Here is a 41,250-nt window from a genome sequence, read left to right on the forward strand (position 1 = left end):
ATTTACACCGAAGGCCGGTCCCCGAAAGGGACCGGCCTTCTTCTTTTTGGAGCCGTGATGGGTCATTCGTGATGGGTGATGGGTCATCGGTCGCCAGCTCCTGGAGCCCACCGGCGGCCAATCCCCCATGCCGTCATTCCAGCGAACGCTGGAATCCAGCCCTGGGGCCCTGGACGTTGGGCGCTGAAGGAGGATTCGTGACTCGCCATCCGCGACGGGACGACGATCAAATCACCCATCACCCATCACCCGTCCCCGGTCTCGGGGCTTCGTCGCCCGCACGGGGAGCCCAACGGCGGCCGATACCCCATGCCGTCATTCCACCGAACGCTGGAATCCAGCCTGGGGCCCTGGACGTTGGGTGCTGAAGGAGGATTCGTGACTCGCCATCCGCGACGGGACCAGGATCAAATCACCCATCCCAAATCCCCAATCCCCATCACCAGCCCCAAACGAAACGGGCCCCGGTTCGCACCGGGGCCCGTCATGTACACACTGGTGGGGCCTGCGCGCCTACAGGAGCGTCGGTGGTTCACCGCCGACGATGACGACGTCCGCGCCGCGACGGGCGAAGAGGCCGACGCTGACCACGCCCGGCACCTGGTTCAGGTCCGCCTCCAGGCCGACCGGGTCGGTGATGGAGAGGTTGTGGACGTCCAGCACCAGATTGCCGTTGTCGGTTACCACGCCCTCGCGCCAGACCGGCTGGCCGCCGGTGCGGGCGACGATCTCGCGGGCGACCAGGCTGCGTGCCATCGGGATGACCTCGATCGGCAGCGGGAAACGGCCGAGCACATCGACACGCTTGCTGGGATCGATGATGCAGACGAAGGTCCGGCTCGCCTCGGCGATGATCTTCTCGCGCGTCAGCGCGGCGCCGCCGCCCTTGATGAGGCGCTTGTGCGGGTCGCACTCGTCGGCGCCGTCGACATAGAGGGAGAGGGGCCCGGTGGCGTTGAGGTCCATGACCTCGATGCCGTGGCTGCGCAGGCGCTCGGTACTCTGATCGGAGCTCGAGACGGCGCCCTTGATCCGGTCCTTGATGCCCGCAAGGGCATCGATGAAGTAGGCCACGGTGGAGCCCGTGCCCACCCCGACGATCATGCCGTCCTCGACGTATTCGATGGCTTTTTCGCCGGCCAGGCGCTTGGCTTCAGACATTGCGGTTTCCAGGTATTGGAGCGATGGAGTGCGGGCGGAGCGGCTTCATTCCAGTGCGAGCAGGTACTTCCACTGCGCGGCGCTGACGGGGAAGACCGACAGCCGGTTGCCGCGGCGGACAAGGGCGAATTCCTCGCCCAAGGCATCGGCGTGCTGCTTGATCTCCTCCAGGGAAATCGTGCGCCCGAGCTTTCGCTCGAAGGCGACGTCGACCAGCTGCCAGCGGGGCTCTTCACGCGAGCTCTTGGGATCGTAGTAGTCCGACTTTCGGTCGAACTGGGTTTCGTCCGGATAGGCTTCGCTGGCGACGGTGGCGATGCCGACGATTCCCGGTGTAGGGCAGTTGGAGTGATAGAAGAGGATGCCGTCGCCCACGCTCATGCAGTCGCGCATGAAGTTGCGCGCCTGGTAGTTGCGAACGCCGTTCCACGGCTCGGTACCGACCCGCTGGAGGTCGTCGATGGAAAAGGCGTCTGGCTCGGACTTCATCAGCCAGTAGCGGCGGCGCTTGCTCATGCAGGGTCCTCGGAACGGGAGCGGTGGTCGTGGACGGCGGTCTCGGTGCACACGGCATCGAGCGGCACGTCCCAGTCGGCGGCATCGAGGTGGTCGAGTCGCTGGAGATCGAAGGCGGCACCGACCAGCCAGGGCGGCGCGGGACCGTTCCGGCGGAAGGCGAAGTTGCGGTCGTACCAGCCACCGCCCATGCCCAGGCGATGCCCGCGCCGGTCGAAGCCGACGAGGGGCAGCACGACCATGCGCATGGCCTCGGGTTCGAGCAGCTCGGTGGGGGGCACGTCGGGTTCGGGAATTCCAAAGCGGTTCTGCACCAGCGGTCTGCCCGCCCGCCAGGGCGCGAAATGCAACCGGTGGCCCTTGCCCAGCACGGGCAGGCAATAGATGCAGTCACGCGGCAGCCGGAGCTGCCAGGCATGCAGGGCAATCTCGCCGTCGGTCGCCCAGTAGCCGGCGACAGGCCCGGAGCGAGGTGCGAAGGGCAGCGCCAGCAGCGCGTCGGCCAGGCGCTCGGCCGCGGCCACGCGGGCAGTGGACGGCAGCTTGCGGCGGGCCTCGCGCAGGGTCTCCCGGAGCTGGCGGCGCGCGCCTTCGCGGTCTTCGGTCATCCAACGGCATCCGGTTCGGGGGCGACCGCGGGCCGCCGGACGGGAGACAGACGTGCGAACAGCGCCACGAGGGCGCTGCACGCGATGATCAAAAGTCCTCCGCCAATGGCGATGCGCGCGAAACGACCTTGAACCCGGGGTTCAAGTGGGGACGCTGGGAGACCGTCGGGCTTTCCGCTACGTGGCGGACCTGCACTCCGGGAATCCGTTGCGCCCCCGCGGTCGCAATTAAGGGACAAGGCGAATGTTTGCGCACGCCGTCGTCCACAGCAGAGGACGTGGCGGAAGTATAGCGCGAGCCGAGGCCGTCGCGTGGCCGCTTGTCGGTACGGAGGCCACCGCGTTCACGTTCCCCGGGGGGCGCGGCTAGTCGGGCGGGGTGTCGAGCAGGCTGTCGAGCTTGCGGTGGAGTTCGCCCAGGGTGCGTCCGAGCTCGCGGTCGCGCAGGCCTTCCTCGGCCCGTAGTTGCTGGAGTTCGTGCGCCAGGTTGAGCGCTGCGAGCACGGCGACGCGATCCAGCGCGGCCATGCGGTTGTCGCCGCGGACCTCGCGCATCTTCCCGTCCAGCAGCCTGGCGGCCTCCAGCAGGCTGTCGCGTTCGTCGGGCTCGCAGCCCACGGTGTATTCGCGATCAAGCAGGCGGATGCTGACCGGGGTGTTGGGGCGTGTCATCGGTGTCCCAGCAGGGGGCGGCGGGCGCTGGGGCCCGTGGCGCGGAAGAGAAGGGGTGCGGCACGACTCACGTGTGTTGTTCCAGCGATTTCAGGCGGGCGATCATGGCCTCGACGCGGACCCGCGCCTGCTCGTTCTTGGCCAGCAGCGCGGAGCGCTCGCCGACGAGCTGTTCCTGCTGCTGGCGCAGGCTGCGGTTCTCCTCGCCCAGGCGGCGGGTACGCTCGGCGAGCGTGTCCACGCGGGCGACAAGGGCCTGGAGTTGGGCGAGCAGATCGGCGTGGTCCATTCCGGCACGATAGGCAGGGGGCGGGGGGCGGTCAAGATGCCGTGCTCAGCGCCCCGCGCCTGCGCCCTGTTGGCGCCCCGTCCCACGGGTGTCGCGCCACTCGTGAAGGAAGCGCGCGCATGCTTCGGCGTCCAGGGGACGGGCCAGCCAGTAGCCCTGGATCTCGTCGCAGCCCTGGTCGCGCAGGAATTCCATCTGGGCGGCTTCCTCGACGCCCTCGGCGACGACGTTGAGGCCCAGGGAGTGCGCCATGGTGATGATCGTGCTGGTGATGGCGGCGTCGTCGGAATCATCGCTGAGGTCGTCGATGAACTCCTTGTCGATCTTCAGCGAGGTCAGGGGCAGGCGCTTGAGGTAGGCAAGCGATGAGTAGCCGGTCCCGAAATCGTCCACCGCCAGGCCCACGCCGAGGTCGCGCAGGGCGCGCAGGGTGTTCGCGGTCTGTTCGGCGTTGGCCATGATCACGCTCTCGGTCAGCTCCAGCTCCAGCCGCCGGGGCGGGATGCCGGTCTCGCGCAGGACCCGTTCCACCACGTGCGGCAGGTCGCCGCGCAGCAGTTGCAGCGCCGATACGTTCACCGCCATCGTCAGGCCGGTGATGCCCTCCGCGCGCCATTGCATCAGGCGGCTGCTCGCCTCGCGGAGCACCCACTCGCCGATCTCGAGGATCAGCCCGGTTTCCTCGGCCAGCGGAATGAACTGCGCCGGCGATATCGGGCCATGCTCCTCGCTGGTCCAGCGCAGCAGGGCCTCCACGCCAGTGATGGATTGCTCGGAAAGCGACAGCTGGGGCTGGAACACCAGTTGCAGCTCGCCGCGGTCGAGGACCTTGCGCAGCGCGGCGGTGATCGTCGCGCGGCGCCGGATCTCCACGTCCATCGCCTCGTGGTAGCGCATGAAGGTGCGACGCCCCGCGGCCTTCGCCTGGTACATGGCGGTATCGGCGTGCTTGAGCAGGTCCGTCGGGACCTGGGCATGGTCGGGGTACAGGGCGATGCCGATCGACGGCGATATCGAGACGTCGTGCCGCTCGTCGAAGTCCAGCGCAGACTCGAACGCGTCAAGCAGCTCGCGAGCGATGCGCTCGGCGTCCTCGACGCTGTCGATGTCCTCGAGCACCACGGTGAACTCGTCGCCACCCAGGCGGGCGACCGTATGGCCGGGTCCGACGGTCTGCTGCAGCCGGTTGGCGGCGGCGCGCAGGATGCGGTCGCCGGCGGCGTGCCCGAGCGAGTCGTTGATGTCCTTGAAGCGGTCCAGGTCGAGGAACAGCACCGCGATCTTGCGGCCGTTGCGGCGGGCGCGGACGATGGCGCGCGACAGGCGCTCGGAGAGCAGGGCGCGGTTGGGCAGGCTGGTCAGGGTGTCGTAGTTGGCGAGGTAGCGCAGTTCCTGTTCGGCGCGCTTCTGGTCGGTGATGTCGCTCAGGACCGCCACGTAGTTGCCGGCCTGGCCGCCGGCTTCGTGGACGACGGTGCTCTGCAGCGCGCAGAGGAACTCGTTGCCATCCTTGCGTTGCTGCCAGATCTCGCCCGACCAGCGGCCATTGCGCTCGAGCTCGTTGCGCATGTGCTGGTAGAAGGCGGGATCGTGCTGCTGGCTGTCGAGCAGGCTCGTCGAGCGACCGATGACCTCCGCGCTGGGATAGCCGGTCATGCGTTCGAAGGCCGGGTTGACCGAGATGAAGTGGAAATCGCGATCGAACACCGCCACGGCCTCGGCCATGCTGCGCAGCACCTCGCTGGCGATCCTCCGCTCCCGCTCGGCGCTCCGGTTGTTGGTGATGTCGCGGGCGGTACCGGCCACGCGTACGGCCCGGCCCTGCGCGTCGCGCTCGACCACGCGGCCGCGCGTGCGCATCCACGCCCAGCTGCCATCGGGCCGGCGCGAGCGGTGCTCGGACAGGAACAGCGCCGTGTCGCCGCGCAGGTGCCGCCTGAGTTGGGTGGCGACGCGTTCGAGGTCCTCGTCGTGGATCTCGTGCGTGGCGTTGACCTGGGTCTGCGTGCTGATCTGCGGCGCGTTGCCGTCCTGGTCGTAGACGCGCATCCAGTGCAACTGGCGATTGCCCAGGTCGTAGTCCCAGAACTGTTCGCCGGAGGCCCAGAGCGCCAGCTTGAGGCGCTCCTCGCGTTCGCGTATCTGTTCGAACCAGCCCTGCTCGCGCGCGTGCGATTGCCGCCAGCGCCAGCCTGCGACGAGGGCCGTCAGCAAGGCCGCCAGGACAAGCAGGGTGAGCGTCGCCGGGTGCCGCCACAGCGGTGGCGAGACGATCACCGGCAGGCGCAGTTCCGAGGCGCTCCAGGCACCGTCGCGGTTGGTGGCCTGGGCACGGAAGGCATAGCGGCCGGGAGGTAGGCGCGTGTAGGTGATGTTGGCCTGGGTGCCGTTGTCGATCCAGTCGCGGTCGAAGCCTTCCATCATGTAGCGGTAGCGCGCATTGAAGGCCGGCGAGTAGTCCAGCGCGCCGATGCGCAGTCGCAGCAGGTCGGTGTCGCCCGACACGTCGATCGCCTGTGGCTGCCACATCGTGGCGCCGTCGCTCGGTGATTCGGTGCCGATGCGCGCGGACAACAAGCGCAGCGGTGCGTTGAACTTCGTGGGCCTGATCGCCTCGGGCATGAAGATGTTGAGGCCGCGGACGCCGCCGAAGGCCAGGCGCCCATCGCGCAGCCGGGTGTAGGCGCCGCCGTTGAATTCCAGGTCCTGGACGCCGTCGGCGAGTCCGTAGGCATGGGTCATGCCGGTGCGGGGGTTGAAGCGCAGCAGGCCGCCGTCGGTGCCCAGCCACAGCTCGCCGCTACGGCTCTCGCCGATCGTGAAGACCATCGGCACCGGCCGGTCAGCCAGGCTGGCCGCCAGCGGGTGATCGAAATGGATGGTCCCGTCCTCGTCTTCCTGCACCCGGCTCAGGCCCGTGCGCGTGCCGACCCACAGCGTGCCCTGCGCGTCCAGGTGCAGGGCGCGCACCAGGTTGCCCGGGAGGCTGGTGGGCTCGTTGAGGCCATGGCGGAAATGCCGCAGTTGCCCGGTGGCCGGGTCCAGGAGGCTCAGCCCGTCGCCCGTTCCCATCCAGATACGCCCCTTGCGATCCTCGACCAGGGCATGGACGCTGCCGTGGCTGAGCTGGCGGGCGTCGCCATCGCGGTGGCTGTAGTTGACGATACGGCCGCCATCGCGGCGCATGTGCAGTACGCCGATGTTCTGCGTGCCCAGCCAGAGGTCGCCCTCGTGGTCGACCAGGATGCTGCGCAACTGGGTACCGGCGTAGGCGCCGAGCATGCCGGTCTCGAAACGGCGTTCGGCGGGATCGAAGCGGACCAGCCCCCTGCTGGTCGCCAGCCACATCCGGCCGTGCCCGGCGTCGCTGATCGACAGCACGCGTGGTGCGTTCGTCTCGTCGGGGAAGGCTTCTTGCAGTGCATCCTTCCAGTGCTCGAAACGGTCGGTGGCCACTTCGTAGCGATAAAAGCCGTTGTCGTCGGTGGCGACCCACAGTTCGCCATCGTCGCGCTCGTGGATGGCGCGCACGCTGTTGTGGGCGACCAGGCGTCGATCATCGTCGCCGGATCGATCGAAGATGTAGCGCAGGCGCGTGCCCTGCGGATCGGTGACCGAGACGCCCCGGAACGAGCCGCCGGCCCAGAGCATGCCGCCGCGGTCGACCAGCAGCGTGTTGATGTTGCTCTCGGGCAGGCTGGCCGGGACCAGGGGGTCCTCGTGGATGCGCTCCCAGCGACCGCTCGCGCGGTCCAGCCGGACCAGGCCGTCGTTGGCGATGGACAGCCAAAGGTGCCGGTCGGGGGCTTCGACGATGGCCAGGACGTGGGTCGATGCGTCAGGCGCGGCCACGCGCGGCCACACGGGCCGAAGGCCGCGGCCGTCTTCGTCCAGGATGAACAGCCCATCGCTGCGGCCGACCAGCAGGCGCCCCAGGTGGTCGACGGCAAGACTGGAGACCGCCTCTCCCGTCCCGACGCGTGCAATGCCTCCATCGGCCGCGATCGCGAACAATCCTGCAGCGCTGCCATACCAGACGTTTCCCCGGCGATCGGCCACCAGCGATTGCGGTGTCGAGGAGACGAGGTCGTCGGGATCGAGGGCGAGGAGACGGGTGCGCTCCCCGGTGGCCGGTTCGAGGCGCTCGAGACCGGCACCGGTCGCGACCCACAACTGCCCCTGCCGCGGCAACAGGGCGCGCACCTGCCGCCGCGCCCGGGCCAGCGGTTCCTCCGCGACGTCAAAGCGCTGGATCTCGCCGCTGGTCAGGTCCAGCCGGGCGACATACTCGGAGTAGGTGCCGATCCAGAGGTTGCGCTTGTCCGATATCGCCAGCGCGGTGACGTAACTGTCGGGCAGGCTGGCCGGGTCGCGCGGGTCGTGCTGGAACAGCTGGAAGCGCCGGCCGTCATACCGGTGCAGGCCGCCGTAGGTGCCCACCCACACGAATCCCTGGGGGTCCTCGACCAGGCTGCGCACCGTGTTCTGGGCCAGTCCGCGGTCGCTGCCCAGGGCGGTGAAGTAATAGTCGCGGACGCTGGCCTGCACGGACGGGACAATGCCCAAGGCCAGCAAGCCGGCCAGTGCGAAGCGCCACAACGCAGGTGCCGCGCGCGCCGTTGCCTGCCGCCGCGTCGCGTCGCTCCGGTACGGGTGGGCCTGGGCGCGCGGCAGCCACTGTGGCATCGGTAGGGGCCTTGTCGGTGAGGGTTCCGTGAAGCGAGTTTAGGCAGGGTCACTCCTTGACGCCAATCGAACCGGTACGGCACCTTGGATTGATACACTGCCCCCATCTGGTCGAACGCAAAGAGCCACCCGTGACGGACCCTTCTTCCGAGCTTCCCGAACTGGGCGAAGTCGAACGCGACGCCCGTGCCCTCTCCCTGGGCGTGTCAGCCTCCGAACTCCACGGCGGCCTGTGCGGCTGGCTGGCGGGTGGCGGCGGCCTGAAACCGGACTGGCTGGGTGCGGTTCTCGCCGACCCCGCCGCACCCGTGCCGGCCGACGGTTCGGCCCTGCAGCAACTCGCGGCGGCGACGGCTTCGCAGCTCGCCGATCGCAGCTTCGGCTTCGACCTGCTCCTGCCCGGCGGCGAGACCTCGCTGGCCACGCGCAGTGGCGCCCTGTTCGAATGGTGCAATGGCTTCGTCGGTGCCTTCGGCCTGGCGTTGGGTGCCCAGGCCAGCCTGTCGGAGGAGGGGCAGGAGGCCCTGGCCGACCTGGCGCGGCTGGCCCGCGCCCAGGCGCAGGAAGAGGGTGACGATTCGGATGAGGAAGCCCTGGTCGAGATCGAGGAGTTCGTCCGCGTGGCCGCGCTGCTGTTGCACGGCGATTGCGTCCTCGCCAGCCAGCATCGCCAGCGCCTGAACTGAAGCCGCCCCGGGTGGCATCGCGCAGGGCCCGCCGTTCGCCCCGCGGTCCCGCTCCGGTGCGGAGATCGCCCGCCGAGTCCGAAGATGAGCCTGAAAGCCCTCTCCACGCCCAACCGCAACCATGTCCGCCGTCGTCGGCAACTGATGCGCATGACCGGCGACGACGCCATCCTGGTCCTGCCCGCCGCCGCCGAGCGGGTCCGTAGCCGCGACACCTTTCATCCGTACCGGCAGGACTCCGACTTCTGGTACCTCACCGGCTTCCCCGAACCCGAGGCCGTGCTGGTCCTGGTGCCCGGTCGGCCGCATGGCGAGAGCCTGCTGTTCTGTCGCGAGCGCGATCCCGAGCGTGAGGGCTGGGACGGGCCGCGCCACGGCACGGAAGGCGCGGTGGCGGCGTTCGGCTTCGACGACGCCTTCCCCATCACCGACCTCGACGACATCCTCCCGGGCCTGCTGGAGGGGCGCACGCGCGTCTACTACCACTTCGGGCGCGACCAGGAATTCGACCTCAAGCTGATCGGCTGGGTGAACCGCGTCCGTGCCCAGGTGCGGCATGGCGCGCAACCGCCGCATGAGTTCCTCGAACTGGGCCACCTGCTCGACGAGATGCGCCTGTTCAAGGACCGCGACGAGCTGCGCCTGATGCAGCGTGCCTGTGACATCACGGTCAAGGCGCATGCCGCGGCCATGCGTGCGGTGCGTCCTGGCATGCACGAGTACGAGCTGCAGGCGGAGATCGAGCGGGTGTTCCGCGCGCACGACGCCATGCCTGCCTACGGCAGCATCGTCGGCGCCGGCGGCAATGCCTGCGTGCTGCACTACGTCGCCAACAACGGGCCGGTGCGCGACGGCGACCTGGTCCTGATCGATGCCGGTGCCGAGTATCGCGGATACGCCGCCGACATCACCCGCACGTTCCCGGCGAACGGACGCTTCACCCGCGAGCAGCGCCTGCTGCACGACCTCGTCGGCGAGGCGCAGCGCGCCGCGCTGGCGCAGGCACGCCCGGGCGTGTCCTACATCGCCGGCCACGAGGCCGCGGTCGAGACCCTGACCGAAGGCCTGCTGCGCCTGGGCCTGCTCAAGGGCAAGCTGGAGAAGAACATCGCCGACGGCAGCTACCAGCGTTACTACCGGCACAAGACCGGACACTGGATCGGCCTGGACGTGCACGACGTCGGCGAGTACCGCATCGACGGCGAGTCGCGCCTGCTAGAGCCGGGCATGGTCTTCACCATCGAGCCTGGCCTCTACGTGCCCGCGGACGACACCCGGGTCGCGGCGAAGTGGCGGGGCATCGGCATCCGCACCGAGGACGATGTCCTGGTGACGCGCGACGGCTGCAAGGTCCTGACCGAGGGCTTGGCCCGCAGCGCGGACGAGATCGAGGCTTTCATGGCCGCGGCCTGAGTCCCGGCCCGCGCCGTTCGTGGAAAAGGCGCGGAACCCCGCGCCTTTTCCTTGCTCCCCCGGCGTGCGCCTGGGCGCCTCAGGCCGGGAGGGCGAAGCCTTCCCGGGTGAGGTTGAGGGCGTCGCCCTCGGTGCAGACCACTTCGTCCTCGATGCGGATGCCGCCGTAGGGACGGAATGCATCGACGCGTTCCCAGTTGACGCCATCGGCGTGTTCGCCCTGGCGGACCTTGTCGAGCAGCATGTCGATGAAATAAAGGCCGGGCTCGATGGTGACCACCATGCCCGGCTCCAGCACGCGGGTCAGGCGGAGGTGGGGATGCCCCTCCGGCGGGTCGATGCGCCCACCCTCGTCGCTGGCCAGGAAGCCGCCGACGTCATGGACCTGAAGCCCGATCCCATGGCCCATGCCATGCGGGAAGAACGCCGCGCTCACGCCGGTCTCGACGGCGGCCTCGGGCGACATCTCCAGGACCCCGAACTCGCGCAGGATGCCCGCCAGCGCCAGGTGGCCGTCAAGGTGGATGCGCTTGTAGTCGATCCCGCGGCGGACCTGGCCGCACATCTTCTGCTGGGCGGCGTCGACGGCGTCGATGAGGGCCTGGAACTCGCCGTTGCGGTCGGTCGCGTAGGTGCGCGTGATGTCGCAGACATAGCCGTCGTGGCTGGCGCCCGCGTCGATCAGAAAGCTCCGGATGTCTTCCGGCGGCAGCCGGTCGAACTGCATGTAATGCAGGATGGCGTTGTGCTCGTTGAGCGCGATGATGTTGTGGTACGGCAGTTCGTTCGCGTCCTGGCGCGCGGCCTGGCAATAGGCCAGGTGGATGCCGAACTCGCTGGCACCGGCGCGGAACGCGCGCTCGGCGGCACGGTGCGCGCGCACGCCGCGGGCCGTCGCGCGGCGGATCATCTCCACTTCGTAGGGCGTCTTGAATGCGCGGTGGTAGTGGAGGTAGTCGAGCGCCTTGTCCGGGTTGTTCGGCACGTAGTCGCCCAGCGCGCTCTGCGGCTCGCCGAGGATCGCGCAGCGCGCGGCATCGGCCGGCAGGTGCGCCAGCGCCTGCCCGGCTTCGCGTATGACCTGGATGTCGAAATGATCGACCCAGTAACCACTGGGGGCCTCGGGAACCACGTGCCAGTAGTCGTCCGGCTGGAGATAGACCAGGCGGGGCTTCTGGCCCGGCGTGAAGACGATCCAGCTCCCGGGGTTGCGCACCAGCGGCAGCCAGGCCTTGAAGTGCGGGTTGACGGCATACGGGTAGTCGCGGTCGTCGAACACCTGGTAGTGCAGGTTGCCGCTGGGCACCACCAGGTGGTCGTGCCCGCTGCGCTGGATCGCAGCTTCGGCCCGCCGCTGGAGTACGGCGAGGTGTTGTGGGTATAAGATCGCGGCATCGGATGCGGTCATGGAGGTACCTCTTGAGAACGTCAAGGGATTTTGACGCATTCTCATCCAGTACGCAGGTGCCGGATGGCGGGAAACCCTCGTGGCGTTCAGGCGCCTGGCTGCCCTTCCTGACCGTGCTGCTCATCTGCATGCTGCCCACGCTCTGGCTGGCCCGGATCCAGCAGGTGCGCGCCGTGGAGGAGCGCGAACAGGAGTTCGCGAAGGTCGTCGAGCGCACCCGTTCCTCGATGCTGTCGCAGTTGCGGACCTGCGGCCTGATGGTGCGCTCCATCCAGACCCTGTTCATGGCCTCCAGCGAGGTGTCGCCGGCCGAGTTCGAGTTCGTCTATTCCAACCTCAAGCCGCGCGCCCACCTGCCCAGCCTGAAGGCCCTGGCCTACGCCAGCCTGCAGCCGGTGGAGGGGGAACTGCACTTCGTCACCACCATGGTCGCGCCGGCGAAGGGCAACGAGGCGCTCATGGGCCTGGACGTGAGCCGGCAGCCCCCCAACCTGCGCGCGGCCGAGCTCTCGCGCGACACCGACGAGGCGATCATGTCGGCGCCGTTCCGGCTGGTGCAGTTCGACCAGCCCGGCCAGTCGCCGGAGGGCGTCACGCTTCGCCTGCCGATATTCTCCGCCGGTCCGCCGCCGGCCAATGTCGCCGAACGCCGTGCCCGCATCGTCGGCTCGCTGGCGGTGTCGTTCCAGGTCAAGGCGCTGATCGAGTGGGCGCTGCCCTCGGACATTCGCGATGGCCTGCACATCGGCATCAGCGACGTCACCGGCGGCGAGCCGCTGATGCTGTACGACTCGCATCCGGAGCTGGACTGGTCGCCCGGCACCTCGCCCCTGCGCCACGCCCACGTGCAATACGGCAGCCGCGACTGGCGCATCACCGTCGCAGAACTCGCGCCGCGCCCGGCGCTCTCGGCCTGGCAGGACACCGTGCTGCTGCCGGGCATGCTGGTCAGCCTGCTGCTGTCCTTGCTGGCCGGCTCGCTGGCGAGCACGCGGCGGCGCGCGCTCGAACTGGGCTGGAAGATGAGCCACCAGTACCGCGAGAGCGAGGAGCGCTTTCGCCGGCTCAACGAACTGCTGCCGGCGCTCGTGTTGCTCGCCGACGCCCGCACGGGGCGGATCCGCTATGCCAACCAGGCCGCGCGCAATCGCCTGGGACCCCACATCGAGGGCGTGCTGCCGGCCCTGTTCGAGGATCCCGACCTTCGCTCCCAACTCGAGGACCCGGACACCGCCGGTTGCGAGAACATCGAGGCGGTGCTGCGGGCGCGCCACAACAAGCCGTTCTGGGCGAGCGTGTCGATCACCCGCGCCGAGATGGAAGGCTCGCAGATGTTGCTGATGGTGGCCACCGACACCAGCGAGCAGCGCGAGCTCACCGAGATGCTGAGCTACCAGGCCAGCCACGACATGCTGACCGAGCTCTACAACCGGCGCGAGTTCGAGCGCCGGCTCGAGCGCGCGCGGGTCAGCATGAGCCAGGGAGGCCCCACCTGCGCGCTGCTGTACATCGACCTGGACCAGTTCAAGCTGATCAACGACACCTCCGGCCACATCGCCGGCGACCAGCTCCTGGCGCAGCTCGCGCTGGTGATGCGCGAGCAGTTGCGCGGCGACGACGTGCTCGCGCGCCTGGGCGGCGACGAGTTCGGTGTGCTGATGATGAACATCGCCGACCGGCGCGAGGCCGAGGAGGTCGCCGAGCGCATGCGCCGCCAGATCGACGGCTATGTCTTCGCCTGGGAGAAGACCAGCTACACCGTATCGGCGAGCATCGGCGTGGTCATGATCGACCAGCCCGAAGCCTCCCTCGACGACCTCCTGGCCCATGCCGACACCGCCTGCTACCTGGCCAAGGAAAGCGGCCGCAACCGCGTCCACTTCTATTCGGCCCTTGACGATGACGCGACTCGCCGGCAGAGCGAGATGGAGTGGGCCAACCGCCTGCGCTGGGCCGTCGACGAACATCGCCTGATGCTGAAGTACCAGGAAGTGTGGCCGCTCGCCTCGGAGTCCGAACGCGGCGTCCGCATCGAACTGCTCCTGCGCTTCCGCGACGAGAACGGACGCCCGGTGGTGCCCGGTGCCTTCATTCCCGCCGCCGAGCGCTACGGCCTGATGCCGATGATCGATCGCTGGGTGATCGAGACCACCATCGCCAACTTCGATTCGCTCCATCCCAGCGGCGCGGACCTGCGCATGGCCACGATCAACCTCTCGGGCGCCAGCATCGAGGAGGAGCAGCTCGCCGACAGGATCCTCCACCTGCTCGAACACCATCGGGTGGATCCGCGCCGCGTGTGCTTCGAGATCACCGAGACCGTCGCCGTGCGCAACCTGTCGCGGGTGGCGCGCTTGATAGAACGCCTGCGCAGCGTGGGCTGCCAGTTCGCGCTCGACGATTTCGGCGCCGGCATGTCCTCGTTCGGTTACCTGAAGAACCTGCCGGTGGACTACATCAAGATCGACGGCAGCTTCATCCGCGACATGCTCGAGGATCCGATGAGCGAAGCGATCGTGCGCGCGGTGACCGACATCGGCCATCGCCGCGGCCTGCGCATCGTCGCCGAATGGGTCGACAGCGACGCGGTTGTCGCCGCGCTCATCAAGCTGGGTGTCGACTACGGCCAGGGTTTCGTCCTGCACGAGCCCGAGCAGGTCATCTTCCAGCGCGGGAACGCGGAGGGCTGAGAGGGCTCAGGCGTGGCGACGCTGGCCCTGTTGCGAGGACAGCCAGTCGCGCAACTGGTGCAGCTGGCTGTCGAGCATCGTGATGAAGCGGAAGCCCGCCCAGGTCTGGCCCGGCGCGCTGGCGCGGTCCTGCCAGAGCAGGTGGGCACCGGCCTCGATGGTGCCGCTGCCACCATGTCCGACGCTGAAGCGCAGCTGGTAGAGCGCGTCGTCGACCATCGGCGCGTGCGCGATCAGCAGCATCCCCGATTCGGAGAGGTTGCCAATCCGGCCCACTTCGCGGTCGGTCATGGCGTCGGTCACCAGGATCGTGCCCCGCACCCGCTGGCGTTGGGCGCGGCGGAATTCCTTGACGTTGCCGGTTGAACTCATGGGTGTGCTCCCTGCGGTTGGCCCGGCATGCCGGCGAAGTTGCGAAGTGCGGAGACGGTGGCCTGCCAGGCCCGGTCGACGAGGCGCCCACGGTCGGCGGTCACCACCTTGACCTGGTCCTGGGCCATCAGCCGGGCGACCTGGTCGAGCGACTGTTCGTCGACACGTTGGCCGCGCTGGTTCACGAACAGCATGCGGTCGGTGACCGTGCTGAACCAGGCGATGCGGCGACGGACGACGTCGCCCTGCTGGTTGAGGCTGAATTCCATCCAGGTGCCGAAGGGCAGTGTGCGCAGGTGCTCATAGCAGGACTGCTCGCGCGGATTGCGCGGCGCCACCGGCTTGCTGCGTGCCTCGGTGGCATCGTCGCCCAGGCGCGCGCGCGCCTTGATCTTCATGGCCAGTTCGGTGCGCGAGGCGGGATCCTGGCTGGTGTCGTCGCGGCCACCGGTCAGGTGGCGCGAGATCACCACGGCTTCGTCCTCGTGGTAACCGACCTGCGCCAGCGCCGCCTGGACATGTTCGGCCAGGCCCTCGGGCGCCGCCTGGCCGCCCGCGCTCGCCACGGCCAGCGCCTGGGTGGCGCGGGCGTGCTGCTGCCACTCCTCGGATTCCTCGCCATGCCGCAGCAGGGTGAGGGTGAGCACGTCCGACCAGGCCTGGTCGAGCAGGTTGCGCAGGAAGCGCGGCAGTTCCTGCCCGGCCATGGCCTCGCCGATGACCTCGGCGGCGCGGCGCTTGGCGACGACCAGTTTCTCCTTGCCCCGCGCGGCCTCGACGTGGCGGCGTTCGCTCATCTCGGCCTTGCGCGCCAGGGTCTGGAGGTGGCCCTGGAGCGATTCGTTGGCGGCTTCGAAGACGTCGGCGTCGCCCTGGTAGTTCTGGACCACGTGGTCGACCGCGTCGCGCAGCTGGCGCTCCAGCCGGGGGTCGGTCTCGCTTTCGTCCAGCCACTTGGCACCGGCCTCGGCGACGGAGTTGAGCAACTGGCGCGCGGGATGCTGGCTGCGCACGAAGAAGGCGCGATCCATCAGTGCCAGCCGCAGCAGCGGGACCTGCAGGCGCTCGAGCAGGTTGGAGCTGATCGTGCCTTCCCGGAGTTCGCGGCCGATCTCGGTGTAGAGGATGCCGAGCAGTTCGAAGGTGTCCTCGTCCTGTCCGCTCAGGCGGGTCGCCTTGCCATGCTTCTGGCGTCCCTGCGCCAGCAGTGCCTTCTTGAGGTCGGCGATGGTGCGCGGTCGCTGCGAGGGCGTGGGTGGCGCGGCCTGCTGCTCGCCCAGGGCCTCGAACACGTCGGGCGTCTGCAGCGGCACGTGGTCGCGCGCGTCGGCGTCGTTGCGCAGCTTGCCCACCACCTCGCGGCGACTTGCCAGCAGGTCCTGGAGCATTGACAGCGCGATGTTCTCGTCCTCGCGCTCGCCAGCGTCGTTGCCGGCCTCGCCCTGCCAGCGGGTGTGCGGGCGTTCGGACGGGGGCAGCACTCGCGCACGCGGGGCCGGTTCGCGCCGCCGCTCCGGGGCCTCTTCGGGGGCCACGTCCGCGTCGCGCTCCACGACCTGTTCGGTGGGCCGGCTGCGCAACGGGACGTAGGACAAACCGGGCAGCACGTTCTCGCGCGCGAGCAGCGCGTTCATGGCCTCCACCAGCTGCGCGTAGCCGTTCATCACACGGCTGTTGAAGCTCTCGAACAGCATCAGGCGGTACGAATCTTCCAGTTGCAGGCCCTTGCTGGCCTCGGCGAGCACCTGGGCCAGGCGATGCGGGCCGACCGGGAGGGCCTCCGCGTCGAAGGCCGGCTTGCCGGCGAGCACGCCGAAGCGCTGGCCCAGCAGCAGCAGGGGCAGGCCGGCGCGCGACTCGTGGCGCGCGGCGATGCGCTTGAGCACGCTTTCCTCGCTGACCTCGGCGTCCTCCACCAGGCGCAGTTCGTCGAAGTCGAGTTCCGAAGCCGGGACGTCGCCCGTGGCGTCGGCGTCGCGGATCGCGGCGAGCCCGGACTCGAGGCCGGCCATGAAATGCGGGGCGAGGTCGCTGCGGTGCAGGCGCACCCGCCGGAGGGTCTCGAAGTAGTCGGCCTGCAACGCGGGGTTGCGCGCCTGCTCGGCCAGCTTGAACAGTTGCTGTTCGAAGTCCGACAGCATCGCTTCGAGCTGGCGCCCGAGGGCGTCGGAGGCGAGGCCATTGAGGCGCTCGAGCGCCGCCCGGACCCGACGGGGCAGGTCGGCCGAGGCCAGTGTCTTGCTGTGCGCGGGGGCGGGGTGGGCTTCCAATCTGGCAGACATGTCCTGGGCGGCCGGGCTCGTTGGGGTCAAGTTACGCACGGCGTGGAAGCTGTCAATCGGCTAGCCCCCCGGCCTGATGGTCCATCCCATCTGAACAGACCAACGCGGAACCCGTGTCGGGCAGGCCACCGGCGCGAGCCATCGCCCGCCCGTCCGTCAATCGGGGAGGAACAGGGCGACGGCGTCGTTGGTGAAGCGGCGGCCAAGCTCCGTGGGCCGCACGCGCCCGTCAGCCGCCTCCAGCCAGCCGCGGGCGAACGCCTGCTCGAGCTGGGATGCGATCGCCCCGGTCTCCAGGCCCGTGCGCGCGCTGAACGACGCCAGGCTGAAGCCCTCCACCAGCCGCAGCGCGTTGAGCATGTACTCGAATGGTCGGCGTTCGGGCGCGACCAAGTCGTCCCCGCCGATCGCGGCGTCGGTGCCGGCATCGGCCAGGTAGCGGGCGGGGTGCTTGTGCTTCCAGCGCCTGTGGATGGTCTCGTCATGACCCAGCGTGATCTTGCCGTGGGCGCCGGCACCGATGCCCAGGTAGTCGCCGTAGCGCCAGTAGTTGAGGTTGTGCGCGCACTGGCGGCCGGGCCGGGCGTACGCGCTGACTTCGTACTGCGCGTAGCCGGCGTCGGCGAGCAGGTCCTGGCAGTGCTCCTGCATGTCCCAGCCGCCGTCCTCGTCGGGCAGGTCGTCGGGCGGGCGGGCGGCGAACACGGTGTTGGGTTCCAGTGTCAGCTGGTAGTGGCTGACATGCGCCGGCGACAGCGCGAAGGCGCGCTCCAGGTCGTGCGCGGCCATCGCCAGGTCCTGCCCGGGCAAGGCGTACATGAGGTCGATGTTGAGGTTGTCGAAGCCGGCGTCCTGGGCCAGCTTGACCGCCGACTCGGCCTCGCGGCTGTCGTGGATGCGGCCCAGCCGGGCAAGGCAGCCGTCGTCGAAGCTCTGGATCCCGAAGCTCAGGCGGTTGACCCCGGCCTGGCGGTAGAGCTCGAAACGCCCGTGCTCGGCGGTGCCGGGATTGGTCTCCAGGGTGATCTCGGCCCCGGGTGCGATCCGCAGGCGCGCACTGGCGCCCTGCAGGAAGCGGTCGATCGCCGCGGCCGGGAACAGGCTGGGCGTACCGCCGCCGAAGAACACGGTCTGCACCGTGCGACCCCATACGAGCGGCAGGTCGTGGTCCAGGTCGGCCAGCAGCGCGTCGACGTAGGCCTCGAACGGCAGCGGTCCGCGTCCCTCGTGCGAGTTGAAGTCGCAGTAGGGGCATTTGCGCACGCACCAGGGCAGGTGGACATAGAGCGAGAGCGGCGGCGGCGTTAGCGTGGGCATGCGGGGGCCGGGCTCAGGCGAGGTCGAGCAGCTGGCGGCGCAGCGCCAGCAGCGCCTGGCCGCGATGGCCGAGGCGGTTCTTGAGCGCGGGCGGGAGTTCCGCCGCGCTGCAGTCATGGCCGTCGGGCTGGAACACGGGGTCGTAGCCGAATCCCCCCGCCCCGCGCGGGCGCTCGAGGATGCAGCCGTGCCAGACGCCCTGTGCGACCACCGGCTGCGGATCGAGCGGGTGGCGCAGCCAGGCGATCACCGCGACGAAGCGTGCGCGCCGACCGGCGTCGGGGCGGGCCTTGAGCGCGGCGAGCAGTTTGGCGATGTTGGCCGCGGCATCGCCGTGTCCGCCCGCGTAGCGCGCCGAATAGAGTCCCGGCGCGCCGTCGAGCGCGTCCACGCACAAGCCGGAGTCGTCCGCGAGCGCCGGCAGGCCGGTGGCCCGGGCGGCGTGTCGCGCCTTGATCAGGGCGTTCTCGATGAAGGTCAGCCCGGTCTCCTCGGCGTCGACCACCCCCAGCTCCGCCTGCGGCACGCAGGCCGGTCCGCCGTCGCCAAGCAGGTCGCGGAACTCGGCCAGCTTGCCCGCGTTGCTGCTGGCGATGACCCAGCGTTCGCCCTCAGCCCGCGTCATCGGCGTCTTCCTTCAGCCCCAGCAGGTCCCAGCGGTTGCCGTAGAGGTCCTCGAACACGACCACGCTGCCGTAGGACTCGTGGCGCGGCGCCTCGGTGAAGCGAACGCCGCGCGCCTCCAGCGCCGCGAAGTCGCGGGCGAAGTCGCGGGTATGCAGGAAGAAGCCCACCCGGCCGCCCGCCTGCGCACCCACGCAACGCCGTTGCGCCTCGTCGGAGGCGAGGGCGAGCAGGAGCGCGCAGCCGTCGTCGGTGCCCACGGGCGCGACCCGCACCCAGCGCTTGCCATGGCCCAGATCGGTGTCTTCCAGCAGCAGGAACCCCAGCACCCGGGTGTACCAGTCGATCGCTTCGTCGTAGTCGCGGACCAGGACGGTGACGCTGCCGATGGACTGGCGGATGGGGCGCGGCGCCGCCATGTCAGGCGTCCAGGGCTTCGCGCTGGCGGGCGATCAGCGTCCGGATGCCCGATTCGGCCAGGGCCGTCATCGCCTCCAGTTCCTCGCGGCGGAAGGCGTGGCCCTCGGCGGTGCCCTGCAGTTCGATGAAGCCGCCGCCGTCGTTCATGACCACGTTCATGTCGGTGTCGCAGTCGCTGTCCTCGGCGTAGTCGAGGTCGAGCACGGGGACGCCGCGGTAGACACCGACCGAGACCGCGGCCACCGCACCGAAGATGGGCGATCGTCCGCACTGCGGCAACTTGATGGCGCGCGAGGCGACCAGGCCCTGGACCGCGTCCACCAGGGCGACATAGGCGCCGGTGATCGCCGCGGTGCGGGTGCCGCCATCGGCCTGGAGGACGTCGCAGTCGAGCGTGATGGTCCGTTCGCCGAGCAGGCTGCGGTCGACGCACGCGCGCAGCGAGCGGCCGATCAGGCGCTGGATCTCCAGCGTGCGGCCGCCCTGCTTGCCGCGGGTGGCCTCGCGGTCGCTGCGGGTGTGGGTCGCGCGCGGCAGCATGCCGTATTCGGCGGTGACCCAGCCCTCGCCCTTGCCGCGCAGGAAGGCCGGCACCCGGTTCTCGACGCTGGCGGTGCACAACACGCGGGTGTCGCCGAAGCTGATCAGCACCGAGCCTTCGGCATGGCGGGTGAAGCCGCGTTCGATGCGCACTTCGCGCAGTTGGTCGGGCAGGCGGCCGCTGGGGCGGGCGATGGGGGCGGGGGTGTCGGTCATGTAAGAGCCGTGTGGCGGTCAAGGCCACGATTCTAGCGGTTTGGCATCGCCCGGACCGCTGCCGGGGCGGCGATGCGGGCGCGGCGATGGCATACTTCACGGCCGCAAGGCTTCCCGACGACGGCAGGACGACCCGCATGATCCGCAGCATGACCGCCTTCGCCAGCGGCGAACGCGCCACGCCATGGGGCACCCTGGGCTGCGAGCTGCGATCGGTGAACCATCGCTTCCTCGAAGTCGGCACCCGCCTGCATGACGACCTGCGTCCGCTCGAGCCCGCCCTGCGCGAGCGCGTCGCCGCGCGCCTGTCGCGCGGCAAGGTCGACCTGGGCCTGCGCCTGCGCAGTCCCGAGGGCGAGGGCGCGCTGCGGGTGGATCCGACGCGGCTGCGCGAGCTCGGGGAGCTGGCGATCGACCTGTCGTCGCGCTTCCCCGGCCTGCATACCGAGTTCAGCCAGCTGCTCCAGCTCCCCGGCGTGTTGCAGGCACCCGTCGCCGATCCCGCCGCCCTCCAGGCCGAGGCCCTGTCCCTGCTGGACGCCGTGCTCGACGAGTTCGTCGCGGCCCGCGAGCGCGAGGGCGCCAAGCTGGCCGAGGCCATCGTCGAGCGCCTGGACCTGATCGACGGCCACGTCGCGACCCTGCGCACCCTGGTGCCGCAGATCCGCGATGCCCAGCGCGTCAAGCTGCAGGCGCGCCTGGCCGACCTGCCGCAGCCGGTCGATCCCGGCCGGCTGGAGCAGGAACTGGTGATGTGGCTGCAGAAGCTCGACGTCGACGAGGAGCTCGACCGCCTCGCCACCCACGTCGGCGAAGCGCGCCGCGTGCTGGGCCTGCGCGAGGCCGTGGGGCGCCGGCTGGACTTCCTGCTGCAGGAGTTCAACCGCGAAGCCAATACCCTGGGCTCGAAGTCGGTCGACGCGCGCAGCACCGCCGCCGCGGTCGACCTGAAGGTCCTGATCGACCAGATCCGCGAACAGGTGCAGAACATCGAATGACCATGCGAGGCACCCTCTTCATCGTCGCCGCGCCCTCCGGGGCGGGCAAGTCCAGCATCGTCAACGCGGTGCTCGCGCGCGATCCCAACATCTGCCTGTCGATCTCGTTCACCTCGCGCCGGCCGCGCCCGGGCGAGCGCCATGCCGAGCATTACCACTTCGTCGACGAATCCGAGTTCGAGCGCATGGTCGCCGCCGGTGACTTCTTCGAGCACGCCCGCGTCCATGGCGACTGGAAGGGCACCGCCCGGCAGTCGGTCGAGCCGCAGCTGGCGGCCGGCCGCGACGTGCTGCTCGAGATCGACTGGCAGGGCGCGCGCCAGGTCCGCCGGCAGGTGCCGGGTGCGATCAGCGTGTTCATCCTGCCGCCCTCGCGCGAGGCACTGGAACAGCGCATGCGCAACCGCGGCCAGGACAGCGACGACGTCATCGCCCAGCGGCTGGCGGCCGCCCGCGAGGAAATGTCGCATTACGGCGAATTCGACTACGTGATCGTCAACGAACACTTCGCCGTGGCGGTCGACGAGATGTGCGCGATCTTCACCGCCAGCCGGCTCCGGCGCGAGATGCAGGTCGCCCGCCATGGCCGGCTGATCGGCGGCCTGCTGCAAGGCTGAACGGCCCCCGCGGCCCCTGGGGCCGTAACTGCCTGATTCCCAAGGCCGGACTTGCCGAGGGGGCCGCCGGGTCCCTATAATGGCCGGCCGATTTGTCCGCATTACGGCGTCAGCCGTTGGGAGCCCCATGGCCCGCATCACCGTTGAAGATTGCCTGGAAGTGGTCGACAACCGCTTCGAACTGGTTATGTTGGCCGCCAAGCGCGCGCGCCAGCTGGCCAACAACGTCGAGCCGATGCTCGACAACTCCGAGTCCAACGACAAGCCGACCGTGCTGGCGTTGCGCGAGATCGCCGCGCGCGAGGTCGACGCCACCTACATCGAGGCCGTCGAGAAGTCCGAGCGCGAGCGCAAGGAGCGCGAGGCCCTGGAGTGGGCGGCCGCCGAAGTGGTGGCGGACGAGGACATGTCCAAGAACGACGAGTAAGCCTGTCCAGGCTCGGTCGCCCCGCTCCGGGACGACCTTCGACGGCCCCGCCCCGGCGGGGCCGTTCGCGTTTTCGACGACCTGTCGGCGGGCCTCGCGGGGGGAATCCGTCCCGCCGGTCGAAAACAGGGGCTGAACGGGCGCCGACGGCGCCTTCCACCGCACCGTGCCGCATTGCAAGGGGGCAGTCCGCCCCTTAGATTGAGTTGATGTCAGCCCGACCCGATCCCGCCAACCTGAACGTGCTTGCGCCGCCGGCCAGCGACTTCGAGTCGCTGCCCGACTACATGCAGGCCATGGAGCGTGCGGCCGGGTACCTGGACGAGTCGCAGCGGGCACGCCTGAGGCGCGCCTGGGCGGTTGGCGCGTCCGCCCACGCGGGCCAGACGCGCAAGTCCGGCGAGCCTTACATCACCCATCCGGTGGCGGTGGCCCAGGTCCTGGCCGAGCAGGGCCTGGACGCGGAGACGCTGATCGCGGCGATCCTGCACGACACCATCGAGGATACCCCGGTCACGCGCGAGTGCCTGGCCGACGAGTTCGGCGAGACCGTGGCCGAACTGGTCGATGGCGTCACCAAGCTGGACAAGCTCCAGTTCCGCGACCGCGCCGAGGCGACCGCCGAGAGTTTCCGCAAGATGCTGCTGGCGATGTCGCGCGACCTGCGCGTGATCCTCATCAAGCTCGCCGACCGCCTGCACAACATGCGCACGCTGGGCGCACAGGGCGCCGAGGCGCGGCATCGCATCGCGCGGGAGACCCTGGACATCTACGCGCCGATCGCCCAGCGCCTGGGCATGAACCTGATCAAGGCCGAGCTGCAGGACCTGGGCTTCCGCGCGCTGCATCCCTGGCGCCACGCGGTCATCGAGAAGCGCATCCGCACGCAGCCCGTGGTCCGGCGCGAGGCCCTGGTGCAGATCGAGGCCAACCTGGCCCAGCGCCTGGCCAAGGAGAAGTTGCAGCACCGCCTGGTGAGCCGGGTCAAGTCGCCGTGGAGCATCTATACGAAGATGCGCGCGGAGAACAAGAACTTCACCCAGGTGATGGACGTGTTCGGCTTCCGCGTGGTCGTGCGCGCGGTGCCCGACTGCTATCACGCGCTGGGCGTGGTCCACGCGACCTACAAGCCGCTGGATGCGCGCTTCCGCGACTTCATCGCGATTCCCAAGGCCAATGGCTACCAGTCGCTGCACACGGTGCTGTTCGGGCCCTACGGTTCGCCGGTCGAAGTGCAGATCAGGACCGAGGAGATGGACCTGGTCGCCGAAAAGGGCGTCGCCGCGCACTGGTCGTACAAGGACGGCGCGGAAGGCCCCAACAGCGCCCAGAGCCGCGCCCACCACTGGATCACCGGCCTGGTGGAGTCGCAGCACGACACCGGCTCGTCGCTGGAATTCCTGGAGAACGTCAAGGTCGACCTGTTCCCCGACGAGGTCTACCTGTTCACGCCCAAGGGCGACATCCTGTCGCTGCCGCGCAACTCGACGGCGCTGGACTTCGCGTACGCGGTGCATACCGACGTGGGCAACATGGCGGTGGCCGCGCGCGTGGACGGCAAGCTCTCGCCGCTGCGCACCCGCCTGGCCAGCGGCCAGCGCGTGGAAGTGATCACCGCGCGCTCGTCCACGCCCAAGCCGCAATGGCTGGAGTTCGTGGTGTCGGGCAAGGCCCGCACCGCGATCCGCCAGCAGCTCAAGCAGATCGGGCACGAGGACGCCGTGCAGCTGGGCCACCGCATGCTCGATCGCGCGCTGGAAGGCCTGGACACCTCGCTCGACCGCGTGCCGCAGGTGCGCATCGATGGCTATCTCGCCGAGCATCGCTACCCGCGCCTGGAGGCCCTGCTGGCCGAGATCGCGCTGGGCAACCGCATGCCCAGCCAGGTCGCGCAGGCGCTGGCGCGCGAAACACCGGGCGGTCCCGAGCGCCGCCAGGCGGTCCGGGCGCGCCTGCCCGACGAGAAGATCCTGATCACCGGCGCCGAACGCGGCGTCATCAGCTTCGCGCAATGCTGCCTGCCGGTGCCCGGCGACGAGATCATGGGCTACCACACGGCGGGCCGGGGCGTGGTGGTGCACCGCCTGGACTGCCCGAACGTGGCCGAGTACCGCAAGTCGCCCGACCGCTGGGTACCGATCGGCTGGGACCGCGAGGTATCGGGCGACTTCGCCGCGGCGCTGAAGATCGACGTCGACAATCGCCCCGGCGCGCTGGCGCAGGTGGCTGCAGCGGTGGCCGACGCCGAGTCCAACATCGACCGCGTGGAATACCTGGAGCGCGACACCCACGTCGCGGCGATGCGTTTCTCGATCGAAGTGTCGGACCGTCGCCACCTCGCCAACGTGATCCGCCGGGTCCGCCGCCTGAACGTCGTGCTGGCCGTCCAGCGCATCTAGGACGTTCCCCAGGCGTGCGCCTGCCGGCCTGCCCGCCGGTACACTGCGGCCCAGTCCCTCCAGGAGAGCCCCGCATGCCCCGCACCATCGTCCAGACCGACCAGGCCCCGGCCGCGATCGGACCGTATTCGCAGGCCGTTCGTGCCGGCGACACCGTGTTCCTCTCGGGCCAGATCCCGCTCGACCCCGCCAGCGGCGAGATCGTCGCCGGCGACATCAGCGCGCAGGCGCGACGCGCGTTCGACAACCTCAAGGCCGTCTGCGAGGCCGCCGGTGGCTCGCTCGACCAGGTCGTGCGACTGGGCCTGTACGTCACCGACCTGGGCGACTTCGCCGCCGTCAACGCGGTAATGGCCGACTATTTCCAGGCGCCGTACCCGGCGCGCTCGACGATCGAAGTCGCCGGCCTGCCGAAGGGCGCGGCCTTCGAGGTCGACGCGATCCTCGTGCTGGGCTGAGCCCGGCGCGTTTCGCATCCCGAGACCCCGCGCACGTGCGCGGGGTTTTTGTTTGCGCGTCTTCCCGGCATGCTTGGCGGATGCCCAAGCGCAAGGACGGGCCCGCCGTCGATCCCCTGCAGCAAGCCCTCACCGTGCTACCCGGCGTGGGGCCGAAGCTTGCCGAAAAGCTGGCCGTGCGCGGACTGGTCCACGTACAGGACCTGTGGTTCCACCTGCCCCGGCAATACGAGGACCGCACCGCGCTGACCCCGATCCGCTCACTGTTGCCCGGCGTGCCGGCACAGGTCGAAGGGCGCGTAGAGGCGGTGGAGCGCGGGTTTCGGTACCGGCCGATGCTGCGGGTGGCGATCGGCGACGAGGGCCATGGCACGCTGGTGCTGCGCTTCTTCCATTTCCGCGCCGCGCAGGTGGCCCAGTTCCAGCCGGGCGCCCGCGTGCGCTGCTTCGGCACGCCACGACCGGGCCAGCATGGGCTCGAGATCGTCCATCCCAGCTACCGCGTGCTCGATCCGCGCGCGGACGATGCCCTTGCCGATCGCCTCGACCCGGTCTATCCGGCGATCGAAGGGGTGGGGCCCGCGTCGCTGCGGCGCCTGATCGGACTGGCTTTGGACCGCCTGCCCGACGAAGGCGTGCTCGAGCTGTTGCCGGCGGGCCTGCTCGAACACCTGCACCTGCCGTCGCTTCGCAATGCGTTGCTGACCGTGCACCGCTCCCCGGCCGACGCCGACCTGCAGGCCCTGTCCGCGGGGACCCACCCGGCGCAGCGGCGGCTGGCGATCGAGGAGCTGCTCGCCCACCACCTGAGCCTGCGCCGGCAGCGCCTGGCCCAGCAGGCCCATGCCGCGCCGCCGCTGCGCGAGCGCGCACTGTCGCGGCGCCTGCAGGCGGCCCTGCCGTTCGAGCTGACCGCCGCGCAGCGTCGGGTCTTCGAACAGATCCGACTCGACCTCGCGCTGCCGCGCCCGATGCTCAGGCTGGTGCAGGGCGACGTCGGCTCGGGCAAGACCGTGGTCGCGGCGTTGGCGGCGATGCTGGCGGTGGAGGGCGGCAAGCAGGCGGCGCTGATGGCGCCGACCGAGTTGCTGGCCGAGCAGCACCTGGCCAACCTGCGCGGCTGGCTCGAGCCCCTCGGGATCCGCGTCGCCTGGCTGGCGGGCAAGGTCACCGGCCGTGCCCGTGGCCGGGTGCTCGAGGAAGTCGCCTCGGGCGAGGCGCAGGTGGTGGTCGGCACGCATGCGCTCATGCAGGAGGGTGTCGTGTTCCACGACCTCGCGCTGGCGATCGTGGACGAGCAGCACCGCTTCGGCGTGCACCAGCGCCTGGCCCTGCGCGACAAGGGCGCCGGGGGCGGCGTTGGCCCCGGGGCCATCGTCCCGCACCAGTTGGTGATGACCGCCACGCCGATCCCGCGCACGCTGGCGATGGCCGCGTACGCCGACCTGGATGTTTCGGCGATCGACGAGCTCCCGCCCGGGCGTACCCCGGTGCAGACCATCGTGCTCAGCGCCGAGCGCCGCCCCGAGCTGATCGAGCGCATCCGCGCCGCGTGCGCCGAAGGTCGCCAGGCCTACTGGGTCTGCACCCTGATCGACGACAGCGACGAGGTGGTCGCGCAGGCCGCGCAGACCACCTTCGAAGGCCTGTCGAGCCAGTTGCCGGAGCTGCGCGTCGACCTCGTGCACGGTCGCATGAAGGCTGCCGGCAAGCAGGCGGCCATGCGTGCCTTCAAGGCCGGCGAGACCGACCTGCTGGTGGCGACCACCGTCATCGAGGTCGGCGTCGACGTACCCAACGCCTCGCTGATGATCATCGAGAACGCCGAGCGCCTCGGCCTCGCCCAGCTCCACCAGTTGCGCGGGCGCGTCGGGCGCGGCAGCGCCGCGTCCAACTGCGTGCTGCTCTACCAGTCGCCGCTGTCCGCGCTCGCGCGCCAGCGCCTGGAAACGATGCGACAGACGCAGGACGGCTTCGTGATCGCCGAGAAGGACCTCGAACTGCGTGGCCCGGGCGAGCTGCTGGGCACGCGCCAGACCGGCATCGCCGGATTCCGCGTCGCCGACCTCGCGCGCGATGCCGACCTGCTCCCGAGCGTGCACGAGATCGGCGAGCGGCTGCTGGCCGAATCGCCCGACCTCGCGGGCCGGCTGGTGGAACGCTGGGTGGGCAGCGCCGCGCGCTACGCGGCGGCCTGAGGACGACGGCATCGCCAGGGCCGGTCCCAGGCCTGCGCGACGTGGCGTGCGCCGCGTCGCGGTGCAATGCCCTTCGGTTGATGCCCCTGGGGCTTCTACTCGTCATCCCGGCGAAGTCCGGGCTCCAGGCTTTCGTCGAGGCAATGGAGTTGATCCATGGCGCGGTAGTCCGGTCAAGCCGTGAGCAGGAGCACCCCCTCCCAACTTCCCCTGCCGCATTGCCGCAAGCGGAGGGGAAAAGTGCGGGCGCCCAGTGCCCTGGCTCCCAGTTCTCGCTTCTCACCTCTCACTTCTCGTTACTCGCATCGCAGGATGGTTAGCGCGAAGCAGAACCCATCGTTCGTCGCGCGGACGGCGCGGGGTGATCTAGAGCAGTGGTTCGGTGTCGATGTCGCGTTCGCCGCGCAGGAATTCCAGTTGTGTCCGGGCGCTGGTGGCCATGGCCGGCTCTCCGAGCCGCTGGTAAAGGGTGAAGGCCATCCAGGCGACGCCGTAGTCCGAGCGCGCGAAGGTGTCGAGATCGCCAAGTATGGCGGCGGCTCCGTCGCCTTGGCCATGCTCGGCGAGCAGGCGCGAGCGCAGCAGGCCGGCTTCGACGCGCATCTTGGGGCTGCCGTCGCGCTCGGCGAGTGCCGCCGCCTCCGCGGCGGCCTCCAGCGCGCGTTCCATCTCCCCGTTGGTCTGGTGGATCAAGGCCCGGACGATCGAAAGCTGGACCGCCGACGACACCGGGCCATCCTCGCCGCGTGCCTCGGCGGCGCGTTCCAGGCGGGATTGCCATGCCGTCGCGGTGCCGGAATCCCCGGTCCGCAGCGCCGCCTGGATGGCGGCCAGGGCGAGTCCGTCGCTGATGTCCTGGTCGTCGGTAGACAGGCTTTCGCGGGCCAGGGTGGCCGCTTCCCCGGTCCGGCCCTGCGCGACCCGCAGGCGAATCCCGAGCTCCTGGAGGATGGCCTGGAGGTCGTCGCGATCCAGCGCGTCCAGCCCGGCGATGATCGCAGCGGCCGCGTCCAAGTGTCCGTTGGCGAGCTCCACGCGGGCCTCGACGACGCGGATCCGGGAGGCAAGGTAGGCGTCTTCGATCCGCTCGATGCCCGCCGCGGCCTGTTCGATCGAGCGCACGGCCTCCGCCGGCTGCACCGTGGTGAGCTGCGCTTCGGCCTTGGCCATCAGCGTCGCGGCGAGGTAGTCGCGGACGTCGAAGCGTTCGAACACCGCGATCGACTGGTCGAACTCCTGCAGGGCTTGCGGATAGTGCCCGCGCAGCAGTTCGATGCGGCCCAGGTTGGCGCCGACAGTCGCCGCTTCGACGTAGTCGCCCGAGCGTTGCATGGCGACCCGCGCCAGGCCCATGTCGCGGATGGCCGCCTCCATGTGGCGCTGCTGGACGCGGGCCACGCCGCGGCCGTTGTAGGCGTTGCCGAGCAGGGCGGGATCCTCGATCCCGTTGCCTTCGGTTGACTCCAGCACGTCGAGCGCCTGCGTGTAGTGCGCTTCCGCCGCCGCGAAGGACTGGCGGCGGATGGCGATCGCGCCCTGGCCCATCAACGCCTTGGCACGGATTTCCGGGGCAGGCGGGGACGGCAGGGCGAGGATGCGCGAGAAGAGGCGTTCGGCCTGGTCCATCCGGCCGGCGCGGTATTCCAGTTGCCCTTCGCGGACCAGCAGCCTGGGATCGGCGCGCTGCTCCGGTGGCGCGGCTTCGATCAGATCCCGCGCCGCGGCCAGCTGTCCCGCCAGCAGTTCCGCGTCGATGCGTTGGACCCGTTCGGTCAGCGGGCTGGGCGCGTCGCCGTCGCCGGCGTCGTGATGACCGCTTCGCTTGAGCCAGGAATCGCTGGCCGACGCTGCGGCGGCCAAGGGCGAGTCTGCCTGCGCCACGATCGATTGCCCGGCGTCGCCATCGAGGATGTCCAGGCGTACGCGCCAGCCCTGCGCGTCCTGGGTCGCCTGCGGCAGCACGATCCGCCGCGCGCCGCTGGCGGCCTGCAGGCGGGCCAGGTCGCCGTCCCCCACCGCGTCGTCGAACTGGACGCTCAGGTGAAGGGTCTGGTCGCTGGGCAGGACCTTCAGGCCGGCGCGCCGGAGGCGGTTGGCGATGTACTCCATTGCGCCCAGCCGCACCCAGCCGGTCTCGCCGCCGGCCGGGGTCACCCGCACCGGCAGGACCAGGGTCGTATCGTCCGGCGGCACCGGGACCTGCCGGCCCTGCCAGTGCCGCAAGCCCATGGCGGCTGCGGCGATTACGACCAGGAGGACCACGGCGACTACGAGCCGCCAACGCGGGCGCCTGGCGCTTGCCTGTGCCGGTGGCGATGGCGATGGCGATGGCGATGGCGGAGCGTCCGGGACGGCTGGCACCGGGGAAGCCTCGCCGGCCTTCATGCGCGCGTCGTCGGCGCGTCCGGTGTCGTCGTGCAGCGCCTCCGTCGCCGCCACCCACTGGTAGCCAAAGCGCGGCACCGTGCGGATCATCGCCTGCCGGTTCCCGGTGTCGCCCAGTCGCTTGCGCGCGCGCAGGAGGGTCTGTGCGACGACGGTATCGCTGACCTCCACCCGGCCCCAGACCGCCGCGATCAGTTCGTCACGGCCCACAGCGCGCTCGCGATGGGCGATCAGGTAGATGAGGCAGTCGAGTGACTTGGGTGGCAGGGACAGGGGTTCGCCGCCCCGGGAGAGCTCCCGTGACGCCGGATCCAGTTCGAATTCGCCAAACCGGTAGCGCGGTAGGCGCATGCGGAGGACCTGCCTTCTACTTCGTCCCGACTACCCCACGCATTCGGGTGGACCGATACTAAGCGATCCCGCCGGCTCATGCCCCGTCGGAGGCGGGCGCGGGCGCGATGATGTCGATGACGAAGCGCGCGCGTCGAGTGGGCGCCATCGTGGCGGCCCAGTCGCGACGGGACACGAAGTCCAGCACGATGCGGCCCGGACCCACGGCCCGCAGGCGCCAGGTCTGGGTGTCGCCCCCGGCACGTGGTGCCCCGGACGGAAAGGGGGCGAGGCCGGGATCGGCCTCCATGTCCAGCAAGGGCGGGACGCTGCCCTCCAGCTCCCAGGCATGGCCGGTCGCGGGGCTTGCCGGCAGGTGGATGCGCACCGCCTGGCCGACCACCAGGTTGACTGGCGTGTCCTCGTCGGTCGACCGTATGTCCAGGTCCCGCATGGTCTGCAGTGTCCACTGGCCGAACATCGCATGGTCCGGGCGACAGGGAGGCATGCAACCGCCGACTGTCATCCGGGCGGTGGCGTCGACAGCGCGGGAATCGGTACCGGTATGGGAGGCGTCCTGCGTGCCATCGCAGGCGATCAGGCCGGCGAGCAGCGCCAGCGACAGTATCGGGGTCGGAATGCGAATGACACGTCTCCGGTGCAGAGACCGGCCGGGGCGTACCCCCGGCCGGTCATGGCTCACGACAGGCTGGCTCAGCGCACCGTGGCGCGGACCAGGGCGCCCGCGGTGGCGGCCGCGGCGCTGACCTTCAGGAAGTAGCGACCCGCGGCGGGTGCGGTGATGGTGATGGTCTGGTTGGTGCCTGGACGGGTGGACGCGCCCACGTTCGAGCTCGCGAACGGCTCCGCTTCGTATTGCGCATACGTGCGAAGCGTGCCGCGGCCTCCGTAGGTCAACAGATCCAGCCGCGAGGCGCCCTCCGGAACCTCGATCACGAAGATCTGCTCGTCGCCGGCCGCCAGCGGTGGCATCGACGCCGCCACGCCGCTCGTCAGCGAAATGCCTTCGATCGGCTCGCCCAAACTGGCGGCGCGTTCCACTGCCGCGCTCGCATCGAGGATGCCCGAACCCAGCGGACGGTTCACGGTGACCGGGAACGGCCGCGCCGATGCCACCAGCAGGCCTTCCAGCTGCGCGGGGGTCAGCGGCCGCGGTGCGACCGCCTGCATGAGCGCGGCGACGCCGGCCACGTGCGGTGCGGCCATCGAGGTGCCGACCATGCCCACGTATTGCGGATTGCCGGGGACCGTCGTGCCGTCGTTGTGGGTCGACCAGATGTAGCCGTTCGGCACGCCTTCGGCGCCGTTTCCGCCGGGCGCCGCCAGGTCGATCGAGGCGCCGTAGTTCGAGTAGCTCGCGCGCTGGCCGGTGTAACCGGTCGCACCGACCGTCACCACGTTCTGGCAACTGGCCGGCGAGTGCAGGCTGGCATCGCTGTTGTCGTTGCCGGCCGCGACGACCACGGTGGCGCCGAGCGAGACGGCAGTGTTGATCGCATCCTGCATGACCTGCGGGCAGGCCTTGGCGGCGCCGAGGCTGAGGTTGAGGACTTCGGCGGGGTTGGCGTTGTCGGCAACGCCGTCGACATGTCCACCAGCTGCCCAGACGATCGCATCGGATACGTCGGAATCGAACCCGCCGCAGCGGCCCAGCACGCGAATCGGGACGACCTTGGCGTCGGGGGCGACACCGGCGCCTCCGATGCCGTTGTCGGTCACTTCGGCGATGGTGCCGGCGACATGGGTGCCGTGCCAGTTGCTGTTGCGGGCGGAGGAGCCCGTGCCGCACTCGCCGGCGGCGTTCCAGTTGCCCAGGTCCCAGCCGCCCGGCTCGCGCGCATCGGTGTCGCGGCGTGAGATGAAGGCATCGGTGATGAAGTCGTAGCCCGGCAGGACGTTGGCGTCCAGGTCGGGGTGGGCGGTGATGCCCGTATCGATCACAGCGACCACGAGGCCGGCGCCGGTGCTCGAGTCCCAGGCGCCCGTCACGCGGGCACCGCCGTTGCCGGCAGCGTAGTGCCACGCCTGGTGGCTGGCCAGCACCGGATCATTCGGCAAGGCGTCGGGGTACACGCGACCGTCGACGGCGACGTACTCGACGTTCGGGTCGGCGGCGATCGACTTCATCAGGGCCTGCGCCTCGGTGCGCGACAGGCGCTTGGATGCGCCGACCACGTGCATGCCGCGGGCGGTGGCGCGCAGCGTCTGCATGCGCAGCCCGGCACTCCGGCCATTGGCGTTGGCCGTGTTGGGCGAGAGGTGCGGCCGGGCGCGGCTGACGGCCGCATCGAGGGACTGCTGGCGGGTCGCGGCACGCGCGCGCGCGCTGCTGCCGTGCTTGTACTTGACGATGAAGCGTGGCGTGTCCGACAGCGCGGCGTCGTCGAGCGAAGCGTAGTCGACGCGGGCGCCGGCGGCAGTCGCCGGCGCGCACAGGCCGGCGAGGATAAGGCTGAGAATGCTCTTGTGGATGTTCATGATGGGATTCCGAAAGGATGTTCCGTAGGAACCGGGGCGCACGCGCGGTGCGCCCCGGGGCCAGATGTCAAAGATCGATGCCGAAGCCGACGCCGGCGGATGACTCGCCGTCGCTGAAGGCGCCGCCCAGACTGAAGGAGGCGCGTTCGCCAATCTTCTTCGCGTAACCGACCGACAGCGCGCCTTCGCCGTTCTGCCAGCCCGCACCGACGGCGACGCGGCCGCGCGGGCTCTGGGTGCCGCCGGCATTGATCGCCATGTTCAGCATGGCCGCGCTCATCGCGCCCTGCTTGTCGATGCGCTCGTCCTGGTGGTCGAGGCGCGCGCCGACTTCGTCGGACAACTGCGCGAAGCGATCGTCGAACGCCTGGAAGCGGCTGTCGGTGTAGGCATTGGCTGAGCTCAGTGTCTGCGCCGACGCGGTGTCGGTGTAGCTGTTGGCGCTGTCCAGGGTCTGGGTGGCGACGGTGTCGGTGTAGCCGTTCGCCGACATCAGGGTCGCCGCGTCGCCGGTTTGTACCTGGCCGACGTTGGCGGCGTCGGTGGCGGCGGTGCCGTCGGCCACGTGGGTGACGCGGCGTTCGTTGTCGGCCGAGCCGACCGAAACCGTATCGGCCTGGTCGGCGACCGAGCCCTGGCCGATCGCAACGGCATTGTCCGCCGTCACCGAGGCGCCCTGGCCGATGGCCGTGCCATTCGGCGCGGTCACGCTGGAGTCCGCGCCGACCGCGACGGAGTTGGTGCCGTCGGCGGTGATCGTGGCGTTGGTGCCCACGGCCGTGCTGCCGTCCGCGCCCACGGTGGCGTTGGTCCCCACCGCGGTGTCGCCCGGATCTGCTGCGTGGCTGCCGGTTCCGACCGCGAGGCCGTCACCCGTGCCGGTCGGGGCGCCACCGCCCGCGCCCGGCGGCGGCGCCGATTCGAGTGCGGCCAGGCGGGAATCCAGGCCGTCGAGCCGGGTTCCGTAGTTCGATACCGTGGTGTCGAGGTTCGTGAACGATTGGCCCAGCCCGGTCACGGTGGTGCTCAGGCCGTTGAAGGCGGTGTCCATGTCGGACATGCGGGTGAACAGGCCGGCATAGCCATCGTTGAGATCGGACACCGTGCCGTCCAGGCCGTCAAAGGCCGCGCCCAGGTCGGTGATCGAGGAATCGAAGCCGGTGAATGCCGCATCGACCGCCTCGAAGGCTGAACCCACGTTGTCGTAGCTGCCGCCGCGGACACTGTAGCTGGGTGCGAGCAGCATGCCGTCGGCGTCGACCGTGGCGCCACCGCCCAGTGCGGCGGCCACCGTCTCCATGCCCGCCACGGCATTGGCCTGGACATCGGCCACGGCACTGTTCAACTGGGCCACGTTGGCCGCGTCGGTGTCCTCGGTACCGGCGGCGACATGGGTGACCTGGCGCTCGTAGCCCACAGAACCCACCGACACGGTGTTGGCACGATCGGCGACCGAATACGCGCCCAGCGCGACCGAGTCGTCCTCCAGCGCAATGCTGTTGTAGCCCATCGCCGCGCTGTTGGCGCCCAGGGCGAAGGCGTTGGTCCCGGAGGCCAGGCTGTTCGTGCCCTCGGCGTAGGCGTAGTTGCCCAGCGCGGTCGAATACTCGCCGGTCGTCATGCTGTATTCGCCGACGGCGGTGCTGCCGTCGGCGATCGCCTGGGCGCCGTTGCCCATGGCGGTGGCGCCGACGCCGGTGGAGCTGGCGGCGGTGCCCATCGCCAGCGCGTCGTTCTCGCTGGCATGCGCGCCGGTGCCGAAGGCGATCGCGTTGCTTGTGGAGCCGGCGACGCCGGCTGCGATGCTGGCATTCTGGCCGAAGGCGATGTTGGCGGTGCCGCCCAAGGCGCCGTCGGCGACGGCGTTCTCGCCAATGGCGATGCTCTTGTGCCACGCGGAAACAGCATTGGTGCCGATGGCGATGCCGTCCAGGCCGTAGGAGGATGCGAACGAACCGATGGCGACGCTTTCCGCGTCGTACGCCATGCTCTGGTTGCCGATGGCGACGCTTCCACGACCCTGCGCCTGGGCATAGAAGCCCAGCGACGCCGAACCGGAGATGACGGTCGGGTCGATGCTGTCGAACTGGCGGGTCGGCATGCCAGGGTCATGCTCGGTGTCGCGGTCGCCAGCAGCGGCAGCCGGGCCGATCGCGGCTCCATAGTTGCCCATTGCGTAGGCGCCGCCGCCCACCGCGACCGCACCTAGGCTGACCGTATAGGCCCGGCCGTAGGAATTGAGTCCGGTGCCAGGGCCCCGGGGCGCTGCACCAAAGGCCTGCGCCCAGTCCAGGAAGCCACCGACGGCGGTCGAGCCCATCCCCAGCGAGAAAGCCGAGTACCCCATTGCCACGGAGAACGGGTTGTAGGCTATGGAGGAGAAACCGATTGCGGTGCCCGGGCCGCGCACGGTACCGGCAGAGGTGCCGATCACCGTGGAGTTCTGGTCGGGGTAGTAGCCATTGGTAGGCGAGAGGTACGAGACCAGGCTGTCATAGCGGTAGTCGCCACTGGTGAACGCACCAGAGCCGATGACGACATTGTTGTTGCCCTGTGAGCGGGCGTTGTTGCCGATTGCGATCGAGTTGATCGCTGCTTCCTTGGACGTGCCGTACCAGAGTCCGTTGGTGGTGGTGGGGAATTCGAATCCCCGGGTGCCGTCGACGGTGGCGCCATTGCCCAGTGCGATCGAGCCGTTGCCGTTGACCGAGGCATTGTTGCCGATGGCGACCGAGTTCTGCGCCGGGCCCTCGACGATCGTCTCGACCCGGGTGATGTGGGTTTCGTCTTCAGTGAACACGATCGTGCCGTTGATCGCGCGCGTCTTGGCATTGGTGCCCATCGCGACCGAGTTGCTGCCGTTGGCGCTGGCATTGGTGCCTACCGCCACGCTGTTGCTGCTGTTTCCCGGCGGCGGGGTCGCGACCGGAGGCGTGTTGCCGTACTCCGAGCGGTTGGCCTCCTTGTCGTAGGCCTGGGTGTTGGTGCTGCTCGAACCGGCGTGGACAGCCCCAGCCTGGTTGCCGATCGCGACGCTGCCGCTGGTACCGGCGACCGAGCGCACTCCGATGGCGGTACTGTTGTTGCCCACCGCCTGCGCGGCGGCGCCAAAGGCGGTCGATGCGCTACCATTCGCCCAGGTGATTTCGTTCGGATCGACGAGGCCGTCGCCATCGATGTCGATCCAGGCGCCGACCGCAGTGGCGTCTTCGCCATCGGCTGTCGTTTCCCCGCCCAGCGCCGTCGAGCCGTCCCCGTTGGCCTTGGCGCCCGGGCCGCAGGCCAGGGCCTCGGCGCCCGGCGCGGTGCTGTCGATCGGGAGGGGCGTGCCGTCGTCGGCGAGCAGCTGGCAGTTGGTGCCGGCGTGCGCGGCGGGCAGGGCGAGGGCGGACAGCAGCGCCGCCGTCAGGAGGTGGCGGTTCAGGTTCCGTGCGGATCGTGTGCGTGACATGTGCGTTCTCGGTAGTCAGGGACCGGGGACGGCGCCGTCGGGCGTGGGGCCCTTGCCGAAACTCCCCTTCCTGCACCGTGGCTCCCCGGTGCCGGGGACGCTTGAAGTGGTGATGACATCCCCCACCGTTCCGATCACATGTCGATAACAGGTTGATGACAAGTCAATGAATCGACTGGAATTTCAGATGGCGTAGAACTGAATCGGCGGCTTCTCGCCCGCACCCAGGGAAGCGGGCGGAACGAGTCTTGCGTTGCCACATCCGCAGCCAGGCGCCCAGGCGCAACCTGAACGAAAACGGGCCTTCCGGCGCGGGGCACGGGCCGGGAAGCTGAGCTTGGCGGACGCTGCAGGGTCGTTCGCGGACCGGCATACTGCGAATATGAATGCGAAGATTCCACTCTTGATCGACACCGATCCCGGCGTCGACGACGCGCTCGCGTTGTTGATGGCCTTCAACGACCCCGACCACGAGGTCGTCGGCCTGACCATCGCCGCGGGCAACGTCGGCCTGGACCACACCGTCCGCAACGCGCTGAAGGTCTGCGAGGTCGCCGGCGTCGAGGTGCCGGTGTTCGCCGGGTGCCCGACGCCGCTACTGCATCCGGCGCCCGATGCGGCCGACGTGCACGGCGCCGATGGCCTCGGCGACACCGCTTACGCGCCGTCGCCTCGGCACGCGGAGAGCGAGCATGCCGCCCTCGCGATCCTGCGCCTGTCCCACCAGCATGCCGGCCGCCTGGTGCTGGTCGCATTGGGACCGCTGACCAACATCGCGCTGGCGCTCAGGCTCGACCCCACGCTGCCGACGCGCGTGGCGCGCTTCGTGGTCATGGGCGGGGCGGTGACCTCGCAGGGCAACATCACCGCCGCGGCCGAGTTCAACATCCACTTCGATCCCGAGGCGGCGCACATCGTCTTCGATGCGTTCCCGATGACCGACCTGGCCGACTGGGAGGCCACCGTCGCGCACAGCCTCGACCATGCCGAGGTGGCGCGCTGGCTGTCGGCCGATACCGACAAGGCCCGCTTCTACGAGGCGATCTCGCGCCAAACCCGGGCGTGGTCGGCCGATCGCCGGGGCGACCGCTGGTTCTGCGCCGACGCGCTGGCGATGGCCTGGGTGCTGCGTCCCGATGCGGCCCGGGTGGTGGAGACGCGGCCGATGGCCGTGGCCCTGGAAGGACGGCACAGCCGCGGCGCCACCGTGGTCGACTGGCGCCGGCAGGGCGGCCGGCCGGACAACGTCCGGATCCTGATGCGCTACGACCAGGCGGACTTCGAGGCCCGGGTGCGCGGCGCGGTCGGCGCGGATGGCTGAACGGATACGCCGGGCCCGCGACCGCGCCGGGCCCCGGACTTGCCTGCGGGAAAAAGCGCCGCTATACTTCGCTGCTTCCCTCCGATACCGATTGGTGAGTGCCATGAAGGCCGGCATCCATCCCGAATACCGCGAAGTCGTGTTCCAAGACGTGACCACCGACTTCCAGTTCCTGACTCGTTCCACCCTCGACAGCAAGGAGACGGTGAAGTTCGACGACGGCAACGAATACCCCCTGATCAAGGTCGACATTTCGTCGGCGTCGCACCCGTTCTACACGGGCAAGCACAAGATCATGGATACCAGCGGTCGCATCGACAAGTTCCGCAACCGCTACGCGAAGAAGTAAGCGCTTCGACGCGTGTGTCCGCACAACGGCTGCCGAAAGGCGGCCGTTGTCGTTTCTGGCATCGCGTCCGTACCCGTCGCACGGTGGCCGTATGGCCGTGGGCAGCGGGTCGACGCGCTGGGCCTGGTCCTTTGGTCCGGGGTCCGTTTCCGGGCCCGTATGCGATAATGAGAAGGTTGCAGGCCGCTCCCCCGGGGGCGCTTCGCGATCCCTGTCCCCCCATCCGTGCGCGGCCCCGCGTCCGCACGTCGACATGAGGAGTGTTCCGTGTCCGATTCGAACAAGTCTGGCCTGAGCGAGGTCACCCTTGCCGCCGGCGACAAGAACGTCGTCCTGCCCGTGCAGCATCCGACCCTGGGTGCGCCGTGCATCGACATCGCCCGCCTGCCGAAGGAAACCGGCTGCTTCACCTACGATCCGGGCTTCACCGCGACCGCGAGCTGCAAGTCGGCGATCACCTACATCGACGGCGACGCCGGCGTTCTGCTGTACCGCGGCTACCCGATCGAACAGTTGGCCGAGAAGTCCAGCTTCCTCGAGGTCGCGTACCTGCTGATGAACGGCGAGCTGCCCACCCCGGCCGAGTTCAGCGCGTTCGAGCACGAAGTCACGCATCACACGATGATGCACGAGCGCCTGAAGAACTTCTTCCAGGGCTTCCAGTACGACGCGCACCCGATGGCCATGCTGGCCGGCACCACCGCCTCGCTGTCGGCGTTCTACCACGACACGCTCGACCTGGAGGACCCGGAGCAGCGCCGTCTCGCGGCGATCCGCCTGCTGGCGAAGATGCCGACCCTGGCCGCTGCCGCGTACCGCTATTCGATCGGCTGGCCGATCCGCTTCCCGCGCAACAACCTCGACTACGTCAGCCGCTTCCTGCACATGATGTTCGAGGTCCCCAGCGAGCCGCTGGAGATGAACCCGGTCGTCGCCAAGGCGCTGGACCTGCTCTTCATCCTCCATGCCGACCACGAGCAGAACGCCTCGACCTCGACCGTCCGCCTGGTCGGTTCGACCGGTGCCAACCCGTACGCGTCGGTCGCCGCGGGCATCACCGCGCTGTGGGGGCCTGCCCACGGTGGCGCCAACGAGGCCGTGCTGAAGATGCTGGCCGAGATCGGCACCCCCGACAAGGTCGACGCGGCCGTGGCCCGGGCCAAGGACAAGAACGACAGCTTCCGCCTGATGGGCTTCGGCCACCGCGTCTACAAGAACTTCGATCCGCGCGCGAAGATCATCCGCGAGATGACCCACAAGGTCCTGGGCGAGCTGGGCGTGAACGATCCGCTGCTGGACGTCGCGTTGAAGCTGGAGGAAGCCGCGCTCAAGGACGACTACTTCGTGCAGCGCAAGCTGTACCCGAACGTCGATTTCTACAGCGGCATCATCTACAAGGCGCTGAAGATCCCGACCGAGATGTTCACCGTCATGTTCGCCATCGGCCGCACCGCCGGCTGGGTGGCGCACTGGCTGGAGCAGCAGGAAGACCCGGAGAACAAGATCGGCCGCCCGCGCCAGATCTACACCGGCTCGGCCTCGCGCGACTACATCGACGCCGACAAGCGCTGACCCCGGCGCCCTTCACGCCGCACCCGACGCCCCGCTTTCGCGGGGCGTCGTCGTTCCGGCCCGGCTGCGTGCCGGCGCGGGGGAGGCGGGCTCAGTGGCGGCTGGGCGCCTGGCGGCGGAAATAGATGCCCGTGTAATGGTCCAGCCGGCGCGACGGCGCGAAGGGCACGCGCAGGTGGCGCTCGGGAAGCTCCCACTGGTCATGGATGGCGTAACCCAGGCCTTGCATGCGGGCCTGCAGGTCCGGCAGGCCCACGACCCGGTACGGACATACCGCGATGCCCAGGTTCTGCAGGGTGAAAAATCCGTGCTCGGGATGGATCGGCGACAGGTTCACCAGGACGTGCCGCGGCGAGGCGTCGAGGCTGGCCAGCAGGTCCGGAAGCTCGTAGTCCAGGTATTGCAGGGCGCCGCTGCAGATCAGCAGGTCGCAGCCGTTCGCGTCGCGCGGCGAGTCGGAGAAGCGCAGGCGCCCGGCCGGGTCGTGCCCGGGCCGCCCAGTCGCGACCGGCTGCCATCACCGCGCCCAGGTCGTGCACGCACCAGTCGAGGTCGCCGGGGAGGGCGACCCGACGCCCGAACCCGTAGTAGGTCAGGCCGATGTGCCCGCCCAGGTCGAAGACCCGCCGGGCGCCTTCGGCCATCGCATGTTCGAGCCACAGCAGCGCGGCATAGTCGCAACTGCGCAGCTGCCGCAGCTGGGTGCGGTACATGCGCGTCGCCTCCGCCACGTCGTAAGTGGGAGGCAGGCGATCCGATCCGAAGGCGACGGCGGCGCGCAGGGCCTCGGCATGGCTGTCGTAGATCCCGAAATAGATGTTGCCGTGCCGGTAGGGTCGCTGGAAGTAGCGCCGGTACGCCGGGTGCGCGAGCAGGCGGGCACCCGGCAGTTCCATCAGGCGACAGGCCAGCTGCACGTCCACGATGCGGCCCCGGCATTGGAGGAGAGGAGTCGCTGGGGTCAACGCGGCGCCGGTGGCCGGGCGGACACGCTCCCTTGGTCAGGCAGGCATGCCGGGCATGCCGTCCGCCGCGTCGTCGTCCGCCAGCAGCTGCTCGACGTGGCTGGCCGAGGCGCGCGCCATCGGCCGCTCGTCGATCCCCGACAGCGGCGCCTGTCGCAGCACGGCCCGGGGCAGCACGGTCAGGTCGACGCTGATGGCATCGGCAGCGAACACCCAGACCGGGAAGTCGCCTTCGCGCTCGCGGTCCAGGCGCAGGTGGCGGCTGCGTGATTCGGCGGGAATGCGGTGTTGCTGCAGGAAGCGGGCCACGGCGTCCGGGTCGTCGTCGTGCAGGTGCAGGCAGACAGGGCTGTGGGCGTCGGCCGTGCCCTCGAGGACCGGCCCCACGAGACGTGGTGCGAAGGGTGCGAAGAACGCCAGCGCGTGCACCGCCGCCTCGCGTCGTTCACGCAGGGCCACGCGGTTGTCGGGCTGGAACAGGCGCTGGTACTCGCGCAGGGCGCTTTCGATCTCGCGGTTGCGGGGCAGGGAGGCATCGTCGTGGATGCCCAGGCGCTGCGCCGCCTTGAGCTTGGCCTGGTGGTAGTCGCGGATGCCGCCCTCGGCCATCAGGCGCGCGGCCTCGTGGGCCAGGCGGTGCCTGCGTTCGCGGGTACGGGTCTGGGCATGCTGGTGGGCATGCGCGTGCTGTCGGGCGTGGGGCATGGGAACCTCCGCAGCGGCACGGCTCGGGCAACCGGGGGCCGCCGAGGTCGGCCGAGGGGCCGACGGGACAACGCTATCACGCCATTCGCGACAGGGGGAAGGCAGGGTCGGCCCGGCGCGGGCGCGACCATGCTTCTTCATGCCGGTGTTCAGAAAATGTCGAAGGACTCTTCCGCCGGCACGCTGTCGTCGTCGTACTGGACGTAGGTCTGCATGCGTTCCAGGTCCTCGGTCTTGACCCATTCCGTCACCCCGCCGCTGCCGTCGGGCAGCAGGCGGCCGTCGGCCGACACCGAGACCTTGACCATGTCCGCCGGTGGCGGGTTGGGGGTGATGGGCTGGTCCTTCGTCGCCACGCGCATGTAGTCGATCCAGATCGGCAGCGCGGCGCGGCCACCGTACTCGCCACGACCCAGCGACTGGAAGTTGTCGCGGCCGACCCACACGGTGGTGACGAACTGGCCGCCCATGCCCGAGAACCATGCGTCGCGGTAGTCGTTGGTCGAGCCGGTCTTGCCGCCGATATCCTCGCGGCCAAGCACCTTGGCCGCGGTGCCGGTGCCGCGCAGGACCACGTCGCGCAGCATCGAGACCACCTGGTAGGCGACCCGGTTGTCGATCACCCTCGGGGCGTCGACGGTTTCGAGCGGGGTGCCGTCGGCCGCCAGGCGCGGCG

The 41,250-nt window shown here is 69.8% G+C and carries 30 protein-coding genes, 1 other RNA gene and 2 pseudogenes; 12 read left to right on the plus strand and 21 right to left on the minus strand.

Annotated elements, in window-relative coordinates; translation table 11 throughout:
• Positions 1-513 precede the first annotated feature (513 nt).
• The 7 genes from rpiA to FKV25_RS06005 all read right to left on the minus strand — a co-directional run bounded on the left by rpiA (position 514) and on the right by FKV25_RS06005 (position 7,932).
• Positions 514-1,161: a ribose-5-phosphate isomerase RpiA gene (gene rpiA, locus FKV25_RS05975; protein WP_141517883.1), complete on the minus strand. Its 648-nt coding sequence runs from the start codon at positions 1,159-1,161 to the stop codon at positions 514-516.
• 45 nt (positions 1,162-1,206) lie between these two features.
• A complete protein-coding gene (locus FKV25_RS05980; RefSeq protein ID WP_141517884.1) occupies positions 1,207-1,677 on the minus strand; it encodes an EVE domain-containing protein in 471 nt (156 codons plus the stop codon).
• On the minus strand, positions 1,674-2,285 hold the full coding sequence (locus tag FKV25_RS05985) for a 5-formyltetrahydrofolate cyclo-ligase (protein WP_141517885.1): 612 nt from the start codon (positions 2,283-2,285) through the stop codon (positions 1,674-1,676). Before FKV25_RS05985 ends, FKV25_RS05980 begins: the two co-directional genes overlap by 4 nt.
• A 92-nt stretch (positions 2,286-2,377) precedes the next feature.
• Positions 2,378-2,564: non-coding RNA, 6S RNA (gene ssrS, locus FKV25_RS05990), on the minus strand.
• A gap of 87 nt (positions 2,565-2,651) precedes the next feature.
• Positions 2,652-2,957 carry a cell division protein ZapA gene (locus FKV25_RS05995; RefSeq protein ID WP_141517886.1) on the minus strand — a complete coding sequence of 102 codons (306 nt, stop codon included), beginning with the start codon at positions 2,955-2,957 and terminating at the stop codon, positions 2,652-2,654.
• Positions 2,958-3,024: 67 nt separating this feature from the next.
• On the minus strand, positions 3,025-3,246 hold the full coding sequence (locus FKV25_RS06000) for a TIGR02449 family protein (RefSeq protein WP_141517887.1): 222 nt from the start codon (positions 3,244-3,246) through the stop codon (positions 3,025-3,027).
• 45 nt (positions 3,247-3,291) lie between these two features.
• Positions 3,292-7,932, minus strand: a complete 4,641-nt coding sequence (locus tag FKV25_RS06005; RefSeq protein ID WP_141517888.1) for an EAL domain-containing protein — start codon at positions 7,930-7,932, stop codon at positions 3,292-3,294.
• A gap of 131 nt (positions 7,933-8,063) precedes the next feature.
• On the opposite strand from FKV25_RS06005, the gene FKV25_RS06010 reads away from it, so the two are divergent.
• Together FKV25_RS06010 and FKV25_RS06015 are read left to right on the plus strand one after the other, a co-directional pair.
• Positions 8,064-8,618, plus strand: a complete 555-nt coding sequence (locus tag FKV25_RS06010) for a UPF0149 family protein (protein WP_141517889.1) — start codon at positions 8,064-8,066, stop codon at positions 8,616-8,618.
• A gap of 84 nt (positions 8,619-8,702) precedes the next feature.
• Positions 8,703-10,031, plus strand: coding sequence for an aminopeptidase P N-terminal domain-containing protein (locus FKV25_RS06015; protein WP_141517890.1), 1,329 nt, complete (start codon positions 8,703-8,705; stop codon positions 10,029-10,031).
• 79 nt (positions 10,032-10,110) lie between these two features.
• On the opposite strand, the gene pepQ is transcribed toward FKV25_RS06015, so the two are convergent.
• Positions 10,111-11,439: a Xaa-Pro dipeptidase gene (gene pepQ, locus FKV25_RS06020; protein WP_141517891.1), complete on the minus strand. Its 1,329-nt coding sequence runs from the start codon at positions 11,437-11,439 to the stop codon at positions 10,111-10,113.
• Positions 11,440-11,567: 128 nt separating this feature from the next.
• On the opposite strand from pepQ, the gene FKV25_RS06025 reads away from it, so the two are divergent.
• On the plus strand, positions 11,568-14,129 hold the full coding sequence (locus tag FKV25_RS06025; protein ID WP_141517892.1) for a bifunctional diguanylate cyclase/phosphodiesterase: 2,562 nt from the start codon (positions 11,568-11,570) through the stop codon (positions 14,127-14,129).
• A gap of 6 nt (positions 14,130-14,135) precedes the next feature.
• Here FKV25_RS06025 and FKV25_RS06030 read toward each other — a convergent pair whose 3' ends face one another.
• From FKV25_RS06030 to rph, 6 genes are all read right to left on the minus strand, one after another.
• Positions 14,136-14,501: a PilZ domain-containing protein gene (locus FKV25_RS06030; RefSeq protein WP_141517893.1), complete on the minus strand. Its 366-nt coding sequence runs from the start codon at positions 14,499-14,501 to the stop codon at positions 14,136-14,138.
• The gene (locus FKV25_RS06035; RefSeq protein WP_141517894.1) at positions 14,498-16,783 is read right to left on the minus strand and encodes a DUF1631 family protein; all 2,286 of its coding nucleotides are present in this window, start codon (positions 16,781-16,783) and stop codon (positions 14,498-14,500) included. Before FKV25_RS06035 ends, FKV25_RS06030 begins: the two co-directional genes overlap by 4 nt.
• 156 nt (positions 16,784-16,939) lie before the next feature.
• Positions 16,940-18,100 carry a radical SAM family heme chaperone HemW gene (gene hemW, locus FKV25_RS06040; protein ID WP_141517895.1) on the minus strand — a complete coding sequence of 387 codons (1,161 nt, stop codon included), beginning with the start codon at positions 18,098-18,100 and terminating at the stop codon, positions 16,940-16,942.
• Positions 18,101-18,113: 13 nt separating this feature from the next.
• On the minus strand, positions 18,114-18,725 hold the full coding sequence (rdgB, locus tag FKV25_RS06045; RefSeq protein WP_141517896.1) for an RdgB/HAM1 family non-canonical purine NTP pyrophosphatase: 612 nt from the start codon (positions 18,723-18,725) through the stop codon (positions 18,114-18,116).
• The gene (locus FKV25_RS06050) at positions 18,712-19,143 is read right to left on the minus strand and encodes a VOC family protein (RefSeq protein ID WP_141517897.1); all 432 of its coding nucleotides are present in this window, start codon (positions 19,141-19,143) and stop codon (positions 18,712-18,714) included. The genes rdgB and FKV25_RS06050 overlap by 14 nt, the downstream gene beginning before the upstream one ends.
• Before the next feature lies 1 nt (position 19,144).
• Positions 19,145-19,900, minus strand: coding sequence for a ribonuclease PH (gene rph, locus FKV25_RS06055; RefSeq protein ID WP_141517898.1), 756 nt, complete (start codon positions 19,898-19,900; stop codon positions 19,145-19,147).
• A 137-nt stretch (positions 19,901-20,037) separates the two neighbouring features.
• Between rph and FKV25_RS06060 the strand changes: the two genes are divergently transcribed.
• The 6 genes from FKV25_RS06060 to recG all read left to right on the plus strand — a co-directional run bounded on the left by FKV25_RS06060 (position 20,038) and on the right by recG (position 26,997).
• On the plus strand, positions 20,038-20,898 hold the full coding sequence (locus FKV25_RS06060) for a YicC/YloC family endoribonuclease (protein ID WP_141517899.1): 861 nt from the start codon (positions 20,038-20,040) through the stop codon (positions 20,896-20,898).
• Between the two features lie 2 nt (positions 20,899-20,900).
• Positions 20,901-21,515: a guanylate kinase gene (gene gmk / locus FKV25_RS06065; RefSeq protein WP_141517900.1), complete on the plus strand. Its 615-nt coding sequence runs from the start codon at positions 20,901-20,903 to the stop codon at positions 21,513-21,515.
• Between the two features lie 127 nt (positions 21,516-21,642).
• Positions 21,643-21,942: a DNA-directed RNA polymerase subunit omega gene (rpoZ, locus tag FKV25_RS06070; protein WP_141517901.1), complete on the plus strand. Its 300-nt coding sequence runs from the start codon at positions 21,643-21,645 to the stop codon at positions 21,940-21,942.
• 287 nt (positions 21,943-22,229) lie between these two features.
• A complete protein-coding gene (locus FKV25_RS06075) occupies positions 22,230-24,341 on the plus strand; it encodes a RelA/SpoT family protein (protein WP_246071956.1) in 2,112 nt (703 codons plus the stop codon).
• Between the two features lie 74 nt (positions 24,342-24,415).
• Positions 24,416-24,799, plus strand: coding sequence for a RidA family protein (locus FKV25_RS06080; protein WP_141517903.1), 384 nt, complete (start codon positions 24,416-24,418; stop codon positions 24,797-24,799).
• 80 nt (positions 24,800-24,879) lie between these two features.
• Positions 24,880-26,997 carry an ATP-dependent DNA helicase RecG gene (recG, locus tag FKV25_RS06085; protein WP_141517904.1) on the plus strand — a complete coding sequence of 706 codons (2,118 nt, stop codon included), beginning with the start codon at positions 24,880-24,882 and terminating at the stop codon, positions 26,995-26,997.
• 366 nt (positions 26,998-27,363) lie between these two features.
• Here the strand turns inward: recG and FKV25_RS06090 are convergent, their stop codons facing one another.
• From FKV25_RS06090 to FKV25_RS06105, 4 genes are all read right to left on the minus strand, one after another.
• Complete coding sequence (locus FKV25_RS06090; RefSeq protein WP_141517905.1) at positions 27,364-29,733, minus strand: winged helix-turn-helix domain-containing protein; 2,370 nt, start codon at positions 29,731-29,733, stop codon at positions 27,364-27,366.
• Between the two features lie 76 nt (positions 29,734-29,809).
• Positions 29,810-30,220 (minus strand): protease inhibitor I42 family protein, encoded by a 411-nt coding sequence (locus FKV25_RS06095; protein WP_170218563.1) that lies wholly within the window; start codon positions 30,218-30,220, stop codon positions 29,810-29,812.
• Between the two features lie 206 nt (positions 30,221-30,426).
• The gene (locus FKV25_RS06100) at positions 30,427-32,211 is read right to left on the minus strand and encodes a S8 family peptidase (protein WP_141517907.1); all 1,785 of its coding nucleotides are present in this window, start codon (positions 32,209-32,211) and stop codon (positions 30,427-30,429) included.
• A gap of 67 nt (positions 32,212-32,278) precedes the next feature.
• On the minus strand, positions 32,279-35,662 hold the full coding sequence (locus FKV25_RS06105; protein WP_141517908.1) for a hypothetical protein: 3,384 nt from the start codon (positions 35,660-35,662) through the stop codon (positions 32,279-32,281).
• Between the two features lie 382 nt (positions 35,663-36,044).
• Here FKV25_RS06105 and FKV25_RS06110 point away from each other — a divergent pair, with 382 nt between their 5' ends.
• From FKV25_RS06110 to FKV25_RS06120, 3 genes are all read left to right on the plus strand, one after another.
• The gene (locus FKV25_RS06110; protein ID WP_141517909.1) at positions 36,045-36,983 is read left to right on the plus strand and encodes a nucleoside hydrolase; all 939 of its coding nucleotides are present in this window, start codon (positions 36,045-36,047) and stop codon (positions 36,981-36,983) included.
• Between the two features lie 103 nt (positions 36,984-37,086).
• The gene (locus FKV25_RS06115; RefSeq protein ID WP_141517913.1) at positions 37,087-37,332 is read left to right on the plus strand and encodes a type B 50S ribosomal protein L31; all 246 of its coding nucleotides are present in this window, start codon (positions 37,087-37,089) and stop codon (positions 37,330-37,332) included.
• A gap of 267 nt (positions 37,333-37,599) precedes the next feature.
• The gene (locus FKV25_RS06120; RefSeq protein WP_141517910.1) at positions 37,600-38,904 is read left to right on the plus strand and encodes a citrate synthase; all 1,305 of its coding nucleotides are present in this window, start codon (positions 37,600-37,602) and stop codon (positions 38,902-38,904) included.
• Positions 38,905-38,995: 91 nt separating this feature from the next.
• Here the strand turns inward: FKV25_RS06120 and FKV25_RS06125 are convergent.
• The 3 genes and pseudogenes from FKV25_RS06125 to FKV25_RS06135 form a co-directional block, all read right to left on the minus strand.
• A pseudogene (locus FKV25_RS06125) lies at positions 38,996-39,391 on the minus strand (methyltransferase, TIGR04325 family); the annotation flags it as partial.
• 514 nt (positions 39,392-39,905) lie between these two features.
• Positions 39,906-40,574, minus strand: coding sequence for a hypothetical protein (locus tag FKV25_RS06130; protein WP_141517912.1), 669 nt, complete (start codon positions 40,572-40,574; stop codon positions 39,906-39,908).
• Between the two features lie 149 nt (positions 40,575-40,723).
• A pseudogene (locus FKV25_RS06135) lies at positions 40,724-41,250 on the minus strand (penicillin-binding protein 1A); the annotation flags it as partial.

Origin of the sequence: Marilutibacter aestuarii (assembly GCF_006546775.1) — a bacterium.
Lineage (GTDB): Bacteria > Pseudomonadota > Gammaproteobacteria > Xanthomonadales > Xanthomonadaceae > Marilutibacter > Marilutibacter aestuarii.

What these genes read in the sequence shown, in the direction of transcription:
- rpoZ (WP_141517901.1), top strand. Translation starts at nt 21,643, where the DNA reads ATGGCCCGCATCACCGTTGAAGATTGCCTGGAAGTGGTCGACAACCGC.
- rdgB (WP_141517896.1), bottom strand. Translation starts at nt 18,725, where the DNA reads ATGACGCGGGCTGAGGGCGAACGCTGGGTCATCGCCAGCAGCAACGCG.
- FKV25_RS05985 (WP_141517885.1), bottom strand. Translation starts at nt 2,285, where the DNA reads ATGACCGAAGACCGCGAAGGCGCGCGCCGCCAGCTCCGGGAGACCCTG.
- rpiA (WP_141517883.1), bottom strand. Translation starts at nt 1,161, where the DNA reads ATGTCTGAAGCCAAGCGCCTGGCCGGCGAAAAAGCCATCGAATACGTC.
- FKV25_RS06075 (WP_246071956.1), top strand. Translation starts at nt 22,230, where the DNA reads ATGCAGGCCATGGAGCGTGCGGCCGGGTACCTGGACGAGTCGCAGCGG.
- FKV25_RS05995 (WP_141517886.1), bottom strand. Translation starts at nt 2,957, where the DNA reads ATGACACGCCCCAACACCCCGGTCAGCATCCGCCTGCTTGATCGCGAA.
- FKV25_RS06095 (WP_170218563.1), bottom strand. Translation starts at nt 30,220, where the DNA reads ATGCCTCCCTGTCGCCCGGACCATGCGATGTTCGGCCAGTGGACACTG.
- FKV25_RS06030 (WP_141517893.1), bottom strand. Translation starts at nt 14,501, where the DNA reads ATGAGTTCAACCGGCAACGTCAAGGAATTCCGCCGCGCCCAACGCCAG.
- FKV25_RS06025 (WP_141517892.1), top strand. Translation starts at nt 11,568, where the DNA reads ATGCTGCCCACGCTCTGGCTGGCCCGGATCCAGCAGGTGCGCGCCGTG.
- FKV25_RS06060 (WP_141517899.1), top strand. Translation starts at nt 20,038, where the DNA reads ATGATCCGCAGCATGACCGCCTTCGCCAGCGGCGAACGCGCCACGCCA.
- FKV25_RS06035 (WP_141517894.1), bottom strand. Translation starts at nt 16,783, where the DNA reads ATGTCTGCCAGATTGGAAGCCCACCCCGCCCCCGCGCACAGCAAGACA.
- gmk (WP_141517900.1), top strand. Translation starts at nt 20,901, where the DNA reads ATGCGAGGCACCCTCTTCATCGTCGCCGCGCCCTCCGGGGCGGGCAAG.
- FKV25_RS06080 (WP_141517903.1), top strand. Translation starts at nt 24,416, where the DNA reads ATGCCCCGCACCATCGTCCAGACCGACCAGGCCCCGGCCGCGATCGGA.
- pepQ (WP_141517891.1), bottom strand. Translation starts at nt 11,439, where the DNA reads ATGACCGCATCCGATGCCGCGATCTTATACCCACAACACCTCGCCGTA.
- FKV25_RS05980 (WP_141517884.1), bottom strand. Translation starts at nt 1,677, where the DNA reads ATGAGCAAGCGCCGCCGCTACTGGCTGATGAAGTCCGAGCCAGACGCC.
- FKV25_RS06000 (WP_141517887.1), bottom strand. Translation starts at nt 3,246, where the DNA reads ATGGACCACGCCGATCTGCTCGCCCAACTCCAGGCCCTTGTCGCCCGC.
- FKV25_RS06090 (WP_141517905.1), bottom strand. Translation starts at nt 29,733, where the DNA reads ATGCGCCTACCGCGCTACCGGTTTGGCGAATTCGAACTGGATCCGGCG.
- FKV25_RS06015 (WP_141517890.1), top strand. Translation starts at nt 8,703, where the DNA reads ATGAGCCTGAAAGCCCTCTCCACGCCCAACCGCAACCATGTCCGCCGT.
- FKV25_RS06115 (WP_141517913.1), top strand. Translation starts at nt 37,087, where the DNA reads ATGAAGGCCGGCATCCATCCCGAATACCGCGAAGTCGTGTTCCAAGAC.
- FKV25_RS06105 (WP_141517908.1), bottom strand. Translation starts at nt 35,662, where the DNA reads ATGTCACGCACACGATCCGCACGGAACCTGAACCGCCACCTCCTGACG.
- FKV25_RS06005 (WP_141517888.1), bottom strand. Translation starts at nt 7,932, where the DNA reads ATGCCACAGTGGCTGCCGCGCGCCCAGGCCCACCCGTACCGGAGCGAC.
- hemW (WP_141517895.1), bottom strand. Translation starts at nt 18,100, where the DNA reads ATGCCCACGCTAACGCCGCCGCCGCTCTCGCTCTATGTCCACCTGCCC.
- FKV25_RS06050 (WP_141517897.1), bottom strand. Translation starts at nt 19,143, where the DNA reads ATGGCGGCGCCGCGCCCCATCCGCCAGTCCATCGGCAGCGTCACCGTC.
- FKV25_RS06130 (WP_141517912.1), bottom strand. Translation starts at nt 40,574, where the DNA reads ATGCCCCACGCCCGACAGCACGCGCATGCCCACCAGCATGCCCAGACC.
- FKV25_RS06100 (WP_141517907.1), bottom strand. Translation starts at nt 32,211, where the DNA reads ATGAACATCCACAAGAGCATTCTCAGCCTTATCCTCGCCGGCCTGTGC.
- FKV25_RS06110 (WP_141517909.1), top strand. Translation starts at nt 36,045, where the DNA reads ATGAATGCGAAGATTCCACTCTTGATCGACACCGATCCCGGCGTCGAC.
- recG (WP_141517904.1), top strand. Translation starts at nt 24,880, where the DNA reads ATGCCCAAGCGCAAGGACGGGCCCGCCGTCGATCCCCTGCAGCAAGCC.
- rph (WP_141517898.1), bottom strand. Translation starts at nt 19,900, where the DNA reads ATGACCGACACCCCCGCCCCCATCGCCCGCCCCAGCGGCCGCCTGCCC.